Source organism: Tenacibaculum caenipelagi, from assembly GCF_004363005.1.
GTDB lineage: Bacteria > Bacteroidota > Bacteroidia > Flavobacteriales > Flavobacteriaceae > Polaribacter > Polaribacter caenipelagi.
The window spans coordinates 1-57,671 of the sequence record NZ_SNYH01000005.1; the positions used below are offsets into that span (position 1 = coordinate 1).

Sequence of the window (57,671 nt, forward strand, 5' to 3'; positions counted from 1 at the left end):
TAACGATTACTGGTATAATGCTGAATTGATAGATACCAATGGAAAAATCCGTAAAAAAACAGGACATTTTTCTTTATTGAGGAAATAATAAAAAACATAAAATAACAGTAAAAAATACGGATAGTTTTTCACATAAACTATCCGTATTTTTGTTGAATGAACTTTGAATTACATTCTGAATTTAAGCCAACTGGCGATCAACCGCAAGCAATCAAACAATTAGCTAATGGAATTTTAGCCGATGAAAAGTATCAAACACTTTTGGGTGTTACGGGTTCTGGTAAAACATTTTCTGTAGCTAATGTTATTACCGAAGTACAACGACCAACACTTGTTTTGGCTCATAACAAAACCTTGGCTGCTCAGTTGTATTCCGAGTTCAAACAGTTCTTTCCAAATAATGCAGTAGAATATTTCGTTTCGTACTATGATTACTATCAACCAGAAGCTTATATTCCTGTTACAGGAACGTATATTGAAAAAGATTTATCCATCAACGATGAAATAGAACGCTTACGAATTAGCACCTCCTCTTCCCTACTTTCAGGGCGTCGGGATGTGTTAGTCGTAGCATCCGTTTCATGTTTATACGGTATAGGTAATCCCACTGAGTTTAAAAAGAACGTGATTACCATTGAAGTTGACCAACAAATTTCTCGTACAAAGTTTTTACATCGCTTAGTAACCAGTTTATATGCGCGTACTGAAGTTGAAATAAAAAGTGGAACTTTCAAAGTGAAAGGTGATGTAGTTACCATTTATCCATCGTATGGAGACAATGGATATAAAATCCACTTTTTTGGAGACGAAATCGAAGAAATTGAGACTTTCGATATTGAAACCAATCAAACGATTACGCGATTAGAAAAATTAAATATTTACCCTGCTAACCTTTTTGTAACCTCTCCTGATATATTACAAAATGCCATTCATCAAATTCAAGAAGATATGGTAAAACAAGTAGATTATTTCAAGGAAATTGGGAAACATTTAGAAGCAAAACGTTTACAAGAGCGAACTGAGTTCGACTTAGAAATGATTCGGGAATTAGGGTATTGTTCAGGAATCGAGAACTACTCTCGTTATTTAGACGGACGAGAAGCAGGTACACGACCTTTCTGCTTGTTAGATTACTTTCCTGATGATTACTTAATGGTAATTGATGAAAGTCACGTAACCGTTCCTCAAGTTCATGCGATGTATGGTGGTGATAGAAGCCGAAAAGAAAACTTGGTGGAATACGGATTCCGTTTACCTGCGGCGATGGATAACCGTCCGTTAAAATTTGAAGAATTTGAAGCCTTGCAAAATCAGGTGATTTATGTTTCGGCAACTCCTGCGGATTATGAATTACAAAAAACGGAAGGGTTGTTTGTAGAACAAGTAATTCGACCTACTGGACTGTTAGATCCAGAAATCGAAGTTCGACCAAGTTTGAATCAAATTGATGATTTAATTGAAGAAATTCAAATTCGCGTAGAAAAAGACGAACGCACCTTAGTTACTACATTAACCAAGCGTATGGCGGAAGAACTGGCTAAATATTTAACTCGAATTCAAGTACGTTGTCGCTATATTCACTCAGATGTTGATACCTTAGAGCGTGTAGAAATCATGCAGGATTTACGTAAAGGCTTGTTTGATGTACTCATCGGAGTAAATCTATTAAGAGAAGGTTTAGACCTTCCAGAAGTATCGTTAGTGGCTATTTTAGATGCTGATAAAGAAGGTTTTTTACGTTCTCACCGTTCTTTAACACAGACTGTAGGTCGTGCTGCACGTAATGTAAACGGTAAAGCAATTATGTATGCTGACAAAATTACCAACAGTATGCAACTCACCATTGACGAAACCAATCGTAGACGTGAAAAGCAAATTAATTACAACACCGCTCACGGAATTACACCTACACAAATCAATAAAAAGATAGACAATACCTTATCTAAAAATGCGATTACTTCGTATCATTACGATAATGCTACACAAAAAGCTGCTGAGCAGGATTTAGAATACTTACCAAAACAAGAAATAGAAAAACGCATACGCGACAAACGCAAACAAATGGAAGAAGCTGCCAAAGCACTAGATTTTTTAGTAGCTGCACAACTACGTGATGAAATTGAAGTTTTGAAAGAAAATTTGTAAATTACAAGTATTTATATGTATTGTCATAATGATTCAAGAATATTGTAAAAGCCAAAACTTATTTGGTAAAATTTATGAAAAACAAAACAAGATACTTTACATTAATGGCAATAATGCTTGGAACTATATTAATAAATCAAGCTATTATACAGTATTTCCTTTTTGATAAAAAAAATGACTCTCATTTAATAGATATAGGTGGAAAACAAAGGATGTTAAGCCAGCGTATTGATCAACTTTCTTTTCGAAATGTTGTCTTACAAAAAGACAATCACGATCAGTTAACTTCAACTTTAAACACCTGGAAAACAGCCCAATTAGCTATTATGAATGGAAATGAAGACTTGAAAATTTCCAAAATCACTAATAAAGATACATATTCAAAATTAAACTCTGGACTTAAAATAATTAACAACATCGATTCTATTATTAGAAAAGGAAATCTAAATGATGCTTCATTGACACTTATAAATAAAAATGTCGATGAATTTTTACCTTTAATGGAAAACATTGTTAATGATTTAACAAAAATAACAGATAAAAAACTTTCAAATATTATTATCATAGAAATCATATTAGCTCTTTTAACTATAATTATAATCTTTGTGGAGTTTCAATTGATTATAAAACCCTCTTATAATAAAATATTATCTCAGAATAACAGATTACGAGAAATTGCATGGAAACAATCTCATGAACTACGAAAGCCAATTGCTACAATACTAGGAATCTCAAATGCTATACAAAATAACGCATCGATGTCTACTAAAGAAAAAAATAAATGTTTAAGCTATTTATTTAAAGCAACAGAAGAATTAGACCAAGTTACTCATGAAATAGTAAATAAAACAAGTTAAGTAATAAAAAACAGGTAACACACTTTATCTAAAAATACGATTACTTCGTATTTTTATGATAATGCTACACAAAAAGCTGCTGAACAAGAAATAGACAAACGCAAGTAAATGGAAGAAGCTGCTAAGGCTTTAGACTTTTTAGTAGCTGCACAATTACGTGATGAAATAGAGGTTTTGAAAGAGAACTTGTAAGTTTAAACATACAAAAGTAAGGGGTGCCCTTACCAAAAGTAGGGCTAGACCTCTTATGTTTTTCTTTTATTTTAATTATTTTTAGATTTTTTTAACTAACTAAAAATATGCATGATATGAAACAGAGAAACAAATTAAATACATTTTTAAAAATAGTAACTTTCCTTTTTGGCGTTTCTTTATTATTATGGAATTGTACACAAGATAATACCGAAGCTAATAACTTAAATTTTGAATTTAAAAATAAGTTTTCTCTTGAAAAACTAAATAATACATTTTTAAAAAATAATCTAATTGTAAATTGGAATGATTATTATCTCGAAGAAAATACAAAAAACAACTCAATAGTTTATGAATTCTCTACATCTCTTAAAGGTAAGAGTAGTTCTTCTGATAAAAAACAAAACTTATTTTATAACTACAAAGTACTAGCTACTAAAAATTCTGCAAATGATTTTACTTTTAACATTTTAAAATTTATCTCAACTTCACAAAAGGAAACTGAAAATGCTTCTTATTTAAATACCTCCTCTTTTACAGGTACGCTTCAAGAATATAATCTTTTAGATGAGCCAACTAGAATAACTGCCTACAAGCAAGGAAAAATTGTAAATGAAATAAATAATAAAAAACAAATAAGCAGTAATTATGCTGCTAAAACACCTTATGTGGGTAAATATGTTCTTGTTGTTACCGATTTTTATGTAGATTGGTATAGATTAGTAGGTGGAAAATATGAATATGTGTGTAGTTCATATGAATCCACTTCTGTAGAATATGTATATGTAGAAGATGATTACACTAGTGGAGGCGGCACTACAACTTCTAACTACCACTCACATTATGATGCCCCTCATGGTCCTGATTTAAGCTTAAATAATCATCCTGAAGAAATTATTATAGATTCCACGTTTAAAAGTACTAAAGCAGAATGCATTTTAAATAAACTCCAAAAAATGAGTACAACCTTTAAAAGTATGATACAAAAATTTGATGGGGAGTTTCCTGTAAGTCATTTGAAATATTCTGTTGATGATTCTCTTCCTGATAATGTTAATGCTATCACAGATAATGGAAGTGAATATACAATTGAGATTAAATTAAATGGAAATAATCTTTCTCAAAGAACAGTATTGGGTCTGGCACGAACATTGATTCATGAAACTATACATGCTGAAATGTATAGGAAATTACGCTCTGTAAACTATAACGTATCTATAAATGATTTTCCTGGGATTTATGATTATTACAGAAGACATAAAAATTGGCAACATGAACAAATGGCAGCTCATTATGTCGAAACTATAGTAGATATGCTGAAGGAATTTGATAATTCTCAAAATTCCAACACTTTATATATCGATTTAGCTTGGGAAGGATTACAAAATACAGTTGCTTGGAATAATCTTTCTAGTTCTGAAAAAGATAGAATAATAAATAGTGTTAAAAATTATAAAAGCACAGGAACTAAAACATGTAATTAAAATGAGAAATAAATTATTGATTTTAATAATGATAATAAGTTGTAGTTCTCTATTTTGTCAAGAAGCTCACTTATCATATAATTTTTTTGGAGAGAAAAACATAAAAACAAGAACTAATAAGACAGTAACTTTTTTTATAGGTGAAAATAGTTTTATATACTTCAAAGATAAAGACTGTTATAAGATTATAAGTGTTCAGAAGAATTTAAAACCAGAAGTTCTAAAAATAAATGATTTTTTAAATAGAGCACATCAATTAAAAAATATTAATAAAGAGGACAACAAAATCATAGTTAAAAAAAAGAATCAAATCTTTCAAAAAATCTTTCTTTATGAAAAACGAGATGATTGCATATATGTGTATTGTGTTAAATGGGAAGATTCTATAATTGATTAAGTTTTAAAAAGTAGTAATTTATTCTATTACTTTTTTAGTTATTCATAATATTTTGAATTGATTTAAGTATACAAGAAAAATAATCAAAATAGTGTTTGTAAATCAGGAATTGATGGATGTACTGACGCAAGTGATATTATCAACGGAAACATAAAAATAAACATCCAAATTACTGCTTCAGAACAACCTTTAAATTATGCTACAGCTCTCTTACATGAAGGAATACATGCTGAACTCTATAAATATGTAGACGAACACATGAAAGGACTAGACCCTAATAATAGAAAGAATTTATTAGAATGGTATTTTCGTTATAAAGGTGATGAATATCAATCAGAATATGCACAACATCAACATATGGCAGACAATTATGTAAAACCAATAGCTGAAGCTATTAGAAAACTAGACAATGATTCATATCCTTTAGAATATTATATGGGATACGGTTGGGATGGTCTAAGAAAATATGGTTATGATGGTTACTATGATAATGGAAAATGGACTACATTGGATAAAAGTACTTCTTCTGAATATTATAAAAAGCAGAAAACAGTTAACGATAACACAAAATTAAATGGTAATGAATGTAATTAATACAAAAAAAGTTTTTTTCCTGCTTTTAACTATATTATTCTTTTCGTGTAAAGAAAAACAACAGATTAATATAGAAGAAGAATGTATATATCAAGTTACAAGTCATTTAACGAATAAATTTAGAGCTCCTCTTCTTTTACCTCCTACCTTTCCACCACCACCAAACGGAAAGGAGTATATATATACCACTAGAGATAGTCTTACAAGCTATATGCATTCAGTAAATAAATTTATTAGAAAAAAGACAATAGCATTTTTACCAGAAACTTTTACTACAGAAAAAGAATATAAAAAAGAAAAGGTAAAAATAATAGAAGAATGTACAAATGATAAGGATTTAATAAGATTATTCTTAAAATTAGAAAAAAATATCGAGCTAGATATAAACAAAATAGCCAATTCAAAAAAAGACTCTCTAATTTATTATAATGAAAAACATGAGAAAATGTTAGGAAAAGGCTTTCAAGACATAGACATCCTATTAAGTTTTTCTAATATAACATTTAATAAAAATTATAATAAAGCTTTATTAATTGTAGGAGTGAGTTACGGAAGATTAAATGGATTTTCAATGCTTATTTACTTAGAAAAAAAGCATTATCACTGGGAAATAAAATGTGAAAAGATACTATCTATTTCTTAAGGAAAAAAAACCTCACTGTAACAGTGAGGTTTTTTAATATATTACTAAGAATTAATTAAAAAGTTTTAAGCGCTTAAAACTTCTTGTACTTTATCAGCTGCTTCTTGGAACTCAGTTGCTGAGATAATTTCCATTCCGCTATTGTCAATTAATTCTTTTGCTTCTTTAGCATTTGTTCCTTGTAAACGAGCTATAATAGGCACATTAATTTTGTCTCCCATGTTTTTGTAAGCATCTACAATACCTTGTGCCACACGGTCACAACGAACGATACCACCAAAAATGTTTACTAAGATAGCTTTTACGTTAGGATCTTTTAAAATGATTCCGAAAGCAGTTTCAACACGTTGTGCATCAGCAGTACCACCAACATCTAAGAAGTTAGCTGGCTCACCACCTGCTTGCTTAATTAAATCCATAGTTCCCATTGCTAAACCAGCTCCGTTTACCATACATCCAACATTACCATCTAAATCTACATAGTTTAATCCTGCAGCATTCGCTTCAACTTCAATAGGATTCTCCTCACGGAAATCACGCATTTCTGCATAATCTTTGTGACGGTATAAAGCGTTATCATCTAAAGTAACCTTAGCATCAACAGCCATGATTTTATCATCAGATGTTTTTAATACTGGGTTGATTTCAAATAAAGACGAATCAGACTTTACATATGCTGTATATAATGCAGTAACAAATTTTACCATTTCTTTAAAAGCTGCACCGCTTAACCCTAAGTTAAAAGCAATTTTACGAGCTTGGAAAGGTAATAATCCTGTTGCTGGATTAATTTCTTCTGTAAAAATTAAGTGTGGAGTTTCTTCTGCCACAGTTTCAATATCCATACCTCCTTCAGTAGAATACATAATCATGTTTCTACCTGTAGCACGATTTAATAAAACTGACATATAAAATTCATCTGGCTCACTATCACCTGGATAATATACATCTTCAGCAATCAATACTTGGTTAACTAACTTACCTTCAGCTGAAGTTTGAGGAGTAACTAACATCATTCCTAAAATATCATCAGCAATGCTTTTTACCTCATCTAAGTTCTTAGCTAACTTTACACCTCCACCTTTTCCACGACCACCTGCGTGTACTTGAGCTTTAATTACGTGCCAACCAGTTCCTGTTTCTTCTGTTAATTTCTTTGCTGCTTCAACAGCTTCTTCTGGAGTATTTGCTACAATTCCGCGTTGGATACGAACGCCAAAACTGTTTAAAATTTCTTTACCTTGATATTCGTGTAAGTTCATTCGATATGAATTTTTAAAAGTCGAACAAAAATACAAATTCAATTGATAATACCTTATAATTTGGACTTTAATTTATTATAATTATTACTGATTCCTCATAAACTTCACTTTCACATATTTTTAACACTCTATGTGTAACAACACTTTTTTTAACATGTCTTTAGTGTAATTAACATGATTTTGTGATTCATTACCGCAAATCATAAATATTTTAGCGCAACCAATAATTTTTTTCAATCAACTATGCATAAAATTTTAGCATTAATTATTACTATTTTCTTCTTTTCTGAAGTAACAACTGCACAAACCCTTAACCAAAACAGAAAAAAGCTAGAAGCAATACGTGTCGATTCACCTCCTAAAATAGATGGAGAGCTAAATGATGATGCTTGGAACAATGTTCCTATTGCTAAAGATTTTGTAATGATGCGTCCTGACAATGGAAAACCAGAACCTAGTACTCATAAAACGGAGGTTAAATTAGTTTATGACGATAATGCTATTTATGTAAGTGCTTTGATGTATGCTCCAGATCCTACTAAAATTCCTGCTGAATTTACCAATAGAGATAACATAGGTAATGTAGATTTCTTTTTAATAACCATAAACCCAAATGATGACGGACAAAATCCTTTTGAGTTTATTGTAACTAGTTCAGGGGTACAAGCAGATTCTAAAGTTTCAAATGGAAACGAAGATTTTAACTGGAGTGCTGTTTGGGAAAGTGATTTTAAACTTACTGATAATGCTTGGATTGTTGAAATGAAAATACCTTACAGAGCTTTACGTTTTGCTAATGCTCCTGTTCAGTCATGGGGAATTAACTTTCACAGAAGAATACAAAATCTAAACGCCCAATTTTCATGGAACCATATTGATAACCAACAAGGTAACTGGACTCAATATGATGGTTTATATGAAGATTTTAAAAATATAACTCCTCCTACTCGATTAAATTTTTACCCTTATGCTTCAGCAACTACAACTACTTCAGAAGGTCAAACTGATTTTGATTGGAGTGTAGGTATGGATGTAAAATATGGAATTACTGAAAACTTCACATTAGACGCTACCTTAATTCCAGATTTTGGTCAAGTAGGTTTTGATGATGTTACCTTAAACTTGGGGCCTTTTGAACAACAATTTACCGAACAACGTCAATTTTTCACAGAAGGAACAGAACTGTTTGGTAAAGGACGCTTATTTTATTCAAGAAGAATTGGATCTAGACCTATCGATCAATTTGCCAATGAACGTAAAGATGATGATGATTTTGTTGATGGTAAAAAAGTTAATGATGAAGTTATAGATGTTCCAGATAAAGTTCAAATGCTAAACGCTATAAAAATATCAGGAAGAACAAAAAGTGGTTTAGGTATTGGTTTTTTTAATGCCATTACAGAAAAAACAGAAGCTACCGTTGAAAGAACTGAAAAAACCATTAACGGTCTAGATACCATTACCAATGTTAGCACCTATAAAACTACGGTAAATCCATTTTCTAACTATAACATACTAGTGTTAGACCAACAGTTTAATCAAAACTCATCAGTAAGTTTAATCAATACCAATGTAACTCGTGATGGTCGATTTAGAGATGCTAATGTTACTGGATTATTATGGCATATTGAAGATAAAAAAAGTAGATACAATATAGATGGTAGTTTTAAAATGAGTAACATCTCTGACGATGAAGACCATCCTAGTACAGGATATGCTTTTGATACCAGTATAGGAAAGCAATCAGGAAATTGGCGTGGAGAAATTGGATATAATTTTGAAAACAAAGATTTTAACCCTAACGATATGGGAATTCTTTTTCGTAACAATCAACAAAGAATTTATGGTTTTGTTGGGTATCGTTTGTTAAACCCTAAAGGGATTTTCAATAACTATGGTATAAACCTATACTACAATGTTAATTTCTTACACAATTCAGGTACATATACTGATACCAATGGAGGTTTGTCTTTTTGGGCTCAAACTAAGAAACGATTTGGTTTTGGTGCTAATCTGAACTACGGTACTCAACGAAAAGATTTCTTCGAACCAAGAGAAGGAAGTACTAGCGGAATCTATTTCAAAAGGCCTCAAAGATTAAATGTGAACCATTGGGGATCTACCGACTATAGAAAGAAATTTGCTATAGACTATAATTGGTACTATACCTTTTTCAAAAATAACCCTAAAGAAAGTTATGGTTTTGGTGTGTCACCTAGATACCGTTTTAACAATCAGTTTTCTTTAATCTACGGTTTTAGATATGGAAAAACTAATGACGACCAAGGATATATTACTAAAATTAGTGAAGATGATGTTAATGAAGATCCTTCATTAGCTCCATTAGAAGGTGATATTATATTTGGACAACGTGATTGGACTACCTATAACAATTCACTAACTGGAAAATATAGCTTTAGTACAAAATCTTCTTTGTCATTATCTTTTAGACATAATTGGAGTAAAGTTCCATATCAAGAGCAATTTTATAGTTTAAATGAAGATAATGGAGAACTAACTGCAAATAACTATCAAGGAAATCATGATAAAAACTTTAATAGCTGGAACGTAGATTTAAATTATGTTTGGCAATTTGCTCCTGGAAGTCAATTAATTGCTTTTTATAGAAACTCTATTTTTGGAAATGGTGACTATGCTAAACATAGTTTCTTTAAAAATTTAGATCGTCTTTTTGAAGAAAAAAATCAACATACTTTTTCTGTTCGAGTAGTATATTTTATCGATTACAACAACCTGAAAAATATATTTTAATAGATCGTTTATTTATTGTTTGAAATCAGATAGACTTTAAAAGCCTATCTGATTTCTTTTTTATACATTCGTTACTTTGAAAATAAAACCATGATTGTAGCTAAAAATATCCATAGACATTACGGAGATGTCGAAATTTTAAAAGGAGTAAATCTTCATATTAAAAAAGGAGAAATTGTTGCCATTGTTGGTCCATCAGGAGCAGGAAAAACAACCTTATTACAAATTTTAGGAACTTTAGACAAACCTTTAAAAGATCAAAACTATGAGCTTTCTGTCAATGGTATTTCAATCAAAAATTTAAAAGACAAAGAAGTTTCTTCTTTCAGAAACAAACACATCGGTTTTATCTTTCAATTTCATCAATTATTACCTGAATTTACTGCTTTAGAAAATGTTTGTATTCCTGCTTTTATAGGGGGAAAAGCTAAAGCTGAAACAGAAAAAAGAGCCAAAGAATTATTAGCTTTTTTAGGCTTATCACATAGAGAAAATCACAAACCTAACGAGCTTTCTGGTGGAGAACAACAACGTGTTGCCGTTGCAAGAGCTTTGATTAATGAACCTTCGGTTATTTTTGCTGACGAACCTTCAGGAAATCTCGATTCTACTTCTGCAAAAAACTTGCACGAGTTATTTTTTAAATTACGTGATGAATTCGGACAAACCTTTGTATTAGTGACACACAACAAAGAATTGGCGCAAATGGCAGACAGAACTTTGACGATGAAAGACGGAATTATTGTTGAATAGTGTAACACTTTAAAGTTTCAATCTACTTATTAGAAAATCAATCAACTTATGAAAGAAACTTTTCACGAGCTCATTGCTTATTTAAAAAATCCAGTCTTAGAAAAAGATTCTAATCAAGATACTTCGTATCGATTTCAAAAATTTTTTCACTTGCTTATTATAAGTATTCTTACTGCATTAGTATTAACTTCTTTATTCTTATTAATTGAACATTTTGAATGGGTTGACATGAATGATCATGCTGTAGAAGAATTACTAAAGACAAATTCTAAGTGGAGTGTTATATTTTTTGCTGTTATTCTTGCGCCTACACTTGAAGAGTTATTTTTTAGGGCTCCAATTACATTATTTCACAATAAGAAATCATTTAAAATTGCTTTTTATGTATTTGCCATTCTTTTTGGTCTAATTCATTTAACTAATTATAATTTTACTATAAATTTATTATTATTTGCACCAATACTAATAGCTCCTCAAACTATTTTAGGTGGCTATTTAGGTTTCATAAGAGTTCGTTTTGGTTTAACCTGGAGTATTTTATTACATGCCTGTTACAATGCTTTTTTTGTTTTAATTAGTTTTGCAGGAGATTTGATATAGAATGAACAAAACTGAACTCAAAGATTTTTTAGATCAAAAAGTAATACAATACAACAATTCTGATTTTATTGATAGTGACCCTATTCAAATTCCACATCAATTTTCGTTAAAAGAAGATATTGAAATTGCTGGTTTTTTAGCAGCAACCATCGCTTGGGGGAATCGTAAAATGATCATCAATAATTCCCATAAAATGATGGATTTAATGGGGAACTCCCCATATGATTTTGTTCTCAATCATTCTGAAGAAGATTTAGCCAATTTCGACGGATTTGTTCATCGAACTTTTAATGCTGACGATTTTAAATTCTTTATTCAATCTTTAAAAAATATTTATCAAAATCATGATGGATTAGAAGTTGTTTTGAAACCTAAAAATGATGTTGATAATTACCAACATGCCATTCATCATTTTAAACAAGTATTTTTTGAAATCCCACATCAACAGAGAACTCTAAAACATGTTTCAGATCCTTTAAAAGGTTCTGCATCTAAACGAATTAATATGTTTTTACGCTGGATGGTTCGCGATAATAGTACAGGAGTCGATTTAGGCATCTGGAAAACACATTCACCTGCCCATTTACATTGTCCGTTAGATGTTCATACAGGAAATATTGCCCGAAAACTTGGAATCCTCTCTAGAAAACAAAATGACTGGAAAGCAATTCAGGAATTAGATATTATTTTAAGAGATTTTGATAAAAAAGATCCCGTAAAGTATGATTTTGCCTTATTTGGATTAGGAGTCTTTGAAAAGTTTTAATTTAGTTGATATGAAAAATGACCTAACTAAAATGATGGCTTTAGATATTTATGTATCTAATTTAGAAGAAGAAAAGTATTCTGAAATCAGTACTAATCTTCAACCCTCTTCTAAAAAAAGTGTGAATCTTCTAAGTTGGGGAATTCAAGACTTATTTTTTGAAAAAGAACTTTTTAGTGATTTAGACACCATAAAAAATTTATCTAAAAACTTCAACTGGAAAAACAATCTAATCAAAGTTATAAAAGAGAATTATTACGAATCTTTAGTTCTTACTGATGTAAAGAAAAAAATAATTTGGGTAAGTGATGGTTTTACCAAAATGACTGGGTATGAAAAAGAATATGCTTTAAACAAAACTCCTCGTTTTTTACAAGGCGAAGAAACCAAAGAAACCACTAGAAAGAGAATTCAAACGAAACTTTTAAACGGAAAACCTTTTAAAGATGTAATTATCAATTACAGAAAAGATCAATCTACTTATAAATGTGAATTGCATATTATTCCGTTACATAACAATAACAGCTCAGAAATCACACATTTTTTAGCTTTAGAAAAGGAAGTAGTTTAATATTTAATTAAATGCAAACATTTATTCACTACTTTTTACATTTTGGTTTTCCTATAATTATCGCCTATCTATTTTTCAGGGAAAATTGGGGTAAAGTTACTCTAATGCTACTAGCTACTATGTTAGTGGATTTAGATCATCTGCTCGCAACTCCTATATTTAATCCTAACCGTTGTAGTTTTGGTTTTCATCTATTTCACTCCTACTACGCAATAGGATTATATATTGTATTACTCTTTTTAAAAAGACCTTATAATATTATTGGTTTAGGACTATTACTACACATGCTAACCGATTTTATCGACTGTTTATTTATGTACAACGCATGTAACTCTTGTCTAGAAAATGCCCCGGCAAAAAGATTATTAGAAACGGTAAGCAATCTACTTTTTTAACTGTAAATCACAGTACCAAAAACTTCTATCGTAGTTTTTAGTGGTCGTTTCTTCTGATTTCTTAGTTTTCTTTGAATCTTGATAACAGTTATCATCATCGTTTTTATGTAATGTATACGATTTCAATAACTTTTCTCCTATTTCAAACTCCACAGGTTTCTTAAAGATAGGACCGTCATAACAAAAGGTATGAAATTCTCCGTTCTCTCCACAAACATCAATATCCTCAGGAAGCTCGTTTATAAAATCTTCATCAATAACCCTCCCTACAAACTCTTCACCTAACAATTTAGCATTAACGCAAACGGTAATCGTTTTAAAGCCTAACGACAAAAATTCACGCAATAATTCTTTGGTATCTTGTTTCCAAAGTGGGTATACTCCTGTAATTCCAACCTCTTGTAGTTTTGAGTCACGGTAAGCTCTTAAATCTTCTAAAAAAATATCTCCGAAAACTGCATGTTGTAAGCCATCAGATTGTAACTCCGCAGTTTTCTCTTTCATCTTTTGATTGTACAAATCCATTGTAACTTCAGCAGGAAAATATATTTTTTCTAACGGAATACCAATGCTTTCAGCCTGTGCATCTAACAATTCTTCATGCAAACCATGCATTGAAACACGTTGGTAATCTTGATTTACATTCGTAATCAATTTTTGCACATCGTACTCTTTTTGTTGTAATATTTTATACAATGCTAACGACGAGTCTTTTCCTGAACTCCAGTTAAAATAGGCTTTTTTCATGACTGTAAAGATGTGTAAAAATCTTTTTTAAAACAATTTTTAAAGCTTCTTATTACTTATCATTTTCTTAAAAGGTAAATTCCATTTCATAGTCATAAAAGAATAACGAGTTTCTTGTAAATAAGCATCCATTATTCTAGGTTTACGATTCAAAATATTTTGAATCGTATCATTTTTAGGTTCAGGATTCTTTACCGCTAAAACATCTATCTCAACAATGTGTCGTGCCAACCAAAGAGGTAATTTTGCTTGCTTTGTTAGTTTTCTCATAAACTCTTCCCTAGTAATATTTTCGTATACAATTTTTCGGTTCGTTACATGTGAAATTCTCTTGGCCATACTTTCATGTGATATTGCTTCTGGACCCGAAATAACTACGGATTCTCCTTTCAAATCTTTTTCAAGTAATAAGTATTTAACTGCCACCTCTGCAACATCTCTAGAGTCAACATAATTTCTTTCTGCATTTTCCATAACTCCATATATTTTACCAAAATACTTAATGGTAAATGTGTTTCTCTCCCAATTTTGCATAAACGAATGTGGCTGTAAAAAACAATGTTCAATTCCACTTGAAGCTAACTTTTTTTCAATTTGTCTATGCCAATCACTTACTTCAACATAGATATCATTAGGAACAACTGGAGCGGACAGCTTTACTATTCTTTTTATATCTAATTCTTGTGCAACTTCAATTATGTTTGTTTCAAAAATTGTTTGTACAGGTGATGTTCCTGTCAACATAAAAATAAAATCTGCTTTAGTACAAGCTCTTTTAATTTGTTCTTTTGATTTTAAATCTACAGAAACATATGTAACATTATTATTATTTCCATTTAATTTTATTGGTACTTCTCTCGCTGGTGTTCTTATTACCCCTCTAACTAAACAATTTCTTTCACTTAATAATCTTAACACTTCTGTTCCAACTGTTCCTGTTGAGCCAAAAACAACAATGGTCGGTTTTTTAATATTCATATTTTTCAATTTGTTTTAATGGAAGCCTCCATGCTGTAATTGTTGTACCTAAAATAGTTGAGAAAAGAATGTCGAACATGAATTTTTGCCAATTGAAAATAAATATGATTGCCAATGCCAAACCAAATGTTACCCCCAACATCATACATACTTTTACTGATTTATTTTTTACTTTTTTTTGCTTAGTTTCCATTCGCCATAATAACATATAGGTAATTATAGTTGCAATTAATGATGGCAACGCAATACTTATAAAACTTGATTGTTTTAATACTTCATTTTTCATCAACCATCCCGATCCCCATGACATTATTGCTGGAAAAACATATGAGGGTATGGTTGCTTGCAAAAACGTTTTAATGGTAAAACTACTGCTCTCTATATATTGACTTTTCATAGCCTTAATTATCTAAACGGGTTAATTTTTACTCCTACTGATAAATATGATTTCGATGGAACATCAAAACCAAATAAATATTCGTCTTCTGAGTCCTGAAACTCGTACTTTTCAAAGACTAAACGCGTACCTCTTACCATAACCCCAATAGTCTTGGTTAACCAATAATTATATTCTATGCCTACAGAAGCAGTTGTAAAAACTGACCTTTTTACATTGGTTCCTTCTGGTATGGTGGGTAAAATAGGTTTGTCCATTCTTACCGTAAAGTCATTTAAATCGCCTACTAATTTCACCGAATGTTTATTATTAAAGTCATATTTCACATAAGTACTAGGCAATCCAACTGCAAATGACACCTTATTATTAATATTTCCCATAATATTAACAACTGGATTTATCATCGTTTCTCCTGATAGTGTTAAATACCCTACCCCAAAACTCAAAATATAATAGGTATTTCTATTTTTGGTATTAAAGCGTTTTTCAGCAAATAAAATTCCATTTATTTTAAAGTCATCACTTTTTATGTCATCATTAAAACTTCCAATAAGGTGAGGCATTATCAATGCATTTACAGACCATTTTCTAGTAATTCTATATTTAGCCAACAAACTATAGTTTACATTGTAATAATCTTCATTTTTTCTTAAGAATAATGGTTTATTCTCACCATGTTTAATTGAATGATAATCCATTCCAATAGTATTGTAAAAAGCTAATTTGTTAAAGAGTATGGGTGCAAAACCAAGTTTACCACTCAACCTTTGATAGTCAAATGAAGAATTGTCACTTATATCTGGCGTATAGTGAACATAAAAAAGATCTCTATCTCTGTTTAAAACAAATACATCTCCGGTTACTTGTCCGTAAGTTTTACCAAGAAGAAATACTGCTATGATTGCTATTTTTTTTCTAAACATAATTTGTATTGATTAAATTCAATACAAATATTGCTTGATTTAGGTCTCATGAAATTACCAAATGTTAATTAACACCTATCGTTTTTATAACGAATTGTAAATCAATTAATTAAGTTTAGTTGTTTTTATTTGAAGTATATAATTATTCTTTTGCTATGCTTATTTCTTTTCTTATTCTACTAAGCGATTGCGGGGTTACCCCTAAAAACAAAGAAAGGTCTTTTAATGGAACTCTAAATATTAAATCTGAACGCTTTAATAGATCTAAATAGCGCTCTTTTGCTGTTAAAGATTGAAAATTGTGAATTCCATATAATACACTTGCAAAAGAGTCTTCCCATATAAGTCTTCCAAACTTCTGCCAAAGAGGAAAACGATCGTACAAAGTTTCCATGTCTTTATAGGAAATACTATACAATTCAGTATCTTCAATAGCCTTAATATAAGAATCTGAGCGTCCTCTATTTCTAATTTTTGATATATCTCCGATAAATTCATTTTCAAAAGCAAAATACCTTGTAAACTGGATTTCATCTTTTATATCGTAAATGATAAGTCCGCCTGAAGCTATAAAATAATAATCAGTTACTACTTGTTCTTTTTTTATTATAAATTTATCTTTTAACAATATATTTCTCTTAAAAAAAGGCAAAATAACATCCAAATCTTCTTTTTCAAGAGTTACATATCTATTAATAAATTTAATTAACTTATCCATTTCAATTATTTCTTAAATACATTCAAAGGTGCATAAAAAAACCTGCTTAAAAGCAGGTTCTAATTAAAATTTACTTCCTCTTTTGATTTAAAGGAACTGGTCTTTCTTGTTTTATTACAGGCTTTCCATGTAAGTCAAAATCTCCAGCATCGAAAATTTCTATATCAATAAACTCTCCTAGTTTGATATAATACTCACGAGCATCTACAATGACATCATTATCTACATCTGGTGAGTCAAATTCGGTACGTCCGTAGTAATATTCACCATCTTTTCTATCGAATAAACATTTGAATGTCTTTCCTATCTTTTCTTGATTTAATTCCCAAGAAATTTGCGACTGTACTTCCATAATTTCATTCACACGTCTGAACTTTACATCCGCAGGTACATCATCTTCTAAAACATATGCACCTGTGTTCTCTTCATGAGAGTATTCAAAAGCTCCTAAACGTTCAAAACGCATCTCCTCTACCCAATCTTTCAACTCTTGGAATTGCTCTTCAGTTTCTCCTGGATATCCAACAATTAACGTCGTACGAATTGCCATATTTGGCACTGCTTCACGGAATTTATGAATCAACACAGTCGTTTTCTCATGTGTCGTACCACGCTTCATCGATTTTAAAATCTCGGTATTGATGTGCTGTAACGGAATGTCTAAATAATTACAAACCTTTGGTTCGTTCTTCATGACTTCCAACACATCCATTGGAAAACCTGTAGGGAAAGCATAGTGCAAACGAATCCACTCAATTCCGTCAACTTTCACCAATTCTTTTAATAAACCTGCTAAAGCACGTTTTTTATAAATATCTAACCCGTAATAAGTTAAATCTTGCGCAATTAACATGATTTCTTTAATCCCTTTTTCTGCCAGCTTGGTAGCTTCGGTAACCAAATCTTCAATTGGAGTAGAAACATGTTTACCACGCATTAACGGAATAGCACAAAACGAACATGGACGGTCACAACCTTCAGCAATTTTTAAATACGCATAATGATCTGGAGTCGTTGTTAAACGCTCACCTATTAACTCATGCTTATAATCTGCTTCCAAAACTTTTAACAAGTTTGGTAAATCGTGCGTACCAAAATACTGATCTACATTGGTAATTTCAGCTTCTAAATCTGGCTTATAGCGCTCGCTTAAACAACCGGTAACAAACACTTTATCCACTTCACCTTCCTCTTTCTTTTGTGCGTAGTGCAAGATAGTCTCCACACTTTCTTCTTTAGCTTTACCTATAAAACCACACGTATTGATTACTACAATATTTCCTTCGTCATTTTCATCTTCATGAACCACATCTTTACCATTGGCTTTTAACTGCCCCATTAACACTTCACTATCGTAAACGTTTTTTGAGCAACCTAAAGTAACTACGTTGATTTTGTTTTGTTTTGTTGTTTTAGTACGCATATTGTAAAAAATTCAGTGTGCAAAGATACAGCCTAAAAAAGTTATTCGAAATATATTTTTATTTTATATTTGACTCATTATAAACTCAAATACTTATTATGCTATGAAAAAAATATTATTAGTTTTTATTATTCTTTTATCAATCTCGTGTTCTAATAATGATGGGGATAATACAGTAGGTACAGAACCTGAATTTAACTGCCACAAACCCACATCATTAAAAATAGACCCATATTATACAACCGCTAATTCTGCTGTATGCGAATGGTATGATAGTAATAATTCTCAATTATTCAATATAGAATACGGTCCTAGAGGCTTTTCTATTGGCAGCGGTACCAGAGTAAACAGTGGAGAGCTTTATAAAAAAATCACTGAACTTAATAGTAATACTGAATATGACTTTTATGTTCGATCTAACTGTGGAGGCGAAAATTATAGTGAATGGGCAGGACCACACAGTTTTATTACTAAGTCAGGTACTGTTTCTGATTCTTTTACTGGTAATTACTTAATCGAAGAAATTACAAATATAGATTCTAATGGCCCTGTATTATCTAATGGCTCAATTGTAACTTTAAGTATAAGTGGTCAAGATAATAGGCGTAAATTTGACACCAAATTTTTCCCTGACAATTGTAGTCCTATATATACTTTTTATTTTGTCCTTCAAGAAAATGGAACCTTAAACGTTCCTCTACTTCAATCTGCTTGCTCATGCAATGGAAGTTATTATTTTGGTCCCTCTAATGAAGATAGTAGTTATAACCTTAATAACGATAGTGTTTTTTATTTGAAGTTTTCATCAGATGTTTATAATGACTGTTCTAGTGGAGTAAAACAGGTTACTTATAAATTTACAAAACAATAAAATAGAATAGAATAGAATATATTTAATAAAAAGAAAAAGCAGCTTTAAAAAGCTGCTTTTTCTTTTTATTAGTTTTCCTTTTCTACTTAAAAAACGAATCTACAAACCTTTGTTAGTTAAACGCTTATAAATCATCAATACCCTTTCCTACTCCAATATACTATGAAGAAACTCTCTTTTATTTACCCATTTAAGACTAGCTTGATTTTTAGTCCTGTTTTAGATAACTTCGTTATTAGAGAATATGCACTTAAAAACTAAATTAATCGCTATCAAACACTAATGAACGAACTCAAAAAATTGCTACAGGATTTAATCGGACTCACAGAAGATGAGTTTCAAACATTTTACAATCAATTAGAAAGAAAAGAATACAAAGCAAAAACGTTAGTGATTGAAGAAGGAAAGACCACTAAGGATTTATACTTTATAGAATCTGGTTTTTTTAGAACATTTAAAAATATTGAAGACAAAGAGTTTACCACCTACTTTGCTTGTGACAAGCAGTTTATAACAGTTTTTGATAGTTTTATATACCAAATCCCTTCTCACGAATTTTTAGAAGCTATTGAAGACAGTACTGTATATAAAATATCTTTTAAAAGTTTAACCCAATTATATAAAGAATCTCCCAATTTTGAGAAGTTTGGAAGAATCTTAGCAGAGAGAAATCATCTTTGTGCACAACAAAGAGCTTTAACTATGCAAACAAAATCGGGCAAGAAAAAGTATTTAGATTTTATAAAGAACTACGATAAAAAAATTGTTTTGAGGGCGCCTCAATACCAAATCGCTAGCTTTCTTGGTATAGCTGCTGAATCACTCAGTAGAATTCGAAAAGAAGTTGTCATTTCCTAACATTTGTCAAGATAAAAATAGTTTCCTCTCATTTTCTTTGTCCTTATAAATTATAAAATAAATACAATGAAAATCGTATCGATAGCAAAATATGCTATTCTCTTATGCTTGGCTATTTTTATAGCTAGTGTTACATTTAAATCTTGTTCAATTAGCCCTGAAGCTTGGTCTCCAGCAGCTCCTCCAAAATTAGAAGGTGTGCTCCTTGAAAATAAACTACTAAGTTCCACCAAACATATCAATTTAGACGGTTGGTATGGTCCTGAGGACATTGCAGTAGATAATCAAGGAAATCTATATTGTGGAGTTCATATTTCTGAAACAAATTTTTCAGATGGTCGAATTTTAAAGATTGCCCCATCAGGAAAAGTTTCTGTCTTTTGTAATACGGGATCTTGGGTTGCTGGACTGCATTTTGACAGCAATCAAAACCTAATTGCATGTGACTTAGAAAGAGGTTTAATTAGTGTTGACAAAAACGGAAAGATCACAACTTTAGCAAGCGAAGATGAAAATGGAAACAAATTTCTTATCCCCAATGATGTAGACATTGCTTCGGATGGAATTATATATTTTACCAATACTTCTTCAAAAATACCTTTTAGCAGAACACATATTTGGAAGCTTTTAATGGAATCGAAACCCGATGGAGGCCTTTATAGTTATGACCCTAAAACTAAACAAGTAAAAACACTTATAGATGGTACTTATTTCGGAAACGGTGTTGCTGTTTCTCAAAATGATGACTTTGTTCTAATGGTAGATTTAGCGAAATATAGAATACTAAGATACTGGTTAAAAGGAAATCAGAAAGGAACAACAGATGTATTCTTAGACAACTTACCTGGTTTTCCTAATGGAGTTTCTAGAAGGTCTGATGGTAGCTTTTGGCTTGGTTTTTCAACTAAAAGGGATTCTTCTTTGGATGAAATACATCCTAAACCACTTGTAAAAAAGTTAGTTTATGGTCTCCCACTATTTTTACAACCTAAAGTAGCTCCTTATGGAATGATAATGCATTTGAGTAATGATGGGAAAATCTTAAAAACTTATTATGATACTACTGGTAAAGTTGTATCAGAAGCAAGTTCTGTTGAAGAACATAATGGATATCTTTATCTTGGTGGAGATGTATCTGGTTATATTGGAAAATACAAATTAGAGAATTAAAATAAAAACTCCCAAATTGGGAGTTTTTCATATATTGTCTATTAGTTATAATCAACTGGTGCCTTTCTTACTTTCTTTATTTGTTCAAATGCATATGTTAGTTGTAATAGTTCAGTTTTTCCTATAAAAGCTAAACTTATCGAACTCCTGCTTCTAAATTCTAATAATTGACAATTCTTAACTATTGCTTAGAATGATTTTTTATGGCAAAGTCACCCCAATCTGCAATAGACTGAACTATTGGAATTAAAGTTTGACCTAAATCAGTTAAAGAGTATTCTACTTTTAAAGGTGGTTTTGATGTATACACCTTTCTTTTAATTACTCCGTCTTCTTCTAATGCTTTCAACTGCAAACTTAAAGTTCGTTCTGTAACCATTGGAATTTCTTTCCGTAATTCACCATAACGAAGCTTTCCTTTAATTAAGTGGTAAAGAATTACAGTTTTCCATTTACCTCCTATTATTCCCATCGTTAAACTAGTACAACAAGGAAATTCTTTTCCTTTAAACTTAAGTGTTTTAGACATTTATACTTCTATATTTTATACTATCATTTTTGACCGTTATTGCAAAGATAAAATACTATAATTACTTTTGCTACTATAATTTTTATAGTTTAATTAAAAAAATAAAATATGAGTTTTATAGAATTAATGCAGCAACGTTATACGACTAAAAAATACAATGCTTCAAAAAAAATTGAGTCTGAAAAAATTAAGGAATTACAACAAGTTTTACAATTAAGTCCCTCATCAATAAACAGTCAACCTTGGAAGTTTACTTTTGTTTCTGATACTAATACTAAAAAGAAGCTTTCTGAAGTATCGTGGTTAAATGCTAGCAAAGTTATTGAGAGTGATACTATTGTAGTATTTAACCGAATTGATAACATTAAGTTGTTTGAACAACAAATTGAAGAAGAGTTACCTGAAGCAATGGTTAATTATTATAAAGAATTTATAAAACCGAAACCTGAAGAAGAAATTAAGGCATGGTTTGACAAACAAGTTTATTTAGCAGTGGGAGTTTTTTTAAGTGCCTGTGCAGAAATGGGAATTGATGCTACTCCAATGGAAGGTATTGAACCAAAGAACTATGACAAGATTTTGGATAACGAAAACTATGCAACTCTTGTTGCTGTAGCTATTGGATATAGAGATAACGAAGACTTTAATCAGCCTAATAAAAAACCTAAATCAAGATTGGCTTTCAATAAGGTTATTCAAACAGTTTAAGAAATAAAAAATTTAAAACTTTTGTTACTTGTATTAACTTAGACTAAAACCTAAAATGAATATTTTATTAAAAATTGCTCTATCCTTTTTATTTCTTTTTTATACTAGTACTGCTATGTATGCCCAAGCTAAACTTGAAAAAAGTTTAATTACTGGAAAAGAAATCAATAAAATTATTTCGCCTTCAGAAAAACATACTTATACTTTCAAGTTAGAAAATGGTATGGCCATTATTGGAGAGTTAATTCAAAAAGAGATAGATCTTGTTATCGATATTTATAATCCAGACGACGTATTTTTAAAACAGATTGATAGTCCAAATGGAAAAAATGGCATAGAACCCATCGATTTAACAGCAAACAAATTTGGGGTGTACAAACTAGTTGTTCATTCGCTAGATAAAAATTCTACCAAGGGAAGCTATACTTTACAAATTCAGCAAATATTGAGCTTAAAGGACAATATGAAACGAATAGCTAAAAAAGAGCTTCCAACTAAGACCTTGTACAACTTATGGGAATCTTCATTAACCAATGATAACGCTATTGATGATTTTATCTCAAATCATACAGAAAAATATATTATTGAACCTATTGAAGGGGACAACAAGGAAATGTTAGTCACCTATTTCTGTGTTCCTCATAAAAATACGGAATATGTAATGTTAAGTGGCGGACCTGATTTTTTAGGTTTACGTTTTCAAAAATTAACCAATACTAAATTATTTTTTGTTACTCAACGAGTTCCTAAAGACGCTCGTTTTAATTATGGATTCAATTATTTTAACTTAGATAAAGCAGGCCCTTATAATGAAATTGAATCAAGAAGTGTTGAACATGCTTATGACGGGACTATAGAAATGCCGGAAGCTCCAAGACAAATTTATATTTCTGAAAAAGAAGGTGTAGCCAAAGGTAAACTTTTTCCTACTTCTCTATTCAGTGATATTTTAAACGAAGAGCGAAAAATTTCTGTTCATACTCCAGCTAATTACAACTCCAACACCCCTCATAATCTACTCATTGTTTTTGATGGAGAGGCTTATGGAGGAAGACCTAACAGAAGGTCTAGAATACCAACTCCAACAATAATAGACAACTTAATGGCAGATAATAAAATTACTTCAACTGTTACCGTTTTAGTATGGTCAATGGGGAAAAGAGGCAAAGATTTAATAAATGAAAAGTTTGGTGATTTTATAGCAAAAGAACTTATTCCTTGGGCTCACTCTAAGTATAATATATATCCTCAAGCAAACAAAGTTGTTTTGGCAGGTTCAAGTAGAGGGGGTTTTGCTGCTAGCTATGTAGCATTAAAACATTCCAATTCTATAGGAAATGTACTTTCTCAATCTGGTTCTTATTGGATCAAAGGAACAAAGAATGAGAATCACTGGATATACCCTAAAGAAAATGGGAAACTTATAGATGCTTATAAAAAAAGTAAATTATTACCTGTAAATTTTTATATGGATATTGGACTTTATGACGCAGGTGCATCCATGCTTGGAATGAACAGACAATTCAGAGATATATTGGAGTTAAAAGGTTATAAAGTAGATTATCGTGAGTTTAAAGGTGGACATAGTTATGTAAATTGGAGAGGAACACTTTCTGACGGAATTATCTCATTAATAGGTACTCATAACTAATTTTTACTTTTCTTCTATAGAACCCTATAAATTATAAGCATAAAAAACTCCCTAAGTGGGAGTTTTTTATTTATACTGAGATTCCTACCTACGCAGGAATAGCATTTACTATTTAAAAAACGAATCTACAAATTCGTGTTTGTTGAACACTTGTAAATCATCAATACCTTCTCCTACTCCAATATATTTTACAGGAATTTGAAATTGATCAGAAATACCAATTACAACTCCTCCTTTGGCTGTACCATCTAACTTAGTTACTGCTAATGAAGTTACCTCAGTTGCTTTGGTAAATTGTTTTGCTTGTTCAAAAGCATTTTGTCCTGTAGAACCATCTAATACTAACAACACATCATGTGGTGCATCTGGCACTACTTTTTGCATTACTCGTTTAATCTTGGTTAGCTCATTCATTAAGTTTACCTTATTATGTAAACGACCTGCTGTATCAATAATAATTACATCGGCTCCATGATTAACACCTGATTGCACGGTATCAAAAGCTACAGATGCTGGATCAGACCCCATTTCTTGACGTACAATTGGTACATCAGTTCTATCTGCCCAAACTTGTAACTGATCTATCGCAGCTGCTCTAAAAGTATCAGCAGCTCCTAAAATCACTTTTAAACCTTTCTTTTTAAACTGAGAAGCTAACTTACCAATCGTTGTTGTTTTTCCAACTCCATTCACTCCAACCACCATTAACACATATGGTTTACTGTTTACTGGAATAGTAAAATCGGTTTCATCTCCTGTATTCGTTTCTGACAGCAAACCTGCTATTTCTTCACGCAAAATTTGGTTTAACTCATCGGTTCCCAAATATTTATCGCGAGAAACACGTTCTTCGATTCTATCAATAATTTTAAGAGTCGTTTCTACTCCTACATCAGACGACACTAATACTTCTTCTAAATTATCTAACACATCATCATCAACTTTTGCTTTTCCAGCAACTGCTTTTGATAATTTAGAGAAAAAACTTGATTTGGTTTTTTCTAATCCTTTATCTAAGGTTTCTTTTTTCTCTTTTGAGAAGATGTTTTTAAAAAAACTCATGGTTAAATTTTATAATCGCTTATATAGGTTAAAAACTATACCAAACTTTCGATGTGGTCATATTGTCATTATACAATGACGTTTGTTAATTTTTGCATTAGAAATTATAGCGGCATCCTATTTTGTGTTTGTAAATCGTCATTACGAGAAAACCAAAATAACCTCTTGATTTTTAGAGGTTCCTATAGCAAATAATTTATTTGCTTCTCATAAAGATACAGCGCAAAGCCCGACCCAAAGGGTAATATTCAAAAATACATTTTTTTAACACATAAAAAAAGCTACTCTCTAATGAAAGTAGCTTTTCTTTAAACTGTATACAAGAATTACTTTTTTGCAAAAAAGTCATTTACTTGTGCTGGATCCATAATAGCTTCAACAAAAGTATAAGCTCCTGATTTTGGAGACTTTACCATTTTGATAGCTTTGGTCAATCTTTTCGAACCTGTTTGTAAAGTTGCTACTGATTTCTTTGCCATTTTAATTAAAGTTTACGCCGTAGCTAATTATTTAATTTCTTTATGAACTGTCATCTTCTTTAAGATTGGATTAAATTTCTTTAATTCCATTCTGTCAGGAGTATTCTTTTTGTTCTTAGTTGTAATATAACGAGAAGTTCCTGGTTGTCCAGAAGCTTTGTGCTCAGTACACTCTAAAATTACTTGAACTCTGTTTCCTTTTTTTGCCATCTCTCTAAAATTTTATCTAGTAAGGAATTACTTAGTTAAAAAACCGTTCTCTCTTGCTTCTTTAATAACAGCAGAGATTCCTTTTTTATTAATATTTTTTAATGCAGAAGCAGATACTTTTAAAGTAATCCATTTATCTTCTTCTGGAATATAGAAACGCTTAGTCATTAAATTAGCGTTAAATCTTCTTTTAGTTCTATTTAAAGCGTGAGATACGTTGTTCCCTACCATCGCTTTTTTTCCTGTTAATTCACAAACTCTAGACATCTTCTTGACAGTTTTTAGTGTTATTTCTAAACGAGGTGCAAATTTATGCATTTTAATTTATTGCACAAAAATAATCTCGATTAAATTTCAATTTATTTTAATCCATTCAAAACTTAGGTTCAGCATCTAACCTATTTGGAAGCGTAACGGGCGCAAAAATACTAATTATTTTAATATGATTGATTGTAAAAGTTCTAAAGATTTAGTTACCGTTCTATTGATAACTTTCTCTCTAGGTTGCCCAAAGTTAAACTCTTGCACTTCCACCCCATTTTTACTAGCAATAGCAATATATACCAAACCTACATTTTTATCGTTATGATCGGTAGTTGGTCCTGCATTTCCTGTAACTGCTATAGCATAGTCAGTTTGTAATTTTTCTAAGCATCCTTTCGCCATTGCTTCTGCTACTTCTTTACTTACTACCGTAAATTGATCAATTGTTTCTTTAGGAACGCCTAATAATTGTTGCTTTAAAGTAGCTGTATACGTTATAAATCCACCCATAAAATAACCCGACGCTCCTGGTACTGAAACGATAGTTGATGCTATTTTTCCTCCTGTCAAACTTTCAGCTGTTGCAACTGTTTTTCCTTGCTGCTTTAACAACTTACCAACTTCTTTTTCTAATGACGTTTCTTCATCATCTCCAACAATAATCTCAGGAATTAAATCATATAACCCTGCCACTTGTTTCTCCATCTCTTTTGCCAACAACTCTTTATTATTTCCTTTAGCTGATAATCGCAAACGAACACTTCCATAAGATGGTAAATATGCTAACCTTATAAAGCTTGGTAAGCTATCTTCCCAATCGGAAATTCTTTCAGCAATAATCGTTTCACCCGTACCTACAGTCATAATAGTTCTATGCAAGATGAAAGGTAATTCAAAGGTCGATTGGAGCCTTGGCAACACCTCTTGTGTCATCAAACCTTTCATTTCATATGGAACTCCTGGAAGCGAAACAAAAACAGTATTATTTTCATAAAACCACATTCCGGGTGCAGTTCCTAAATAATTCATCAGCAAGGTTGCTTTCGAAGGAAGCTGTGCTTGGTATTTTTGAACTTCATTAAACGGATGATTGACTTTCTTAAATAAATGCTTAATATTATCAATAACCTCTGGGTATTCAACAACTTTTTCATCTTGAAAATATTCAGCAATCGTTTTTTTAGTGATATCGTCTTTGGTAGGCCCCAATCCCCCAGTAATAATAACGATATCTGCTCTACCCTCTGCTTCTTTTAACGCATTTAATATGTGCTGTTTTTCATCTTGTATCGATGATATTTGATAAACTGAAACACCAATTTTATTGAGTTCTTCACCAATCCATTGTGAATTGGTATCCACTATTTGTCCGATAAGAATCTCGTCTCCTATCGTTATAATTTCTGCATTCATTTAGTTACCTCTAAAAAAGAATCCCGCCAAAGCAGGATATTTTATTTTACTTTTATCTCAAAAGCTTGTTTTCCTTCAATAGTCCCTGTTAATATGTCATTTTCTACTACTTGACCAACACCTGCTGGTGTACCTGTAAAAATAATATCTCCTTTTTTTAAAGTGAAATACTGCGACACATAGCTTACCAACTCATCAATCTTCCACAACATATTAGACGTGTTTCCATCTTGAACCACCTCATCGTTCTTTTGTAATTGAAAAGAAATATTTTCTAAATCAAATTCTTCTTTCGGGTAAAACTCACCAACAATGGCACTACCGTCAAAGGCTTTGGCCTTTTCCCATGGCAGCCCTTTTTCTTTACATTGTGCTTGAACATCACGAGCTGTAAAATCGATTCCTAATCCAACAGTATCATAATACTTATGTGCAAATTTTGAAGAAATGTGTTTCCCTACTTTATTTATCTTCACTAATACTTCCACCTCATAATGCACATCATTTGAAAAAGTTGGAATAAAAAACGGCATTTTCTTGGGAAGAATAGCTGAATCTGGTTTTAAAAAAACTACAGGATTCTCTGGTCTTTCATTTGCTAATTCTTCTATATGTTTTGCGTAATTACGCCCAATACAAATTATTTTCAATGCTTATTTGTTTTTACGTTTAACTTAGAGATTTCTCTCTTTTGTTCGAAATGACAGCTGGTTTTAAGGTATCCAAGTTTTTGGGAAGTTAGGCTTACGTTTTTCTAAAAACGCATCACGTCCTTCTTTTGCTTCATCGGTCATATAAGCTAAACGAGTTACTTCACCCGCAAACACCTGTTGACCAACCATTCCATCATCCGTTAAGTTCATTGCAAACTTTAACATTTTTATTGAAGTTGGTGACTTTGCTAAAATTTCTTGTGCCCAATCAAAAGCTGTCTGCTCTAATTCGTCATGAGACACAACTGCATTTACCATTCCCATTTCATAGGCTTCTTGTGCCGAATAATTTCTTCCTAAGAAAAAGATTTCACGAGCTTTCTTTTGTCCTACCATTTTTGCTAAGTACGCTGAACCATAACCAGCATCAAACGAAGTAACATCTGCATCAGTTTGTTTAAAAATAGCATGTTCTTTACTCGCCAACGTTAAATCACAAGTTACGTGTAAACTATGTCCTCCACCTACTGCCCAACCTGGAACTACACAGATTACTGCTTTTGGCATAAAACGAATTAAACGTTGTACTTCTAAAATATTTAATCGGTGATATCCATCTTCTCCAACATACCCTTGGTGTCCTCGTGCATTTTGGTCACCTCCAGAACAGAAACTCCAAACACCATCTTTTGTTGATGGTCCTTCGGCAGACAATAATACAACTCCGATATTGGTATCTTCATGCGCATCTTGAAATGCATCTAACAATTCAGAGGTAGTTTTTGGGCGAAACGCATTACGTACATTAGGTCTATTAAATGCTATTCTTGCAACATTATGTGACTTTTTATAAGTAATATCTTCATATTCTTTGGCAACTTTCCAGTCTGGTTGTATCATAATTTTAATATATTGTCGTTATTTAGATGTACAAAAATAACATAATAACTTTATTTTTCTTTTCTATCTTTGAACGATATAATTTACCCCTAATATGAAACAAGTATATTTATTATTTACCTTATTAGTTAGTACTAGTCTTTTTTCCCAAAAAATAATTTCTCAAAAAGTTAATTCTAAAGAATTAGGCGAAAGTAGAAATATTAAAATCTACCTTCCTAAAGGTTATGACATAGATGAAACTACCAATTACCCTTTGGCAATTGTCTTAGGTGATGAGTATCTTTTTGACCTATATGTAGGGAATGCAAAACTATATGCTAATGTAGATAAAGCTCCTAGACAAATTGTTGTTGGTATCGATATGAAAAACACTTATGCTAAAGATGTTTCTATTATACCTGCCAACAATGCACTAACAACTTCTGGAGTACATTTCTTCAACTTTGTAAAACACGAATTAGTTTCTTTTATGGAAGGTAATTTTAGAACTTCTGCTTTTATGACGATCGTTGGAGAAGGTAAAGGAGCTAATTTTATTACGCATTATTTAAAAGATGAGGAACCTGCTTTTAACTCTTACATTTGTATTACTCCTGACTTTCCTCAATTTGCTCCCGTTATTATAGATTCGTATTCATTAAACAGATTAGGTTCTATTGACAATACTTATTTTATATACACTAGCAACAACAAAAAGTACATCGACTCTGAACAATATAACCGTTTTAGCAATATTAAAACATTATTGACCTCTTACGAAGCTAAAAACTTACATGTTAATTTTGACGAATTTGAAACTGCTCCTAGTTACCTATCTATGATTGGAGAGACCATCCCAAGAGCATTTACTCAAATGTTTGCCTTATATTCAAAAATAACGAAAGAAGAGTTTGAAGCTAATGTTAAAGACTTAGCTCCGTTAGACGCTATTAAATATGTAGAGAAAAAATACTTGGATATCCAGTATTTATACGGTTCAAACTTAAATGTTCGTTTGGATGATATTTTTGCCATTGAAGATATTGTAATTGACAGACAAGATGGTGACTACCTTAGAGTATTAGGAGATTTTGTAATGATAAAGTACCCTGATTCACACATGGGGGATTTCTATATTGGAAAATATTATGAGTTAGGAAAAGATTATGAAAAGGCAGACTTTTACTATAAAGCTGCTTACGGAAAAATGGATCCGTCAGACCCTAACGCCAATGCTTTTTACGAAAACATTAAACGCGTAAACGATTTAATGGCTACAGTAAAGAAAGAAAAACCTGCAAAAGAAGTTAATGACGAAAATGAAAATCAAGAACAAGAAGAAGATAAAGAATAGGTTATTTTAACACTATTCTATCTTCTTGTAATTCTATTTTTTTATTTTTATACAAACTGCCAATAGCTCTCTTGAATGCTTTTTTACTCATTTGTAAGTGAAATTTAATTGATTCGGGAGAGCTTTTATCTGTTAACAATAGAAAACCTTTTTCCTCTAATTTTTGTAGAATTTTATCTGCATCTAAATCAATTACATTTTTAAATCCTTGTGGGCGTAACGACACATCAATCTTATCATCTTCTCTAATCTTCTTAATGTAACCGACTGTTCTAGTTCCTTCTTCTATATCACTAAAAACTTCGTTGTTATACAACAAACCTTCAAACTCTTCATTAATTAAAACTGAATATCCTAATGCTGTTTGAACACCAATAACTAGCTCTACCTTGTCTCCTTCTTTTAATTCCATCTTATAAGTTTTTAAAATAGTTCTTTAAAACTACATCATTTATTTCTTTTGGAGTAAAAATCTCCATTATTTTTGGTTGACTTGATTCTGTATAAAAACCTCTCAGCCCTATATTTAATTCTTCTAAATTAGTTATCGAAACATATTCAAAACCATACATTTTTGCCAAATGTTCAGCTGTTAAATTGTGTGGCGTTTCAAAATAATCAGTTGCATTGGTTGTTAACGGACCAGGAATAAACCTAAAAATACCACCTCCTGCATTATTTAAAACAATAATTCTAAAATTCGTGGGAACATTTGCATTCCACAATGCATTACTATCATAAAAAAAACTCAAATCTCCCGTGATGAATGTTGTAATTTTATCATCAACAAATGCTGAACCTATAGCTGTACTTGTGCTTCCATCTATACCACTTGTTCCTCTATTACAAAATACTCGTAAGGTTGGGTTTACATCAAACAATTGTGAATATCGAATCGTAGAACTATTGCTAATTTGCAACTGAGAGTCATTAGGGATTTTCTGTAAAATTGCTTCAAATACTTTTAAGTCTGAATACTCACAATTTTTCAAACAAACATCATGTTTTTCTACTCTTCGAGCCTTTTCATCTAACCATCTTTGCTGATAATCACTTTGAATACTCTTCTTTACATCAAACAGAGTTGTTAAAAAACCTACTGGATTAATTTGCACAAACTCTGATAAACAATGGTAAGTATCCATTGGTTTCAATTCATCTATATGCCAATGGTGTTTAGGTGGTGATTTTCGAAAAAGTTGTTTGATTTTTTTTGAAATTACCATTCCACCTAGAGTTACTAAAACCTCTGGTTTATATGCTTCAAATTGTTCTACCGATAATGGAAAAATAACCTTATCAATACTATTGATAAACTTAGGATGGTGTAGGTTTGAAGTCGTTTCTGTTAAAATTATCACTGAATTATCTTCAGCATATAATGATAGTACTTTTTGTAGCTCAGAATCAGGGAAACTACTTCCCACTAAAATCATTTTTCTAGTTGAAGAATTCCAAATAGCAGCTAATTTTTCTATATCTACAGATTGCTTCGCTTCACTCGCAATGACTTTTAATTTATCAAACGATTGCTTTACCTTGTTCTCAAATACAGGGTATAATTCATCTACTGTTTCATACAAAGGTTCTTCGAACGGAACATTGATATGAACTGGACCTTTTTTTGTGAGTGAAGTCTGTAAAGCTTCAACCAATAAATCAGTGTTATTTTTTAGTTGCTTTTCATCTTCAATCAAATTCGCAGAAAACAAAATATGGTTTTCAAACACATTTTCTTGGCGAATGGTTTGCCCATCACCAATATCAATTAAATGTTTGGGTCTATCTGCAGAAATCACTATTAACGGAATTTGACTGTAATACGCCTCAGCAATTGCAGGGTAATAATTTAACAAAGCTGAACCTGAAGAGCAAGTTATCGCTACAGGTTTTCGAGTTTGCTGCGCAATTCCCAATGCAAAAAAAGCAGCACAACGCTCATCCACCACACTTAATGCCTTAATCTCTGGATGATTTGAAAAACCAACTGTAAGCGGTGCATTTCGTGATCCTGGAGAAATAACAACAGTATCAACATCAAATTGATGACATGCAGAAATAACTAATTGTGCGAGTTCTTTTTTTGGGAACATTTTATAACGTTAAAAAATGCCATTTCGAAAAAGGATAAGAATCTTTATAAATAAAAAGATTTCTCCCTTCGGTCGAAATGACATTATATTTTCTACCAACTAAGTTGGTTAATTTCCTTTTTTATAATCTGCTAAAAACTTAGCTAAACCAATATCGGTTAATGGGTGCTTTAACAATCCTTCAATAGCACTTAATGGACCAGTCATCACATCAGCACCAATCTTAGCGCAATCAATAACATGCATTGTATGACGTACAGATGCTGCTAAAATTTGCGTGTCAAATAAATAGTTATCATAAATCTGACGGATTTCAGAAATTAAATTTAACCCGTCTGTAGAAATATCATCTAAACGACCAATAAATGGCGACACATATGTTGCACCAGCTTTCGCTGCCAATAATGCTTGACCAGCAGAAAACACTAGTGTTACATTAGTTTTGATTCCTTTATCAGAAAAATATTTACACGCTTTAATACCATCAGCAATCATAGGTAATTTTACCACGATTTGTGGATGCAATGCAGCTAACGCCTCACCTTCTTTTATCATTCCATCAAAATCAGTAGAAATTACTTCAGCAGAAACATCTCCTTCAACAATTTCGCAAATAGCTTTGTAATGGTTTATAATATTTTCTTCACCAGTAATTCCTTCTTTTGCCATTAACGAAGGATTGGTAGTAACTCCATCTAAAATACCTAAAGCTTGCGCTTCTTTTATTTGGTCTAAGTTAGCTGTGTCAATAAAAAATTTCATCTGTATCTAAATTATGTAGTTGTGTTCTAATCTTATATTCAAAGACTCGTAACCTCCTGTAAAACAAAACATAAAACTGCTTTTTACGCTATAATATATTCAGTCACTAATCTTCTGCGAATTTACAATTTATAATGATTCATTAAGAGTTTTTCATAAACTTTATCTGGTAAGATTCTTTTTAATACGATTGAAAATTTTTCCATAAAACCACCTACTTTATAATGAACCTTTGGACTTTTATTTTCAATAATATGATGAATAGCTTTCGCCATTAATATTGGGTCAGCACCAGAATTAACATGATCATTCATCAAAGCTAAATTCTCTGCATATTTTTCTTTATATGCAGAATCTTCAAAAACAGGCGTATGATACCTCCCCGCAGCGATATTTGTAGCAAAATCACCTGGCGCAACATTTACTACTTTAACTCCAAAACTTTTTACCTCCATACTCAATGCCTCGGTTACCAACTCTAAAGCTCCTTTACTTGCCGAATAAATTCCTCTAAAAGGCAACCCCATATAACCTGCAATTGATGTGGTATTGATAATCGTTCCTGATTGTTGCTTTCTCATGTAAGGCAAAACCGCTTTAACAACATCAATAACTCCAAAGAAATTAGTATTGAAATTTTCTCTCATCTCAACCGTAGGTGTATCTTCAATGGGACCTGTTATCCCTTTCCCTGCATTGTTAATCAGTACATCAATCTTTCCTTCTTTAGCTATCACTTCTGCTACTGCATTTTCAATCGATACTTCATTAGTAACATCCAATGCAACCATATTAAATGGAACATTTATCTTATCTGGTTTTCTACTTGTACCATACACTGTATACCCTTTTTCATGCAAATATGTAGCTATTGATTTTCCTATTCCTGAAGAAGCTCCTGTGATGAAAACTATTTTTGACATTGCTTTAATTTTAAGCAAATATCTTAAAGTTAGCCCAATAAAAAAACTTTAAAAACTTATCTTAGCCTTTTATCACTCAAGAACAAACACTATGCATAAAAAAACATTTTTAGCCTCTGTTTTTATTACATCATTTATGATTTTAACAACTGGATGCTCTTCTATTTCAGCTCAAAAAAAAACAGCGTTATTTTCAAAAAGTGAGAAATTCACGCGTCAGGATTCCTTACGTGGTTCCATTACTCCTGAAAGATCTTGGTGGGATTTAACATACTATCACCTTAACATCGCTGTTAATCCTGATAAAAAATTCATCAAAGGAAAAAACACAGTACAATACAAGGTTTTAAAACCACATCAAGTTTTACAAATCGATTTACAACCTCCTTTAAAAATTACCAAAGCCACTCAAAATAACGAGGAGTTAAAAGTTATTTCAGAAGGGAATGCGCATTTCATTCAACTAAAAACACCTCAAAAAATAGGAGAAATACAATCTATTGATGTGTATTACGAAGGAAAACCTAAAGAAGCAATTAGAGCTCCTTGGGATGGTGGTTTTTCATGGAAAAAAGACAACAACGGAAATCATTTTGTTGCTACTTCTTGTCAAGGATTAGGTGCTAGTGTATGGTGGCCAAATAAAGATCATATGTACGACGAAGTAGACAGTATGGCTATTAGCGTTCGTGTACCAAAAAATTTAATGGATGTATCTAATGGTCGTTTACGAAATATTGAGCAACACAAAGACAATACTACAACCTATCATTGGTTTGTAGACAACCCAATTAATAATTACGGAGTTAATGTTAATATTGGAGACTATGTTCATTTTTCTGAAAAGTACCAAGGTGAAGGTGGTGAATTAGACATGAACTATTATGTTTTACGTGATAATTTAAAAAAAGCCAAAGAACAGTTTAAAGATGCTCCAAAAATGATAAAGGCTTTTGAATACTGGTTTGGTAAATACCCTTTTTATAAAGACGGATTTAAACTAGTAGAAGTTCCGTATTTAGGAATGGAGCATCAAAGTTCTGTAACCTACGGAAATCAATATCAAAATGGATACTTAGGGAGAGATTTATCAGGAACCGGTTGGGGGTTAAAATTCGATTTTATTATTATTCATGAATCTGGTCATGAATGGTTCGCCAACAACATTACTGATAAAGATATTGCCGATATGTGGATTCATGAAAGTTTTACTGCCTATTCAGAAAACTTATTTTTAGATTATTACTACGGAAAAAAAGCCTCTGCCGAGTATGTTATAGGAACCCGTAGAGCTATTCAAAATGACACTCCTATTATTGGGCATTATGATGTAAACAACGAAGGTTCAGGAGACATGTATTACAAAGGTGCCAATATGTTACACACTATCCGCCAACTGGTAAATGATGATGAAAAATGGCGACAAATTTTACGTGGACTAAACTCTAATTTTTATCACAAAACCGTAACTACTCAAGAAATTGAACAATATCTAATAGAAAAATCTGGAATTGATTTAACCAAGGTTTTTGATCAGTACTTACGTACAGTTAAAATTCCAGAGTTTGAATATCATATTGAAAATAACACCTTAAAATATCGTTGGAATAATGTAGTAAAAGGATTTAATATGCCTTTAAGAATAACTATTAATGGCGAGTCTAAACTATTGACTCCTACAGAAAATTGGCAAACGAAACCAATCGGAGCAAACACTATTGAAATTGACAACAACTTCTATATATACTCAAAATCAATATAAAAAACAGTTATACTTTACCATTTTATGATCAAACAAATAATAGAGTTTTCTATTCTTAACCCTAAAAAACTCTTTTTAATAGATGGTTTTGGAGCAACTTTATCTGCCCTTTTATTAGGGCTTGTTTTAGTTAAATATGAGAGTGTTTTCGGAATTCCTCCTTCAACTCTTTATTTACTTGCTCTTTTACCTGTGTTTTTTATAATCTATGACTTTTACTGTTATTTTAAAAAAGGAAGTAAAAAGCAAACACAATTCTTAAAAAGGATTGCTTTGATAAACCTGCTATATTGTTGTTTATCTATTGGAGCTGCGTTTTATCATTCTAAAACAATTACTAATTTAGGGTGGACTTATATTTTAGTCGAAGTTCTAATTATTATCGTTTTGGCTATAATTGAATTTACAACGGCTAAAAGACTAACAAAAAAACTCGAATCAATGTGATTCGAGTTTTTTTGTTTTATTGATTAAAATACTACTAGTAATTCAATCTTTTCAAATAATCTAATTTTTCTTGCCAAAGATCTAGTTGATCTTTAAATTCTTGAATTCCATTACGAACATTTTGTACTAGAGGATTACCTTCAGTAGCATTGGAAATAAAACTTAAATTGTTCTCTAACTGCTGCATTTCACGAACAGTTTCGTCAATTTTTTTACGAATAAAGAATTGCTCACTATCAAGTTTTCTGTAATCTTCTTGAGACAAATAAGTATCGACCAAACTCTTAAACTTCATCATTTCAATATCATTTCTACTCATATCTAATTTATCTAAATGAGCATCTATTGCTTTATTGAATTTTTCATCTAAGTAACGTGCATTTCTTGGTAACGCTCCTAAGTCTCTCCATTCACCCAATGTTTTTTCAACATCTTCTTCCGTTGTTATCTCTGCTGATTTAACTTCCTCTATAAACTCTTTTTTAGCTTCAACAACTGCTAATTGTTCTTTATTTTGTTCATTCTTTTGAGCATGTAATCTGTCAAAATAATGATTACAAGCATTTTTAAAACGTTTCCATATATCATCAGAAAATTTTCGAGGCACATGTCCTATTTTTTTCCAGTCTGCCTGTATACGCTTCATTGTATTGGTAGTTTCGTTCCAGTCTTCACTATCTTTAAGACTTTCTGCTAATTCTATCAATTCCATTTTTCTTTTTAAATTCTCATTCTGAGAACTTTTCTCTTGCTTATAAAAAGCATTCTTTGCCGTATTAAACTTCTTAGTAGCAGCCTTAAATTCTTGCCAAACAGCTTCACTTTTACTATAAGGTAATTTTCCTATATCAAAGTATTTTTTACGTAACTTTTCTATTTCTGCAATACTTTTTTGCCAATCATTATGTGTTTGATTTTTAGATGTATCATAGGCTCTAATTTCAGCAGCTACTGCCAGTTTAGCATCTATCATTTCTTGATGCTTCGACTTTAGTTCTTTGAAATATTGATGACGTTTATCGTGTATATTCTTTGTTGCCTCACTAAATTTACCCCAAACTTCTTCGCGATGTTCTTTTGCTACAGGTCCAACTTCCTCTTTCCATAAGCGGTGTAATTCCTGCAATTCTTTAAATGCAACATTTACATCTTCAATTTCATTCAACGCCTCTGCTCGTTCAATTAACTTCAGCTTTTCCTCTAAATTATGTTTAAAATCTAGTTCTCTAAAATCTTTGTTTAAGTGTAGTAAATCGTAGAAACGCTCAACGTGATGATGATATGTTTTCCAAGTATCATTGTATTTTGTTTTAGGAACCGCCCCTATAGTTTTCCAACGATTTTGAATTTCTTGAAAATCGTTATACATAGTTTTTGGATCAGCGTTTTCTATTAACGCTTTCAATTCTTCAATTAAAACATTTCTTCTTTCTAAATTATCTTTTAATTGGCTTTCTAACTGAGAATAGTATGCATCACGTTTGGTTTTATACTCACCTAGTAACTTATTATACTCAGTTTTTAGAGGGCTAGAAAACTGAAAATCGATAGAATTTCCTCCATCTGCTAAAAATGCCTCTTTTTTATCAGCTAATAACTTTCCGAACTTAGAATTAAATGCTGTTTTAATAGCATCAACGTTTGATTTCAATTGTTGTACTGGATAGCTTTTTAATAACTTTTTTAGTTCATCGACCAATTTCTCCAGCTCCATCGAAGGATAATCAAGCATTGGAATTTCGTGCTTTTCGTCAGCTTTCTCAGCTTCATTAGCGACCTCATCCTCTACTTCATTTATTGCTTTTTCGGTTTCTTCGTTATTATTTGACTCGTTTTTAATTATTGGTTGTTCTACTCTTTCTTCATTATTTTCTAACATATCTACAATGTTTAAGTTCCTATATTTAGACTATAAATATACGGATTCTTAGAGAATACCAAATTTTATTTTATAGTTATACTTTAGTTATCATTCCAAATTTCCCATGCTTTTTCTGCTTGCAACTCTAACATTTCTAATCCATTTTTTGTAACCGCCCCCTTTTCTTTTCCCTTTTTTAAAAAAGTGGTTTCTGATGGATTATAAATTAAATCATATAACACATGCTGATTTGAAATAAATTTATACGGAATATCTGGGCAAACTTCTGTATTTGGATGGGTTCCTAAAGGAGTACAATTTATAATAAGATGTGTATTTTGGATAATTTCTTTTGTGATTTCGAGGTATGAAATTTGCTTTTTTCCTTCTGGGTTCCTTGAAACAAATTTGTATTTAATCCCTAAATTTTCTAGCACAAATGCTACTGCTTTAGAGGCTCCTCCTGTACCTAAAATTAAAGCTTTTTTATGATGAGTCTTCAATAAAGGCTTGAGTGATTTTTTAAAACCATACACATCTGTATTAAATCCTTTTAACCTTCCTTTTTTAGTAACTTTTATAGTATTAACAGCGCCAACTTTTAATGCTTTCTTGTCTATTTTATCTAAAAAATTAAACACCTCTAGCTTGTACGGAATGGTAACATTCATCCCTTTTAATTTCTTCTTATTCTCTTTTATTTTCTGAGGAAGTTCATGTATGGATTGTATATCAAAATTGATATACTCATGATTTTTTAATGCTAGTTTTTTAAATTTTTCAGTAAAATATCCACGAGAAAATGAGTACGAAATATTTTTTCCTACTAAAGCATATAAATGCTTATTTTCTTTTTCTGCCATAAAAATCAATAATTAAAATCAACCCAATTCCTACAAGAATAAATCCAATAGAAATCCATGTTTCTTGACTTTGAAAATCGGGTATAAATCGTTGGTAGTTTTCTAAAATTTTATTTCCTTTTTGATCTAATAAAAATATTCCTTCATGAGTTTTATAAATAGTCTCTTTCCATGGCCACACAATACCTAACGACCCTGTAATAAACCCAATAATAACTGCTGTTACAATTTGATGCCATCTTTTTAAAACATACCCTAGTACATGAGAAATAGAAACCAAACCAAATGCAGAACCTGCGGTAAAAACACCTATTATTTTTAAATATCTGACCTTAACCTCATCATTAAACACTTCAAAATTACCCGACAGTAGATTGGTTATCACATTACCTAAAACGTTGACACTATCTACCAATAGTAACACGTAATTTCCTAGCAATATCAAAATAAAGGATCCTGAAAGCCCTGGCAAAGTCATTCCTGAAACTCCAATCATTCCACATAAAAACACAAACCAAAGGTTATCATTTTCAGTAGCAGGAGTCATAAAACTAATAGCAATTCCAACCGAAGTACCTACTAACAAACCTATAATTGTTCTGGGTCTCCAATCGTTAAAATCTTTTGATATGTAATATATAGATCCTATAATCATACCAAAAAACCACGACCAAACATAAAGCTCATAATTCTTTAAAAAGTAATCTAAAACTAAGGAAACACTAAAGTAGCTAAACATGCTTCCCATCATTACCCACACTAAAAATTGCAAGTTGGTATAATCTGAAAAACTTTTAAAACGACCATTGAATAATAGCTTGAATGCTTTAACATTTATTCTCTGAAAAGTGTAGATAAGCTCTTCGTAAAACCCCATCACAAAGGCTACCATACCTCCTGAAACTCCTGGTATTTTATTGGCTCCTCCCATCACTAATCCTTTTAAAAAAAGATTAATTTTTTGCGATAGTGTACGCTCTTTATACATGTTAATTGATTAGAGTCCTAAATTACTTATTTTCTATTGTCTTTTTACTGCTATTTTTTCAAGTAACAATATTAAACTAAAACCTACCAAAGCTAATACTACAGCATACATTATTTGCGAATTTCCTTCGTAAGAGAAAGGAGATATAGACAGTTCATTAAACGGAATTTGTTCACCATGCGAGTTTGTTCGATATGTTAGCACCTTCTTCCATGGCCAAATCTTATTTAGCGAACCGATAATAAATCCTGTTAAAGTAACTAAAGTATAGTTTTTATAATTTGTAAATAAATATTTTAAAACTCTAGAAAACGACAATAAGCCAATAATTGCGCCTAAACCTACTGTTGTTATTATAGTAAAATTACGGTTGTTTACAGCCGCTAAAATTGGTTTATACGCCCCTAAAAGAACCAACACAAAAGATCCTGAAATTCCTGGAAGAATCATTGCACAAATAGCAATTGCACCTGCTATAAAAATAAAAGGCAATGAAGAGTGTTCTGAAACCAACGGGTTTAACATTGTAATGTAATATGCCAATGCAGCTCCTAGGAATAATAAAATTATCGAAACAATATTCCATTGTGTAACTTGCTTTGCTATATAAATAACACTTGCTAATACTAGCCCAAAGAAAAAAGACCACAATAAAATAGGTTGATGTACCAACAACCATGAAATCAACTTAGCTAGCGAAATAATACTAATGAAAATTCCAGCAAAAAGTGAAGCTAAAAAACTACCATTTGCTTGTTTCCATGCAGCTTTTAATCCTTCATTCCGAAAAGTTTTAAGCAACTTAATATTGATATTACTAATAGAACTTAAAAGTTCTTCATAAATTCCTGAAATAAATGCAATGGTACCTCCTGAAACACCTGGAACTACATCTGCTGCTCCCATAGCAATTCCTTTTAACATGATTACAAAGTAATCTTTACTTGTTCTATTCATTAACGGTTAATTATTTTTTTCTTTTGGTTTAAAGTTTATCAAACTCTTTTTCTTTGGTTGCACACTATCTTTTATTTCTTCTTTTTTCTTTCTCTTCTTGTTTAATCCTAGTTTTTTACCTAAATCTTTAAGATTATTAAAGTTTACTTGATATGAAATACCGACTCCTTGAGTATACCCTTCTTCTTCAGTAGAATACTGAACTTCATTTTGACGGTTAAATACTGTACCTCTTAGACTTCCTTCTTCATTTAATAACACCTCTACTTTCACTTCTCCTACAACACTTGTTTGTGTATTTGTTCCTACTGGCACACCTACTTTTCCATTAACCAAAACTCGGTCGCTTAATTGAGTGGACACCGATACATCTACTTGATCATCAGAATTAATGTTATCTACTTTACCTCTATCACCTTGCGTATATCCTAAACCTAGCTGAAACTTGTTCTCTTTGCTATTTAACATGTTTGTCAAAATGCCTGATGCAATTTCTGATGCAGTTCCTGTAATTCCTGAACTAGCACTATTACCTATAGCATCTTCATTATAAAAGGTTCCGAAAGCCAATAGAAATGAAAAGTGTTGCATTTTAGTATTCAAATCATTTTCATTTAAAATAAATTCTAACTCAGAACTTACCGTTGAATTTGCATTTGGTATTTTTATATCAAACTCTTGTTTCGAGCTAAATAACCCTCCTGTAATTTTTGTATATAAATCTATTGGAATCTTACGATTTGAATTGATATTATCTAACAATTGCGCAGGATTAGCCTTAGTTCTATACACCGCAGTAATATCTAACTCAGCATCGTAAGGGTCACCATTCCAAGAAATGGTTCCCCCTTTTTGTACTGTAAATGGTTTTGTTATTCCTGCATATTTAAAATTATAAAACCCATTATCTACAGTAAAATCTCCAAACATTTTAAACTTTCCGCGTGTGTCAATGTCAATAAACAAGTTTCCTTCTCCACTTCCTTTTAACTCACTTCCAGATACTTTATCTATCACCACTTGTGCTACAGCATCTTTAGTAACTGTTAAATTTAGTTTTAAATCTAATCCCTTAATATTTTTAATTATTTTTCCTTTACCGTCTTCTCCTTCTTTTCCTGTTTTGAAACGAATCAGCTTATAATTATCAATAGTTTTAACATCGCTCAATGGAATTACAAACAAAGTACCTTTATTCGTTCTTCCATTGACATCAATATCTAAATTAGTGGTAAGTCCCCTAATCTTTGCTTCACCATTTAAAAAGCCTGTTCCGTAATACTGTACTTCTTCTGTTTCTTGAGTATCTAACACCAATAAATTACGTGTATTAATATCAAAGTTTAAAAACCAATCTTTAAAGTTTTGATGTGCGATACTCCCTGATAAGTTTCCTTGTGTCAAATATTTAGTATCTTCTAGTATTATATCTTTAAAAATAAACTCTTGTTTATCTAACACAACACTTGTATTCCCCGTTAAATCAAAGTCTACATTCAGATAAGGGAAAGACAACCCTACATTTTCAAAATTAAGTATACCATCAAAATCAGGATTTCTCAAATAACCTTTTGCAGTAAAGTTTCCTGTTACTTTTCCTCTTAACCTAGACAAGACATCTTCTCCTAATGGGCTAAAAGCTGCTATCTCGTATTCTTTTAAATACACATCTAAATCTACCGTAGGTCTTTCTTCAGAAAAGTCTATTCTTCCTGTTGCTGAGATATTTTTGGCTTTTTCACTCTCTAAAGAAAGATTAACATCGTACTTTTCATAAGAGTTGTCACCTGTTACATTTAATGCTAAATTTCCTTGTGAAAAATCATTTATATAAAAATCTTCCACATATAAATTCCCTCTTGGATCTATTATTTTATTTTCTTCTTTAAAACTTAAGGTTCCATTTAATTTTCCATCGAGTTTTAAACTATCAATAACAGGTAAAAAGCTCCCTAATTTTACTTTATCAAAAGAAGCTTGTAAATCTTTGTAGATGCTATCTCTAACAACTCCCTTAAACCCTATTTTTTGTTCTCCCGATTTAAAAATGAATGGACTAATTGTAAAATCATCTTTATTTAAATCGAAGGCTACTTTGTTGTTTTTATCTTCATTTGGGTTGATTAACCAGTCAAATCCTTTGTAATGTACTTTTGATTTTTGAACACCTATTACCGATTTCTGTATTTCGTTTATCGTATAAAAAAAGTCTAAATTAAAACTCTCAGAGTATTCTTCACCTCCTTTAAAAACCGACTTAAAAAACAAGGTATCATTTTGAGTACGATTTAGCAGGTTTAGCTTTTCAATATTATAATATTTTGTGTTTATTTTGTTTGCGGTTAGGTGCGTATTATATAATGGATTTTTGTTATCCATTCTTAGAATTACACCTTCAATAATATTCTCATAAGCTTTTATTTCAGGAGACTCAAACGTAAGTTTCAAAGAGTTCTTGTCTGAATTTATACGACCTTTTAATCGAGTATTGCTACCTATGGAAACTTGAGGAAGAAACACTTCTATTATTCGGTTGTAAATAGTAAAATCAAAATCTAAAAACTGATTTGGCGTTATTTCATGTGGGCGATAGTTGGTATATACACTACCCAGAGCATTCTGAGCTATTGGCACGAGTTCTTCAAAAGAAAACTTTCCTTTAATATGCCCACTTACTATTTCTTCCGATTTTATATCAATAGTTTTTATACTATCTTTTACAGAAGAATTTACTTCAAAGCTTTTAAACGGATAACTTTGTTTTTGATTTGTGTAAATTAAATTTTTAAATGTAGCTTTACCAACAATATCATCAAATGTATTTCCTGAAATATTCAAATTGATATTTCCTTTTAACTCTGAAATACTATCTCTGGTAAAAAGATTCGTCTTTTTTAGGTCAATTCTATCAACATTTGCAATGAAATCGAACTTATTAATTTCTGAAGAAAAATCTGCTAACCCTTCAAATTTTAGTTTAAAATTATCGTCCTCTGCATTTAACAATCCATCAAACTTTTTATTTTGAAATAGTCCATTTACTTGCAAATCTTTGTATTCATAACCATTAAAATACAAACTACTTACCTTACCTATTATGGTCGTATTTACATTATCTACATCAAAACCACTTCCGTTAACATCGGCTTTTAATGATATTTTCCCTAATACAGGATCGTTAGCAAACACCCCTAAATCAAAATCTTTAAACTCAATTCCTCCATTATATTCAGCTTCATCAATATTGTTTATATTGGTTAATTGAAGATCTGAGATAGTCGTTCCTACTTCTGATTCTATAGTTAATGTAGCATCCATTTGTTCTGGAGTTACCCTTATCAATCCGTTAAGTGTAAAATTTCCTAATCTTTGAAATTCTGTAGGCAATGTTTTTCCTAACAAGTTGGGCAGTACATTTTTTAATTGACTATAGTTTGCTGTTACATTATCTAAATCTGCATCAAAAACGAAACCCCTACTTGTTTTAACCGCATTAACAAACCCCATATTTCCAATAATCCTCATACCTCCTCTTGAATGTATTCGTACATTATTGGCGCTAAAATTATTTAAAACTCCATCAATACTTCCACTTAAGTATAAAAGGTCATTTCCTCCAATTTCATTGTAAAATTTACTTAAATCCTTAACTGATACTGTACTCTCTTGAAATTTTGCCTTTAATTTTACCTTATCATTAAAATTCACAAAATCTTTTCGATTATATGTAAATTTTATATTCCCTTGTAACTTAGATTTATTATCAGTTTCAACCACGGTATTTTCAAAATCCATGAATGATCTTGTATAGGTAAAATCAGTTGATAAGTTAGATATGTTTACTCCTCTATTTTCTGTAAAATATAAATTTCTTACTTTCATTGAAACATTAGGCCCTACAATAGAAAAGTCTTGTAACTCTCCTCCTCCTCCTTTATAAGCAGCAAACTGCAGTAACTCATCTTTATTTTCATCCATCAATTTAAAAGTCAAATCTTCCAAAGAAATTTTATCACTTTTAAGAATAAATGAGGACGCTAAACTATCTCTAGGTTTTCCATCTTCAAAACTGTCTACGAAAATAGACATGTTATCATTATCTTCTCCTTTATAGGTTTTCATATAAAAATGAATTCCACTTAAAGAAGCTTCTCCTAAATCAACTTTGTTTTCTAATACTCGTTTGGCATTAAGCAAGGAAGTACTTAAATTATTAACAAAAATAAGCGTGTCTTTATGATGATCTCGAATTTCAATTTCTTTTAATTGAACACTTCCAAACCAAGATAAATCAATTCGTTTAACAACGATATTGGTATTAAACTCTTTATTTACCCAATTTGTTGCTTGTTTAGCTAGTTGACTTTGAACAAAAGGTAATGATAGTAAAATAAAAAGCAGGAGCAAAAAAAGCACCGTGTACTTTATGATTCTACCTATTATTTTCCCTACTTTTTTAATGATTTCTCTTTTTTTACTTATCCTAATAAACAAAAGTAATCAGCTAACCGCAAAAATGCTGCCTTATTTTAAAGAAATATCGATTTTAACGAAAATCTAACGTAATATGAATATTTTTGTAACCTAAATCCGAAATGATTTGAGTAAAGACAACATTTATATTTTAGGTATTGAAAGCTCTTGTGATGACACAAGTGCTTCGGTTATTTGTAACGGAAAAGTGTTAAGTAATGTAGTAGCAAACCAAGAAGTGCATGCTAAATATGGAGGTGTCGTTCCTGAATTAGCTTCAAGAGCACATCAACAAAATATTGTCCCTGTGGTACAACTAGCTATTGAACAAGCTGGCATCACTAAACATGATTTAAAGGCAATTGCTTTTACTCGCGGACCAGGTTTAATGGGGTCTTTGCTTGTTGGTACTTCTTTTGCTAAATCTTTAGCCTTGGGCCTTAATATTCCTTTGATTGATGTTAACCATATGCAAGCACATATTTTAGCGCATTTTATTAAAGAGGAAAACAGTAAAATTCCACCTTTCCCTTTTGTTTGCTTAACCATAAGTGGCGGACATACACAAATTGTAAAAATCACCAATCATTTTGAAATGGAGATTTTAGGTGAAACTATTGATGATGCCGTTGGTGAAGCTTTTGATAAGTCGGCAAAAATATTAGGATTACCTTATCCTGGTGGGCCTTTGATTGATAAATATGCTCAATTAGGAAACTCTAAAGCCTTTAAGTTTACCAAACCTAAAGTAGGTGATTTAGAATTCAGTTTTAGTGGATTAAAAACAGGAATCTTATATTTTATTCAAAAAAACATCAAAGAAAACCCTGATTTTATCAAAGAAAACCTTCATGATATTTGTGCTTCAATTCAATATACCATTATTGAAATTTTAATGGATAAGCTCAAAAACACTGTAAAACAAACTGAGATTAAACACATTGCCATTGCCGGAGGAGTTTCTGCCAATTCAGAAATTAGAAAGCGCTTAGCTTTAGCTGAGAAACACTGGGGCTGGACAACCTATATCCCTAAATTTGAATATACAACAGATAATGCAGCAATGATAGCTATTGCTGGATATTTAAAATACTTAAACAACGATTATTCTGATATTTCAATCACTGCGCAAGCACGATTAAAAGTTACTGAATAACTCCTAATTAAATAGTAATGAACAATTTTAAAAGCCGATTTCTTTTTAATATAACGTATTATTTTTTGTGGGTAGTTTACTTTTTATTTGCTCGTCTTTTATTTCTATCTTACTATATTGATAAAACCTCTGAGTTAAACTTTGTTACCACATTAAAAACGTTTTTATACGGTATTCAATTAGATTTTTCTTTTGCCGCTTATATAGCTGCTATTCCATTTTTAATCAACCTCCTTTCTATTTGGATTCCAAATAAAATCATAAATAAACTCATTAAAGGATACACTTTTCCAATCATTTTCATCATCAATTTATTTATGTTGATTGATATTGTTTTGTACAAATCTTGGGGGGTTCGAATCGATTCAACCTTGTTAAACTACATTAACACTCCAAAAGCAATGTTAGCTTCAGTATCAACAATACAACTTGTTGGAGGAATATCAATTTGGGTAATACTTTCTTTAGGAGTAGCTTATTGTTTCAATAAAGTTTTAAATAAAGTTCTTAATAAACTAAACACTGGCAATTTTTTAGAGGCTCCTGTTTTTCTTTTACTCATAGGAGCATTAATTATTCCTATTCGAGGTGGTTTTGCAAACATTCCTATCAATCAAAGCAATGTTTATTTTTCAACCAATATGTTTGCTAACCATGCAGCCGTAAATTTTATATGGAATTTTGCAAACACCATAAGTCACAGAACAAATGGAAAAAATCCTTATACTCATTACAAAAAAGATACAGCTCAACACATTATTGATAAAACTCGAAATCAGCTTTTAACTGCTAATACAGATTCTATCTTAAACATTAAAAAACCCAATGTAATTATACTTGTTTGGGAAAGTCTATCTGCAAAAGCTGTAGGCGCTTTAGGAGGAGAACCTGATGTTACCGAAAACCTTAACAAGCTTGCTAAAGAAGGAATTTTATTTACTAATTTTTACGGAAATGGAGACAGAACCGACAAAGGAGTTCCCGCTATTTTAAGTGGCTACTACCCGCAACCTACTTCAAGCATCATGAAAATTCCATACAAAGCAAGAAAATTACCAATGCTTACCAAGGAAATAAAAAAGTTAGGCTATCATACTGCTTTTTACTATGGTGGTGATAGTAATTTTGGAAACATGATTACCTATTTACGCAACGGTCAAATAGATAAAATTGTAGATGGGGCTGAGTTTGATAAAGAAAATTGGAATTCAAAATGGGGAGCACATGACCATATTTTCTTAGATCGGTTTATGAAAGATTTATCTAATCCCGAACTAAAAGAACCATTTTTTGAAATAGCCTTGACCCTAACCAGTCATGAACCCTATGAATTTCCTGGTGAATATAAATTCGGAAAAAGCTCTGAAGAAAACCTTTATAGAAGCGCTCAAGCATACACCGATAAGGCCATTGGTAAATTTGTTGAAAAAGCAAAAAAACAACCTTGGTGGAATAATACTCTTCTCATCATCTTATCAGATCATGGACATCCACTACCAAAGCATAAAGGGTATTTTAACTCTCCTAAAAGGTTTCAAATCCCGATGGTATGGTTAGGAGGAGCCCTTGCTAAAACAGGGATTATTATTGATAATATAAGTGCTCAAAGCGATTTAGCTTATACCTTAACAGATATATTAGGAGGTAATCCAGAACAATTTCAGTTTGGAAAACAAATCTTCAATACTTCAAATAAACAATATGCTCATTTTGTATTCAATAAAGGGTTTGGTACGGTTTCTAAAGATGGAGCTTTTGTCTACGACTACGTAAGTAACAAACCCGTTATTCAAGAAGGAAACTTCCAACCATTAGATTCTTTAGGTAGAGCAATAAGTCAAACTGCTTATCAAGATTTCTTAGATAAGTAAGCCTAAAATTTATAAAACGAAAAAACAGTTAAAATCCATTTCATTACTTTTACCACATGAAATGGATTTTAACTTTATTCTTAATAGCTTCTTTAGCAATTCAATCACAAAATTTACCAAAAGGTTTTTCGTATATAAATGACATATCCCCTTCTATACAAAAAGAATTAAGATACTGTAGTAATGATAATTTCATTGGCTCTCCTGTTAATGGTTACGAAGAAAGTGTACTCATTGCCACAACTCCTACGGCAAAAGCATTAAAAAAAGTTCAAGACGAATTAACTGCGAAAGGCTTGAGTTTAAAAATATTTGACGCTTATCGCCCACAAACTGCTGTCAATCACTTTGTAAAATGGGCACGTGTTATAAACGACACATTAATGAAACAACAATATTACCCTGAGGTTAACAAACGTCATCTATTTAAGTTAGGGTATATCGCTTCAAAATCAGGGCATTCAAGAGGTAGTACAGTAGACTTAACCGTTGTAGACTTGAAAACAGGAAAAGAGTTAGACATGGGAAGTCCCTATGATTTTTTTGGTATTTCGTCACATATCACTTATGAAAACCTAACTGAACAACAAAAGAAAAACAGGCAATTGTTACAACGAGTGATGCGTAAGCATGGTTTTAGACCTTATATTAATGAGTGGTGGCATTTTACCTTACGAAATGAACCCTTCCCTAAAACCTATTTTGATTTTCCTGTGAAATAATTGTTTTTAACAGAATAACAACATTATAATATAAAATCGGCATTATCTTTGTGTAGATTTATTTGCAATGAACAAAAACACATATTTACTTTTTATCGTTTTTTTATGCGTCATAACCTCTAACTGTTTTGCTCAATTAGATGGTTCTTCAAGTGGTACAAAAGAAGGAAATTCTTCTTTTGGATTTAAAACTGCACCTGCCAAAGAAGTGAAAAAGTCTAACGTTTTAGATTTTAGTAATGACAATGGCTTTAAAACGGCTCATAATGAACAGCAAAAAGAGATAAAAAAACAACAAGCCAAACAAGATTTAGAAAATAAAGGGATTCTTACCAAAGCTAAAATTGCAGAAGAGCAATATCTAAAATCCTTTAAGCAAATAAATGGAATGTATAATTACCCTGTTATAGATCAGGATTTAGGTAGTTTTAGCACAAAAGGAAAAAGTGTAAATATTATATGTAGAGACTATCAATATCCTGACGGAGATATGGTTACTATTTATATTAATAAGATGCCTGTGGTAAATAACCTAACACTTCAACAACGCTATCAATCTTTTAATCTACCTTTAGACGAAGGGATTAATACCATAGAGATTGTAGCCTTAAATCAAGGAACTTCAGGTCCTAATACAGCTGCTTTCAAAATTTACAATGACGCTGGAATGCTAATTTCATCCAACGAATGGAACCTGGCTACAGGAGCAAAAGCCACTATTATAGTAGCAAAAGAGAAGTAAAACTATACTTTATTTCTTACTAAAACCTCTTCCTTAACTTTTAAGCAGAACTTTTTTTAAATTACCAAAAACTACTTACTTTTGTAGCTACGTTTTGTAATAAACAAACTTTAAAATAAACAACTAAATATATAATGAAGAAAATCACCAAAGAAACCTATATCAATTGGTATAGAGATATGCTATTTTGGAGAAAGTTTGAAGATAAACTAGCAGCTGTTTACATTCAACAAAAAGTAAGAGGTTTTTTACACTTATATAACGGTCAAGAGGCTGTTTTAGCAGGTTCATTACACGCAATGGATTTGACTAAAGATAAAATGATTACTGCATACCGTAACCACGTGCAACCAATTGGTATGGGTGAAGATCCTAAACGTGTTATGGCTGAGTTATATGGTAAAGCAACTGGTACTTCACACGGTATGGGTGGTTCAATGCATATTTTCTCTAAAGAATACCGTTTTTATGGTGGTCATGGAATTGTAGGTGGACAAATTCCTTTAGGTGCTGGTATTGCTTTTGGAGACAAATACAAAGGTAGCGATGCTGTTACTTTATGTTATTTTGGTGATGGAGCTGCACGTCAAGGTTCTTTACATGAAACTTTCAACATGGCAATGAACTGGAAATTACCAGTAGTATTTATTGTTGAAAACAACGGATATGCAATGGGAACTTCTGTTGAAAGAACCGCTAATCACACTGATATTTGGAAATTAGGTTTAGGATACGAAATGCCTTGTGGACCAGTAGATGGAATGAATCCTATTAAGGTTGCTGAAGCTGTTGATGAAGCTATTCAAAGAGCCCGTCGTGGTGATGGACCAACTTTCTTAGAAATGAAAACATATCGTTATAGAGGTCACTCTATGTCTGATGCTCAACACTACCGTACTAAAGAAGAAGTTGAAGAGTACAAAAAAATAGATCCTATTACTCAAGTTTTAGATATCATCAAAGAAAAAAACTACGCTTCTGAAGATGAAATCAAAGCCATTGATAAAGAAGTAAAAGATTTAGTTAAGGAATGTGAAAAATTCGCAGAAGAATCACCATATCCAGAATTAAATCAATTATACGATATGGTATACGAACAAGAAGATTACCCATTTATAAAATCTAAGTAAACTATGGCTACAATTATAAACATGCCTCGCTTAAGCGATACGATGGAAGAAGGAGTGGTAGCTTCTTGGTTGAAAAAAGTAGGAGACAAAGTTGAAGAAGGTGATATTCTAGCTGAAATCGAAACCGATAAGGCTACTATGGAATTCGAATCTTTTCATGAGGGCACTTTATTACATATTGGTGTTCAAGAAGGAGAAACAGCTCCTGTAGATAGTTTATTAGCTATTATTGGTGAAGAAGGTGAAGATATTTCTGGTTTATTAAATGGAAACACTTCTGCTCCTGCTGAAGCAAAAACTGAAGAAGCTCCTAAAACTGAAGAACCTAAAACAGCAAGTACAAGTACTTCTATTCCTGAGGGAGTAAAAGTTGTTACGATGCCGCGTTTAAGTGATACCATGACTGAAGGTACTGTTGCTTCTTGGTTGAAAAAAGTAGGAGACAAAGTTGAAGAAGGTGATATTCTAGCTGAAATCGAAACTGACAAAGCTACAATGGAGTTTGAATCTTTCAACGAGGGTACTTTATTACATATTGGTGTTCAAGAAGGTGAAAGTGCTCCAGTAGATAGCTTATTAGCTATCATTGGTGAGGCTGGAACTGACGTTTCTTCATTAATAGAAGCACACAAATCTGGTACTATAACAAGTGCTACTTCTTCTGAAAAACAAGAAGAAGCTCCTAAAGCAACAGAAAATAAAACAGAAGCAGTTGCTACTCCAGTAGAAACTGTATCAAATAATAAAGGTGGTCGAATTTTTGCTTCTCCTTTAGCAAAGAAAATCGCTAAAGACAAAGGAATTAATTTAGCGGATATTAAAGGTTCAGGAGAAAATGGCCGTATCATCAAAAAAGATGTTGAAAACTATACTCCAGCTACTAAAGTTGAAACTCAAGTAGCTACTAGTACTCCTGCTCCATCGGCTGTTACTAACTTTGCAATTGCAGGAGAAGAAAACACTTCAGAAGTTAAGAATTCTCAAATGCGTAAAGCTATTGCAAAAGCATTAAGTAATTCTAAATTCTCTGCTCCTCACTTCTACTTAAATATTGAAGTAGATATGGACAATGCAATGGCTTCTCGTAAAACCATTAATGCAATTCCTGACACTAAAATATCATTCAACGATATGGTTGTAAAGGCATGTGCAATGGCTTTGAAAAAGCATCCACAAGTAAATACTAGCTGGACGGATAATGATACTTTATTCCATAATCATATTAACGTAGGTGTTGCAGTTGCTGTAGATGAAGGTTTAGTTGTACCAGTAATTAAGCATACCGACGCATTAAGCTTAACTCAAATTGGTGCTGCAGTACGTGATTTAGCAGGAAAAGCTAGAACGAAGAAAATTGCTCCTGCCGAAATGCAAGGAAGTACTTTTACGGTTTCTAACTTAGGAATGTTCGGTATTGAAAGCTTTACTTCAATTATTAACCAACCTAACTCTGCAATTTTATCGGTAGGCGCTATCGTTCAAAAACCAGTAGTTAAAAATGGAGAAATTGTAGTTGGAAATACCATGAAGTTAACCTTAGCATGTGACCATAGAACGGTTGACGGTGCTGTTGGTGCTCAGTTTTTACAAACTTTAAAAACGTATATTGAAAACCCTGTTACGATGTTAGCATAGTTTTAATAAAATTATAATTAAAAAGCTCACCTTTTGGTGAGCTTTTTTATGAATCAAATCATCCTTTTTTAGAGTTGATAATTTTAATCACCTCTCTTGCCAATTTAGGAACCGATGCCGGATTTTGTCCTGTAACCAATCGTCCATCCACTTCAACATGTTCATCCAGTGCATTTGAATACAAGAATTTTCCTCCATGATTTTCAATTGTCTTCCTTATTAAAAACGGAAAACTTTTAAAATACTCCTTCTCTTTCTTTTCATGATCTTCAGGAAAACCATTTACACGTTTGTTTTTAACAACATATTCTCCATTATTTTTCTTTAAAAAAACAATACCAGCAGTACCATGACACACTGCACTTATAACACCTTCTTGCTTTTCATAAATATCCATAGCTATTCTTTGTATCTCCTTGTTTTTAGGCACATTAAACATAGCACTACCACCTCCAACATAATAAATAGCTTTATACTCTGATGAACTAACCTGTGCTGGTTTTTTAGTATTTTTAAGCGCATACATAAAATCACTATCGTATAAATATTTCTTCTTCATTTTTTCAGATGTATTCAAATATTTTAATGGAATAGCTCCTCCTTCAGGACTCATAATATCAATATTAAAACCTGCATCAGTAAACATTTCATAAGCCAACACTATTTCATCGAAACTATTTCCTGTAGGAATGTTTGTTCCTACATAATAGTCTGTATTCGAAACTACAAACAAAATTTTATTTCCTGTTTCAATTGACGATTCTCTAGTCGCTGTTTTACTTATAATCTTCCAGTTATTTGCAAACTTCTTCAGTAAAAAAAGGTCTACAAACCTCCATTTACGGTTAGGTATTAAGATTTCAACTTTTGCCGTAGCAATATCATTCGTTATATCAATCGAAATAATCTCTCCTATTCTACCATTAAATTCTCCTTTTTTATCAGGCGAAAAAAAACTTGAGTATTCTTCTGTTGTATATCTTTTAAACCCTTCACGACCTATTAAATATAGTGTCGCATCTTTGTAAAAAGAACTTTTAAGAGTATTCATTTTATTAAAAGAACTTCCTTCTATATAGTTATTGAGTGTTTGTTCTATCAACTCTTTATCGGAAGGCGGTAAATTAGTATCTGGACGATCTAAACTTTCATAAAACAATCTGTCGTCAGATACAAAACTCTTGTCATAATTAATTACTTTTTGTTGTTTGCTTCCATAAATACTAACTAGAAGTTTTCCCTTAGCATCCTCTTTTTCTTGTGAAAAACCGAATAGAAAAAAGAAAGACACTACTACTGTAGATATAATTTTCATTTTAAAAGATTTTAATTTGATTTCAAACCTCTTAAAACAATCTTCCTTTTTAATGATGTACTATAATTTAGGCGTCCTAAATTATAATCCTGTACTAAAAACCTTATAAAAACTGCTTTTGATATTGAGCTGGAGTTTGCCCAACCACTTTTTTAAACGTAGCGTAAAAGTTTGATTTTGAAGAAAATCCAGCTTCAAAACCTATGCTTTCTAAAGTGATTTTATGATTTTCTTTTAACAATTTCTTTGCTTCTTCAATCCTATATTCATTTAGGAATGTTGCAAAACTTTTTCCTAGATTGTCATTTAAAAACTGCGATAATTTATGAGAAGACACACCTACTTTATTAGAAATATCAGACAGTTTTATATCTGTATCCTTATACAATTCTTCTTCTTTCATTAACATATCTAGTTGTAATTTCAACGAAACCGCTTCTTTATTTTCTATTTTTTTAGCGGAGTATTTCTCTGGCAAATCTCTAAAAATAGACTCTCTATTTTTCTTAGAAAGAAACAATAACACTAATCCATAAAAAACAATAGAAAAAGTAACAGTTCCTACAAAATAAAAATAAAAATAACCAATTATATATGCCAAATAAATTAGCAGATTACTCATATAAACGGCTACCAACCATATTTCAGAAGTAGTGCAAACTTCTTTTTTTGAAAATAACTTCTTAAAAACATTCTTTAATACAAAACCAGACAACGCTACATACACACCCCAAACCAAATAAATAAACTTTACAAAATAGGTATTCCAAAAAAGCATATTGGTTACATACGGTTTTATAATCCCTACTGTAAGTACAATTAGAAGTAATATCAAAAAATGAGTTTTCCATTTTACCGGAATACTCTTTGTCTTAATTACAGAAGATTTCAAATAATAATACAATGAAATTCCTATTAAAAAACAGGCTGACAAACCTATTTGGATAATCCATAAATTTCTCTCTTCCCTAGGAGTAAATATTGTGTAAACAGACTTCCCTATTCTCACTGTTAAGAAGAAGGTTAATAACCCAAATAAAAAATTAGGAACTCTTTTTGTTTTATCAATCAATAAAAAATAAACACTAACTAAAAGGCCATTAAAAACACCTAAAGAACAAATAAAAAAAAGTAGTGGATTGTTAAACATCATATCATTAGCAAAATACTCAACTAAAATATAAAATGATGCTATTATAACTAGCTATAATTTTATTAATTTTTCAACACCTTTTGAGCTTGAACTATATGACGTTCATTATGAAAAATTACAAAACGAAACGTATCTCCTAATCTAAATTTTAATAAAGGCAGTGTTATTGCTGTTTTAATTCTAGTTAAATCTTTTTGTTTAGCTTCCTCAAGTAACTCTAATAGTTTTTTCTGATTGTTTAAAAAGTTAGTTATTACTTCTTTAGTATTTAACTTTGAATAGATCGGGTTCTTACTCTTAAATGTATTCATCGTTTTCATACCTTCTTTCGGCAACATACTTACTGCAAACTTGTTACCCCAATACCCAGATTTAAAAGTAGTTGATTTATGGTGTTTAGAGTTTTGTAGTTGCTTTTGTATTTCATCATTGTAAAAATCTGCGTACAAGTTTAAATGTTCCAAACACTCAACAACCGACCAAGGCTTTGTATCTTTTTTTCTTTGCAAGTCAACTTCTGAAAATTCATTTAGTGATTGCACAAATTGAATATGAGCATTTACATATTGCTTTAGCTCTTCTAACAATGCTTCTGTTTTAAAAATCATCTTTTAAAATTTTCTTCAAAATTGACTCTTTTATAATGAAAAAATCTTGAGGCTAATCAAGAGTTTTTAAAATTCTTGATAATGTTTCTGGGGTCATTCTTAAATAAGAAGCTATATATTTTAAAGGAATCTCTTGAAATACTTGTGGACTCCTATGTAGTACATTTTCAAAACGCTTTTGTGGTGAATAAGTTATTAAATCTATTTCTCGTTCTATTTGTTGGTACACAAAACTTTGTAGTAATTGTTCCCATATCTTTTTATTTTCTTCAGAAGCTTGCATAAGTACTGTAAAACCTTTTTTAGAAATCTTCTTTAAACGACATTTCTTTAATGTTTGTATATAAAACTTTGTTGGTTGTTCAGTTAAAAAAGAGTCTAACGCTGTTATTATAGAGTTTTTGTACCCAAATCGAATAGTATGCTCTTCTTCATCCTCAATAAAAACACGTAAACTTCCTTCTTCTACTAAAAATAAATCGGAGTTTATAGCATCTTTAGTTACTAAATATTCATTTCTTTTAAGAACAATTTCTCCCTCCCAATTAGATTCTAAAATCCCTAAGAGCTTCTGATAAAAATCCATTAAAATAAGCTTGTTTGATTGGTTTGATGCTTGTCAAATTTAGAAAAATCTAATGGAGGTAAATGTTGATCTTTTAAATACATATTTTTCGCAAGCTTAAATTGCATTTTTATTTGTTCGGCTATCTTACCTTCTCCTCGCATTCTATTTCCATAGCGTGAATCATTTAATGTTCCTCCATGACAATCTTCTATTTGATGTAAAATTTTCTCTGCTCTATCCGGATAGGTTTTACGCAACCAATTGGTAAAAATTTCTCCTATGGCCCCATTTAAACGCACTATTGTATATCCTATTGATTTTGCTCCTAATTCACTTACTTTCTTTACTAATGGAAGTATTTCATGACTATTAATAGAAGGAATAATAGGTGCCATCATTACATTGACAGGAATATTATGTTCAGTTAATATTTGAACTGTTTCTAATCTTTTCTTGATAGATGCTGTTCTAGGCTCCACCAATCTTCTTGTTTCTTCAGATAGTGATGTAATAGATATACTTACCCTTACTAAATTTAAAGCTGCCATTTCTTTTAAAATATCTAAATCACGAAGAATTAAAGCGTTTTTGGTTATCATACTTACAGGATGCTTCAACTTTAATAATATTTGTAGCATTTTTCGGGTAATCTCCAACTTCTTTTCAATAGGCTGATAACAATCTGTATTTCCAGAAAACATAATATCTTGTGGTTTCCAACCTTTACTCCGAAGTTTTTTTTCTAGTAATTCTGGTGCATTAGCTTTGTATAAAATTTTACGCTCAAAATCCAAACCTACTGAATACCCCCAATATTCATGAGTATTACGCGCATAACAGTAAATACATCCATGTTCACAGCCTTGATAAGGATTCATGGAATAAGAAAAACCAATGTCTGGGCTCGTCACTTTATTTAGA

Annotated in this window: 56 protein-coding genes (1 of these 56 running past the window's edge); 27 read left to right on the forward strand and 29 right to left on the reverse strand. The window is 31.4% G+C overall.

The window, feature by feature from the left end; translation table 11 throughout:
- Positions 1-156: 156 nt before the first annotated feature.
- The 7 genes from uvrB (at position 157) to DFQ07_RS10980 (ending at position 6,312) form a co-directional block, all read left to right on the forward strand.
- Entirely contained in the window at positions 157-2,145 is a 1,989-nt protein-coding gene (gene uvrB, locus DFQ07_RS10950) for an excinuclease ABC subunit UvrB (protein ID WP_133536801.1), read from the forward strand.
- Between the two features lie 74 nt (positions 2,146-2,219).
- Positions 2,220-3,002 carry a histidine kinase gene (locus DFQ07_RS10955; RefSeq protein WP_133536803.1) on the forward strand — a complete coding sequence of 261 codons (783 nt, stop codon included), beginning with the start codon at positions 2,220-2,222 and terminating at the stop codon, positions 3,000-3,002.
- Positions 3,003-3,110: 108 nt separating this feature from the next.
- Positions 3,111-3,194, forward strand: a complete 84-nt coding sequence (locus DFQ07_RS15790) for a UvrB/UvrC motif-containing protein (RefSeq protein WP_243743986.1) — start codon at positions 3,111-3,113, stop codon at positions 3,192-3,194.
- Positions 3,195-3,310: 116 nt separating this feature from the next.
- Positions 3,311-4,678, forward strand: coding sequence for a hypothetical protein (locus DFQ07_RS10965; RefSeq protein ID WP_133536807.1), 1,368 nt, complete (start codon positions 3,311-3,313; stop codon positions 4,676-4,678).
- 1 nt (position 4,679) lies between these two features.
- The gene (locus DFQ07_RS10970) at positions 4,680-5,075 is read left to right on the forward strand and encodes a hypothetical protein (protein ID WP_133536810.1); all 396 of its coding nucleotides are present in this window, start codon (positions 4,680-4,682) and stop codon (positions 5,073-5,075) included.
- A gap of 258 nt (positions 5,076-5,333) precedes the next feature.
- A complete protein-coding gene (locus DFQ07_RS10975; protein ID WP_133536813.1) occupies positions 5,334-5,669 on the forward strand; it encodes a hypothetical protein in 336 nt (111 codons plus the stop codon).
- Positions 5,656-6,312 carry a hypothetical protein gene (locus DFQ07_RS10980; RefSeq protein ID WP_133536816.1) on the forward strand — a complete coding sequence of 219 codons (657 nt, stop codon included), beginning with the start codon at positions 5,656-5,658 and terminating at the stop codon, positions 6,310-6,312. Before DFQ07_RS10975 ends, DFQ07_RS10980 begins: the two co-directional genes overlap by 14 nt.
- 65 nt (positions 6,313-6,377) lie before the next feature.
- Here the strand turns inward: DFQ07_RS10980 and sucC are convergent, their stop codons facing one another.
- Positions 6,378-7,574, reverse strand: coding sequence for an ADP-forming succinate--CoA ligase subunit beta (gene sucC, locus DFQ07_RS10985; protein WP_133536818.1), 1,197 nt, complete (start codon positions 7,572-7,574; stop codon positions 6,378-6,380).
- A 243-nt stretch (positions 7,575-7,817) separates the two neighbouring features.
- Between sucC and DFQ07_RS10990 the strand changes: the two genes are divergently transcribed.
- The 6 genes from DFQ07_RS10990 (at position 7,818) to DFQ07_RS15795 (ending at position 13,431) form a co-directional block, all read left to right on the forward strand.
- Positions 7,818-10,346 carry a DUF5916 domain-containing protein gene (locus DFQ07_RS10990; RefSeq protein WP_133536820.1) on the forward strand — a complete coding sequence of 843 codons (2,529 nt, stop codon included), beginning with the start codon at positions 7,818-7,820 and terminating at the stop codon, positions 10,344-10,346.
- 90 nt (positions 10,347-10,436) lie between these two features.
- Entirely contained in the window at positions 10,437-11,099 is a 663-nt protein-coding gene (locus tag DFQ07_RS10995) for an ABC transporter ATP-binding protein (protein ID WP_133536823.1), read from the forward strand.
- 48 nt (positions 11,100-11,147) lie between these two features.
- Positions 11,148-11,699, forward strand: a complete 552-nt coding sequence (locus DFQ07_RS11000) for a CPBP family intramembrane glutamic endopeptidase (RefSeq protein WP_133536825.1) — start codon at positions 11,148-11,150, stop codon at positions 11,697-11,699.
- A 1-nt stretch (position 11,700) separates the two neighbouring features.
- Positions 11,701-12,465: a TIGR02757 family protein gene (locus DFQ07_RS11005; RefSeq protein WP_133536827.1), complete on the forward strand. Its 765-nt coding sequence runs from the start codon at positions 11,701-11,703 to the stop codon at positions 12,463-12,465.
- Positions 12,466-12,475: 10 nt separating this feature from the next.
- Positions 12,476-13,036 (forward strand): PAS domain-containing protein, encoded by a 561-nt coding sequence (locus DFQ07_RS11010; protein ID WP_133536829.1) that lies wholly within the window; start codon positions 12,476-12,478, stop codon positions 13,034-13,036.
- Between the two features lie 11 nt (positions 13,037-13,047).
- Positions 13,048-13,431, forward strand: coding sequence for a DUF6122 family protein (locus DFQ07_RS15795; protein ID WP_133536831.1), 384 nt, complete (start codon positions 13,048-13,050; stop codon positions 13,429-13,431).
- Here DFQ07_RS15795 and DFQ07_RS11020 read toward each other — a convergent pair.
- From DFQ07_RS11020 to rimO, 6 genes are all read right to left on the reverse strand, one after another.
- On the reverse strand, positions 13,420-14,178 hold the full coding sequence (locus DFQ07_RS11020; protein WP_133536833.1) for a Dph6-related ATP pyrophosphatase: 759 nt from the start codon (positions 14,176-14,178) through the stop codon (positions 13,420-13,422). The two genes, DFQ07_RS15795 and DFQ07_RS11020, sit on opposite strands and share 12 nt — an antisense overlap.
- A gap of 39 nt (positions 14,179-14,217) precedes the next feature.
- A complete protein-coding gene (locus DFQ07_RS11025) occupies positions 14,218-15,156 on the reverse strand; it encodes an NmrA family NAD(P)-binding protein (RefSeq protein WP_133536835.1) in 939 nt (312 codons plus the stop codon).
- The gene (locus tag DFQ07_RS11030; protein WP_133536837.1) at positions 15,146-15,553 is read right to left on the reverse strand and encodes a hypothetical protein; all 408 of its coding nucleotides are present in this window, start codon (positions 15,551-15,553) and stop codon (positions 15,146-15,148) included. The genes DFQ07_RS11025 and DFQ07_RS11030 overlap by 11 nt, the downstream gene beginning before the upstream one ends.
- A gap of 8 nt (positions 15,554-15,561) precedes the next feature.
- Positions 15,562-16,476: a DUF6268 family outer membrane beta-barrel protein gene (locus DFQ07_RS11035; RefSeq protein WP_133536839.1), complete on the reverse strand. Its 915-nt coding sequence runs from the start codon at positions 16,474-16,476 to the stop codon at positions 15,562-15,564.
- A gap of 142 nt (positions 16,477-16,618) precedes the next feature.
- Positions 16,619-17,194 carry a Crp/Fnr family transcriptional regulator gene (locus tag DFQ07_RS11040; RefSeq protein ID WP_133536841.1) on the reverse strand — a complete coding sequence of 192 codons (576 nt, stop codon included), beginning with the start codon at positions 17,192-17,194 and terminating at the stop codon, positions 16,619-16,621.
- A gap of 70 nt (positions 17,195-17,264) precedes the next feature.
- Positions 17,265-18,617 carry a 30S ribosomal protein S12 methylthiotransferase RimO gene (rimO, locus tag DFQ07_RS11045; RefSeq protein ID WP_133536843.1) on the reverse strand — a complete coding sequence of 451 codons (1,353 nt, stop codon included), beginning with the start codon at positions 18,615-18,617 and terminating at the stop codon, positions 17,265-17,267.
- A 103-nt stretch (positions 18,618-18,720) separates the two neighbouring features.
- On the opposite strand from rimO, the gene DFQ07_RS11050 reads away from it, so the two are divergent.
- The 3 genes from DFQ07_RS11050 to DFQ07_RS11060 all read left to right on the forward strand — a co-directional run bounded on the left by DFQ07_RS11050 (position 18,721) and on the right by DFQ07_RS11060 (position 21,516).
- On the forward strand, positions 18,721-19,488 hold the full coding sequence (locus DFQ07_RS11050) for a fibronectin type III domain-containing protein (RefSeq protein ID WP_133536845.1): 768 nt from the start codon (positions 18,721-18,723) through the stop codon (positions 19,486-19,488).
- 282 nt (positions 19,489-19,770) lie between these two features.
- Positions 19,771-20,346 carry a Crp/Fnr family transcriptional regulator gene (locus tag DFQ07_RS11055; protein ID WP_133536847.1) on the forward strand — a complete coding sequence of 192 codons (576 nt, stop codon included), beginning with the start codon at positions 19,771-19,773 and terminating at the stop codon, positions 20,344-20,346.
- A gap of 66 nt (positions 20,347-20,412) precedes the next feature.
- A complete protein-coding gene (locus DFQ07_RS11060; RefSeq protein ID WP_133536849.1) occupies positions 20,413-21,516 on the forward strand; it encodes an SMP-30/gluconolactonase/LRE family protein in 1,104 nt (367 codons plus the stop codon).
- A 181-nt stretch (positions 21,517-21,697) separates the two neighbouring features.
- Here DFQ07_RS11060 and DFQ07_RS11065 read toward each other — a convergent pair whose 3' ends face one another.
- The gene (locus DFQ07_RS11065; protein WP_133536851.1) at positions 21,698-22,045 is read right to left on the reverse strand and encodes a winged helix-turn-helix transcriptional regulator; all 348 of its coding nucleotides are present in this window, start codon (positions 22,043-22,045) and stop codon (positions 21,698-21,700) included.
- A 108-nt stretch (positions 22,046-22,153) separates the two neighbouring features.
- Between DFQ07_RS11065 and DFQ07_RS11070 the strand changes: the two genes are divergently transcribed.
- Both DFQ07_RS11070 and DFQ07_RS11075 read left to right on the forward strand, forming a co-directional pair.
- Positions 22,154-22,753, forward strand: a complete 600-nt coding sequence (locus tag DFQ07_RS11070) for a nitroreductase family protein (RefSeq protein WP_166627772.1) — start codon at positions 22,154-22,156, stop codon at positions 22,751-22,753.
- A 55-nt stretch (positions 22,754-22,808) separates the two neighbouring features.
- Positions 22,809-24,404 (forward strand): alpha/beta hydrolase, encoded by a 1,596-nt coding sequence (locus DFQ07_RS11075; RefSeq protein WP_133536853.1) that lies wholly within the window; start codon positions 22,809-22,811, stop codon positions 24,402-24,404.
- Positions 24,405-24,512: 108 nt separating this feature from the next.
- Here the strand turns inward: DFQ07_RS11075 and ftsY are convergent, their stop codons facing one another.
- The 7 genes from ftsY to DFQ07_RS11110 form a co-directional block, all read right to left on the reverse strand.
- Positions 24,513-25,466 carry a signal recognition particle-docking protein FtsY gene (gene ftsY / locus DFQ07_RS11080; RefSeq protein WP_133536855.1) on the reverse strand — a complete coding sequence of 318 codons (954 nt, stop codon included), beginning with the start codon at positions 25,464-25,466 and terminating at the stop codon, positions 24,513-24,515.
- Between the two features lie 326 nt (positions 25,467-25,792).
- Positions 25,793-25,945 (reverse strand): DUF4295 domain-containing protein, encoded by a 153-nt coding sequence (locus tag DFQ07_RS11085; RefSeq protein WP_133536857.1) that lies wholly within the window; start codon positions 25,943-25,945, stop codon positions 25,793-25,795.
- Between the two features lie 27 nt (positions 25,946-25,972).
- The gene (gene rpmG / locus DFQ07_RS11090; protein WP_013070733.1) at positions 25,973-26,155 is read right to left on the reverse strand and encodes a 50S ribosomal protein L33; all 183 of its coding nucleotides are present in this window, start codon (positions 26,153-26,155) and stop codon (positions 25,973-25,975) included.
- Between the two features lie 27 nt (positions 26,156-26,182).
- Positions 26,183-26,422 (reverse strand): 50S ribosomal protein L28, encoded by a 240-nt coding sequence (gene rpmB / locus DFQ07_RS11095; protein WP_133537518.1) that lies wholly within the window; start codon positions 26,420-26,422, stop codon positions 26,183-26,185.
- Between the two features lie 165 nt (positions 26,423-26,587).
- On the reverse strand, positions 26,588-27,832 hold the full coding sequence (locus DFQ07_RS11100) for a competence/damage-inducible protein A (RefSeq protein WP_133536859.1): 1,245 nt from the start codon (positions 27,830-27,832) through the stop codon (positions 26,588-26,590).
- A gap of 41 nt (positions 27,833-27,873) precedes the next feature.
- Positions 27,874-28,482 carry a fumarylacetoacetate hydrolase family protein gene (locus DFQ07_RS11105; protein WP_133536861.1) on the reverse strand — a complete coding sequence of 203 codons (609 nt, stop codon included), beginning with the start codon at positions 28,480-28,482 and terminating at the stop codon, positions 27,874-27,876.
- A gap of 63 nt (positions 28,483-28,545) precedes the next feature.
- Positions 28,546-29,385 carry a 1,4-dihydroxy-2-naphthoyl-CoA synthase gene (locus DFQ07_RS11110; RefSeq protein WP_133536863.1) on the reverse strand — a complete coding sequence of 280 codons (840 nt, stop codon included), beginning with the start codon at positions 29,383-29,385 and terminating at the stop codon, positions 28,546-28,548.
- A 94-nt stretch (positions 29,386-29,479) separates the two neighbouring features.
- Here DFQ07_RS11110 and DFQ07_RS11115 point away from each other — a divergent pair, with 94 nt between their 5' ends.
- Positions 29,480-30,721 (forward strand): alpha/beta hydrolase-fold protein, encoded by a 1,242-nt coding sequence (locus tag DFQ07_RS11115; RefSeq protein WP_133536865.1) that lies wholly within the window; start codon positions 29,480-29,482, stop codon positions 30,719-30,721.
- 1 nt (position 30,722) lies between these two features.
- Here DFQ07_RS11115 and DFQ07_RS11120 read toward each other — a convergent pair whose 3' ends face one another.
- The 4 genes from DFQ07_RS11120 to DFQ07_RS11135 all read right to left on the reverse strand — a co-directional run bounded on the left by DFQ07_RS11120 (position 30,723) and on the right by DFQ07_RS11135 (position 34,499).
- Positions 30,723-31,133 carry a S1 RNA-binding domain-containing protein gene (locus tag DFQ07_RS11120; protein ID WP_133536867.1) on the reverse strand — a complete coding sequence of 137 codons (411 nt, stop codon included), beginning with the start codon at positions 31,131-31,133 and terminating at the stop codon, positions 30,723-30,725.
- Between the two features lies 1 nt (position 31,134).
- Positions 31,135-32,814: a 2-succinyl-5-enolpyruvyl-6-hydroxy-3-cyclohexene-1-carboxylic-acid synthase gene (gene menD, locus DFQ07_RS11125; protein ID WP_133536869.1), complete on the reverse strand. Its 1,680-nt coding sequence runs from the start codon at positions 32,812-32,814 to the stop codon at positions 31,135-31,137.
- Between the two features lie 108 nt (positions 32,815-32,922).
- The gene (gene fsa / locus DFQ07_RS11130) at positions 32,923-33,576 is read right to left on the reverse strand and encodes a fructose-6-phosphate aldolase (RefSeq protein WP_133536871.1); all 654 of its coding nucleotides are present in this window, start codon (positions 33,574-33,576) and stop codon (positions 32,923-32,925) included.
- A gap of 122 nt (positions 33,577-33,698) precedes the next feature.
- Positions 33,699-34,499, reverse strand: a complete 801-nt coding sequence (locus tag DFQ07_RS11135; RefSeq protein ID WP_133536873.1) for an SDR family oxidoreductase — start codon at positions 34,497-34,499, stop codon at positions 33,699-33,701.
- A gap of 91 nt (positions 34,500-34,590) precedes the next feature.
- Here DFQ07_RS11135 and DFQ07_RS11140 point away from each other — a divergent pair, with 91 nt between their 5' ends.
- Positions 34,591-36,261, forward strand: coding sequence for a M1 family metallopeptidase (locus DFQ07_RS11140; protein ID WP_133536875.1), 1,671 nt, complete (start codon positions 34,591-34,593; stop codon positions 36,259-36,261).
- 24 nt (positions 36,262-36,285) lie between these two features.
- Positions 36,286-36,708 carry a hypothetical protein gene (locus DFQ07_RS11145; RefSeq protein ID WP_133536877.1) on the forward strand — a complete coding sequence of 141 codons (423 nt, stop codon included), beginning with the start codon at positions 36,286-36,288 and terminating at the stop codon, positions 36,706-36,708.
- Between the two features lie 34 nt (positions 36,709-36,742).
- Here the strand turns inward: DFQ07_RS11145 and DFQ07_RS11150 are convergent, their stop codons facing one another.
- The 5 genes from DFQ07_RS11150 to DFQ07_RS11170 all read right to left on the reverse strand — a co-directional run bounded on the left by DFQ07_RS11150 (position 36,743) and on the right by DFQ07_RS11170 (position 45,793).
- The gene (locus DFQ07_RS11150; RefSeq protein WP_133536878.1) at positions 36,743-38,587 is read right to left on the reverse strand and encodes a DUF349 domain-containing protein; all 1,845 of its coding nucleotides are present in this window, start codon (positions 38,585-38,587) and stop codon (positions 36,743-36,745) included.
- A gap of 83 nt (positions 38,588-38,670) precedes the next feature.
- The gene (locus DFQ07_RS11155; protein ID WP_133536880.1) at positions 38,671-39,432 is read right to left on the reverse strand and encodes a shikimate dehydrogenase family protein; all 762 of its coding nucleotides are present in this window, start codon (positions 39,430-39,432) and stop codon (positions 38,671-38,673) included.
- A complete protein-coding gene (locus tag DFQ07_RS11160) occupies positions 39,413-40,420 on the reverse strand; it encodes a DUF368 domain-containing protein (protein ID WP_133536882.1) in 1,008 nt (335 codons plus the stop codon). The genes DFQ07_RS11155 and DFQ07_RS11160 overlap by 20 nt, the downstream gene beginning before the upstream one ends.
- A gap of 33 nt (positions 40,421-40,453) precedes the next feature.
- Positions 40,454-41,377 carry a DUF368 domain-containing protein gene (locus DFQ07_RS11165; RefSeq protein ID WP_133536884.1) on the reverse strand — a complete coding sequence of 308 codons (924 nt, stop codon included), beginning with the start codon at positions 41,375-41,377 and terminating at the stop codon, positions 40,454-40,456.
- 6 nt (positions 41,378-41,383) lie between these two features.
- Positions 41,384-45,793, reverse strand: coding sequence for a translocation/assembly module TamB domain-containing protein (locus tag DFQ07_RS11170; protein WP_243743969.1), 4,410 nt, complete (start codon positions 45,791-45,793; stop codon positions 41,384-41,386).
- A 184-nt stretch (positions 45,794-45,977) separates the two neighbouring features.
- Between DFQ07_RS11170 and tsaD the strand changes: the two genes are divergently transcribed.
- The 6 genes from tsaD to DFQ07_RS11200 all read left to right on the forward strand — a co-directional run bounded on the left by tsaD (position 45,978) and on the right by DFQ07_RS11200 (position 53,106).
- Positions 45,978-47,006, forward strand: a complete 1,029-nt coding sequence (gene tsaD / locus DFQ07_RS11175) for a tRNA (adenosine(37)-N6)-threonylcarbamoyltransferase complex transferase subunit TsaD (protein WP_133536886.1) — start codon at positions 45,978-45,980, stop codon at positions 47,004-47,006.
- Between the two features lie 17 nt (positions 47,007-47,023).
- Positions 47,024-48,877, forward strand: coding sequence for an LTA synthase family protein (locus tag DFQ07_RS11180; protein ID WP_243743970.1), 1,854 nt, complete (start codon positions 47,024-47,026; stop codon positions 48,875-48,877).
- 56 nt (positions 48,878-48,933) lie between these two features.
- On the forward strand, positions 48,934-49,599 hold the full coding sequence (locus tag DFQ07_RS11185) for a M15 family metallopeptidase (RefSeq protein ID WP_133536888.1): 666 nt from the start codon (positions 48,934-48,936) through the stop codon (positions 49,597-49,599).
- A gap of 67 nt (positions 49,600-49,666) precedes the next feature.
- A complete protein-coding gene (locus DFQ07_RS11190; RefSeq protein WP_133536890.1) occupies positions 49,667-50,341 on the forward strand; it encodes a hypothetical protein in 675 nt (224 codons plus the stop codon).
- Between the two features lie 134 nt (positions 50,342-50,475).
- Complete coding sequence (pdhA, locus tag DFQ07_RS11195; protein ID WP_133536892.1) at positions 50,476-51,471, forward strand: pyruvate dehydrogenase (acetyl-transferring) E1 component subunit alpha; 996 nt, start codon at positions 50,476-50,478, stop codon at positions 51,469-51,471.
- 3 nt (positions 51,472-51,474) lie between these two features.
- Positions 51,475-53,106 carry a pyruvate dehydrogenase complex dihydrolipoamide acetyltransferase gene (locus tag DFQ07_RS11200; RefSeq protein ID WP_133536894.1) on the forward strand — a complete coding sequence of 544 codons (1,632 nt, stop codon included), beginning with the start codon at positions 51,475-51,477 and terminating at the stop codon, positions 53,104-53,106.
- Between the two features lie 58 nt (positions 53,107-53,164).
- On the opposite strand, the gene DFQ07_RS11205 is transcribed toward DFQ07_RS11200, so the two are convergent.
- From DFQ07_RS11205 to DFQ07_RS11225, 5 genes are all read right to left on the reverse strand, one after another.
- Positions 53,165-54,421: a nuclear transport factor 2 family protein gene (locus tag DFQ07_RS11205; RefSeq protein WP_133536896.1), complete on the reverse strand. Its 1,257-nt coding sequence runs from the start codon at positions 54,419-54,421 to the stop codon at positions 53,165-53,167.
- 103 nt (positions 54,422-54,524) lie between these two features.
- Complete coding sequence (locus tag DFQ07_RS11210; protein WP_166627773.1) at positions 54,525-55,256, reverse strand: helix-turn-helix domain-containing protein; 732 nt, start codon at positions 55,254-55,256, stop codon at positions 54,525-54,527.
- Between the two features lie 380 nt (positions 55,257-55,636).
- Positions 55,637-56,182, reverse strand: a complete 546-nt coding sequence (locus tag DFQ07_RS11215; RefSeq protein WP_133536900.1) for a DinB family protein — start codon at positions 56,180-56,182, stop codon at positions 55,637-55,639.
- Between the two features lie 52 nt (positions 56,183-56,234).
- Positions 56,235-56,768, reverse strand: coding sequence for a Crp/Fnr family transcriptional regulator (locus DFQ07_RS11220; protein ID WP_133536902.1), 534 nt, complete (start codon positions 56,766-56,768; stop codon positions 56,235-56,237).
- Positions 56,768-57,671 carry the 3' portion of a PA0069 family radical SAM protein gene (locus DFQ07_RS11225; protein ID WP_133536904.1) on the reverse strand. 161 nt of this gene lie beyond the right edge of the window, so 904 of the gene's 1,065 nt are visible here — the last part of the coding sequence; its start codon lies beyond the right edge, outside the window — the gene reads right to left on this strand; it ends in the stop codon at positions 56,768-56,770. The genes DFQ07_RS11220 and DFQ07_RS11225 overlap by 1 nt, the downstream gene beginning before the upstream one ends.

What these genes read in the sequence shown, in the direction of transcription:
- uvrB (WP_133536801.1), top strand. Translation starts at nt 157, where the DNA reads ATGAACTTTGAATTACATTCTGAATTTAAGCCAACTGGCGATCAACCG.
- DFQ07_RS10955 (WP_133536803.1), top strand. Translation starts at nt 2,220, where the DNA reads ATGAAAAACAAAACAAGATACTTTACATTAATGGCAATAATGCTTGGA.
- DFQ07_RS15790 (WP_243743986.1), top strand. Translation starts at nt 3,111, where the DNA reads ATGGAAGAAGCTGCTAAGGCTTTAGACTTTTTAGTAGCTGCACAATTA.
- DFQ07_RS10965 (WP_133536807.1), top strand. Translation starts at nt 3,311, where the DNA reads ATGAAACAGAGAAACAAATTAAATACATTTTTAAAAATAGTAACTTTC.
- DFQ07_RS10970 (WP_133536810.1), top strand. Translation starts at nt 4,680, where the DNA reads ATGAGAAATAAATTATTGATTTTAATAATGATAATAAGTTGTAGTTCT.
- DFQ07_RS10975 (WP_133536813.1), top strand. Translation starts at nt 5,334, where the DNA reads ATGAAAGGACTAGACCCTAATAATAGAAAGAATTTATTAGAATGGTAT.
- DFQ07_RS10980 (WP_133536816.1), top strand. Translation starts at nt 5,656, where the DNA reads ATGAATGTAATTAATACAAAAAAAGTTTTTTTCCTGCTTTTAACTATA.
- sucC (WP_133536818.1), bottom strand. Translation starts at nt 7,574, where the DNA reads ATGAACTTACACGAATATCAAGGTAAAGAAATTTTAAACAGTTTTGGC.
- DFQ07_RS10990 (WP_133536820.1), top strand. Translation starts at nt 7,818, where the DNA reads ATGCATAAAATTTTAGCATTAATTATTACTATTTTCTTCTTTTCTGAA.
- DFQ07_RS10995 (WP_133536823.1), top strand. Translation starts at nt 10,437, where the DNA reads ATGATTGTAGCTAAAAATATCCATAGACATTACGGAGATGTCGAAATT.
- DFQ07_RS11000 (WP_133536825.1), top strand. Translation starts at nt 11,148, where the DNA reads ATGAAAGAAACTTTTCACGAGCTCATTGCTTATTTAAAAAATCCAGTC.
- DFQ07_RS11005 (WP_133536827.1), top strand. Translation starts at nt 11,701, where the DNA reads ATGAACAAAACTGAACTCAAAGATTTTTTAGATCAAAAAGTAATACAA.
- DFQ07_RS11010 (WP_133536829.1), top strand. Translation starts at nt 12,476, where the DNA reads ATGAAAAATGACCTAACTAAAATGATGGCTTTAGATATTTATGTATCT.
- DFQ07_RS15795 (WP_133536831.1), top strand. Translation starts at nt 13,048, where the DNA reads ATGCAAACATTTATTCACTACTTTTTACATTTTGGTTTTCCTATAATT.
- DFQ07_RS11020 (WP_133536833.1), bottom strand. Translation starts at nt 14,178, where the DNA reads ATGAAAAAAGCCTATTTTAACTGGAGTTCAGGAAAAGACTCGTCGTTA.
- DFQ07_RS11025 (WP_133536835.1), bottom strand. Translation starts at nt 15,156, where the DNA reads ATGAATATTAAAAAACCGACCATTGTTGTTTTTGGCTCAACAGGAACA.
- DFQ07_RS11030 (WP_133536837.1), bottom strand. Translation starts at nt 15,553, where the DNA reads ATGAAAAGTCAATATATAGAGAGCAGTAGTTTTACCATTAAAACGTTT.
- DFQ07_RS11035 (WP_133536839.1), bottom strand. Translation starts at nt 16,476, where the DNA reads ATGTTTAGAAAAAAAATAGCAATCATAGCAGTATTTCTTCTTGGTAAA.
- DFQ07_RS11040 (WP_133536841.1), bottom strand. Translation starts at nt 17,194, where the DNA reads ATGGATAAGTTAATTAAATTTATTAATAGATATGTAACTCTTGAAAAA.
- rimO (WP_133536843.1), bottom strand. Translation starts at nt 18,617, where the DNA reads ATGCGTACTAAAACAACAAAACAAAACAAAATCAACGTAGTTACTTTA.
- DFQ07_RS11050 (WP_133536845.1), top strand. Translation starts at nt 18,721, where the DNA reads ATGAAAAAAATATTATTAGTTTTTATTATTCTTTTATCAATCTCGTGT.
- DFQ07_RS11055 (WP_133536847.1), top strand. Translation starts at nt 19,771, where the DNA reads ATGAACGAACTCAAAAAATTGCTACAGGATTTAATCGGACTCACAGAA.
- DFQ07_RS11060 (WP_133536849.1), top strand. Translation starts at nt 20,413, where the DNA reads ATGAAAATCGTATCGATAGCAAAATATGCTATTCTCTTATGCTTGGCT.
- DFQ07_RS11065 (WP_133536851.1), bottom strand. Translation starts at nt 22,045, where the DNA reads ATGTCTAAAACACTTAAGTTTAAAGGAAAAGAATTTCCTTGTTGTACT.
- DFQ07_RS11070 (WP_166627772.1), top strand. Translation starts at nt 22,154, where the DNA reads ATGAGTTTTATAGAATTAATGCAGCAACGTTATACGACTAAAAAATAC.
- DFQ07_RS11075 (WP_133536853.1), top strand. Translation starts at nt 22,809, where the DNA reads ATGAATATTTTATTAAAAATTGCTCTATCCTTTTTATTTCTTTTTTAT.
- ftsY (WP_133536855.1), bottom strand. Translation starts at nt 25,466, where the DNA reads ATGAGTTTTTTTAAAAACATCTTCTCAAAAGAGAAAAAAGAAACCTTA.
- DFQ07_RS11085 (WP_133536857.1), bottom strand. Translation starts at nt 25,945, where the DNA reads ATGGCAAAGAAATCAGTAGCAACTTTACAAACAGGTTCGAAAAGATTG.
- rpmG (WP_013070733.1), bottom strand. Translation starts at nt 26,155, where the DNA reads ATGGCAAAAAAAGGAAACAGAGTTCAAGTAATTTTAGAGTGTACTGAG.
- rpmB (WP_133537518.1), bottom strand. Translation starts at nt 26,422, where the DNA reads ATGTCTAGAGTTTGTGAATTAACAGGAAAAAAAGCGATGGTAGGGAAC.
- DFQ07_RS11100 (WP_133536859.1), bottom strand. Translation starts at nt 27,832, where the DNA reads ATGAATGCAGAAATTATAACGATAGGAGACGAGATTCTTATCGGACAA.
- DFQ07_RS11110 (WP_133536863.1), bottom strand. Translation starts at nt 29,385, where the DNA reads ATGATACAACCAGACTGGAAAGTTGCCAAAGAATATGAAGATATTACT.
- DFQ07_RS11115 (WP_133536865.1), top strand. Translation starts at nt 29,480, where the DNA reads ATGAAACAAGTATATTTATTATTTACCTTATTAGTTAGTACTAGTCTT.
- DFQ07_RS11120 (WP_133536867.1), bottom strand. Translation starts at nt 31,133, where the DNA reads ATGGAATTAAAAGAAGGAGACAAGGTAGAGCTAGTTATTGGTGTTCAA.
- menD (WP_133536869.1), bottom strand. Translation starts at nt 32,814, where the DNA reads ATGTTCCCAAAAAAAGAACTCGCACAATTAGTTATTTCTGCATGTCAT.
- fsa (WP_133536871.1), bottom strand. Translation starts at nt 33,576, where the DNA reads ATGAAATTTTTTATTGACACAGCTAACTTAGACCAAATAAAAGAAGCG.
- DFQ07_RS11135 (WP_133536873.1), bottom strand. Translation starts at nt 34,499, where the DNA reads ATGTCAAAAATAGTTTTCATCACAGGAGCTTCTTCAGGAATAGGAAAA.
- DFQ07_RS11140 (WP_133536875.1), top strand. Translation starts at nt 34,591, where the DNA reads ATGCATAAAAAAACATTTTTAGCCTCTGTTTTTATTACATCATTTATG.
- DFQ07_RS11145 (WP_133536877.1), top strand. Translation starts at nt 36,286, where the DNA reads ATGATCAAACAAATAATAGAGTTTTCTATTCTTAACCCTAAAAAACTC.
- DFQ07_RS11150 (WP_133536878.1), bottom strand. Translation starts at nt 38,587, where the DNA reads ATGTTAGAAAATAATGAAGAAAGAGTAGAACAACCAATAATTAAAAAC.
- DFQ07_RS11155 (WP_133536880.1), bottom strand. Translation starts at nt 39,432, where the DNA reads ATGGCAGAAAAAGAAAATAAGCATTTATATGCTTTAGTAGGAAAAAAT.
- DFQ07_RS11160 (WP_133536882.1), bottom strand. Translation starts at nt 40,420, where the DNA reads ATGTATAAAGAGCGTACACTATCGCAAAAAATTAATCTTTTTTTAAAA.
- DFQ07_RS11165 (WP_133536884.1), bottom strand. Translation starts at nt 41,377, where the DNA reads ATGAATAGAACAAGTAAAGATTACTTTGTAATCATGTTAAAAGGAATT.
- DFQ07_RS11180 (WP_243743970.1), top strand. Translation starts at nt 47,024, where the DNA reads ATGAACAATTTTAAAAGCCGATTTCTTTTTAATATAACGTATTATTTT.
- DFQ07_RS11185 (WP_133536888.1), top strand. Translation starts at nt 48,934, where the DNA reads ATGAAATGGATTTTAACTTTATTCTTAATAGCTTCTTTAGCAATTCAA.
- DFQ07_RS11190 (WP_133536890.1), top strand. Translation starts at nt 49,667, where the DNA reads ATGAACAAAAACACATATTTACTTTTTATCGTTTTTTTATGCGTCATA.
- pdhA (WP_133536892.1), top strand. Translation starts at nt 50,476, where the DNA reads ATGAAGAAAATCACCAAAGAAACCTATATCAATTGGTATAGAGATATG.
- DFQ07_RS11200 (WP_133536894.1), top strand. Translation starts at nt 51,475, where the DNA reads ATGGCTACAATTATAAACATGCCTCGCTTAAGCGATACGATGGAAGAA.
- DFQ07_RS11205 (WP_133536896.1), bottom strand. Translation starts at nt 54,421, where the DNA reads ATGAAAATTATATCTACAGTAGTAGTGTCTTTCTTTTTTCTATTCGGT.
- DFQ07_RS11215 (WP_133536900.1), bottom strand. Translation starts at nt 56,182, where the DNA reads ATGATTTTTAAAACAGAAGCATTGTTAGAAGAGCTAAAGCAATATGTA.
- DFQ07_RS11220 (WP_133536902.1), bottom strand. Translation starts at nt 56,768, where the DNA reads ATGGATTTTTATCAGAAGCTCTTAGGGATTTTAGAATCTAATTGGGAG.